Source organism: Micromonospora sp. WMMC264, from assembly GCF_027497275.1.
In the GTDB taxonomy this organism is placed as follows: Bacteria; Actinomycetota; Actinomycetes; order Mycobacteriales; family Micromonosporaceae; genus Micromonospora; species Micromonospora chalcea.
In genome coordinates this window covers 6122047-6179717 of the sequence record NZ_CP114907.1, presented here as the reverse complement: position 1 = coordinate 6179717, position 57671 = coordinate 6122047, and the positions used below count along the sequence as shown (strand labels likewise).

Sequence of the window (57671 nt, the reverse complement as noted above, 5' to 3'; positions counted from 1 at the left end):
ACGGGCCAGGTTCGCCACCACCCCCGGCCCGAGCGCGTCGACGAGTGCCGGCAGCGCGTCGGACCGGACCCGGGCCCGGGCGTACGCGGGGTCGGCGTTGTGCGGGTCCGCCCACGGGTCGAGCCCGAGCGCGGCGCAGGCGTCCCGGGTGTCGGCACGTGGGATGTCGAGCAGTGGGCGCAGCAGGGTTGCCCCGTCGAGATCACGACTTTCCGGCATCCCGGACAGCCCTCGTGGCCCGGCGCCCCGGGCCAGCGCGAGCAGGACGGTCTCGGCCTGGTCGTCCCGGGTGTGCCCGAGCAGCACCCCGGCCGCGTGGTGCCGGTGGGCCGCCGCGGCCAGCGCCTCGTAGCGGGCCTCGCGGGCGGCCGCCTCGGGGCCGCCGGGCCGGCCGTCCACCCGTACCGGAAGCACCTCGACCGGGTCGAGCCCGGCCGAGCGTGCCCAGGCGGCGACCGCCTCGGCCCGCTCGGCGGAGCCGGGCTGCAGGCCGTGGTCGACTGTCACCAGGCCCGCCGGGCGGCCGAGGCGGGGAGCCACGAACGCGGTGGCGGCGGCGAGCGCGAGCGAGTCGGCGCCGCCGGAGCAGGCCACCAGCACCGGTCCGGCGCCGGGCAGGCCGGTCAGCGTCCGGCGTACGGCGAGCCGCACGGCGGCGACGGCGGGAGCGGGCGACGGAGAGCGGCGCGATCGCGCGCCGGAATCAGCCCGGCCGGGGCGATCCACCGAGCCAGCCGGATCCGCCGAGCCGGCGGGACCGCCCGGCACGACCGAGCCAGCCGAACTCAGCGCACCGACCGAACTGGGCGAACCACCCGGGCCGGGCGGGTCAGCCGAGGGGCGGGGTGGCACCGGCGGGCCCGTGTACGCGGTTCACCCAGGCGTCCGGGTCGCCCAGCTCGTCCAGGCGCGGCAGCGTCAGTGGCGACGAGAAGATCTTGTTGAAGCCCGGCATCCCCACCCGGTCGACCACGCCGTGCACGAACTTGCGACCCTCGGCGTACTGGCGCATCTTGACCTCGATGCCGAGCAGCCGCCGGATCGCCTTCTCCAGCGGGTTGCCGGACTCGCGGCGGCGGTTGAACGCCGCCCGGATCGACTCGACGCTGGGGATGACCTGCGGGCCGACGCCGTCCATCACGAACTCGGCGTGCCCCTCCAGCAGCGTCATCAGCGCGGTCAGCCGGTCCAGCACGGCGCGCTGGGCCGGGGTCTGCACGATGTCCAGCACGCTGGCCCGGCTCTCCGGGTCCTTGACCGCGTCGGAGAGCGTCGCCACGCCGCGGCGGAGCCGTTCCAGCAGGTGCTCGCCGCCCTGGGAGGCGTCCACGAACGCCTGCACCTCGCCGAGGAAGTACGCGCGCATCCACGGCACGGCGGTGAACTGGGTGCGGTGGGTGACCTCGTGCAGGCACACCCAGAGCCGGAAGTCGCGCGAGTTCGCGCCGAGCTTCCGCTCCACCTCGAGGATGTTCGGGGCCACCAGCAGCAGCTGGCCGGGGTCACCGGCGAACACCTCGTACTGGCCGAGCACGCGGCCGCTGAGGTACGCCAGCACGGTGCCGGCCTGCACACCCGTCACGCGGGAGCCGATCGCCTCGGTGAGCGCGCCCGGCCGCTTGTCGCCGGAGAGGCGCTCCACGAGCGGGGACACCACCTCACGCAGCCCGGCGATGTTCGCCGCGGCCCAGTCCCGGCGGTCGACCACGCGTACCGGCGGGTGGGCGACCTGCGGACGCAGGCCGGTGTAGTCGGCGACGTGCCCGGCCGCCTCCTCGGTCAGCCGGCGCAGGTCGCCGACCACGTCGGTGGCCTCGGCGTACGACACCCGGGGGCCCGACTTGCTCAGCGCCCCCGCTGTCGCGGCGGCCAGATCCCAGTCCACGAACTGCGCCATGAACCCACCGTACCCGCGCCGGAACACCCCCACCCGGGCTCGCGCCCGCCGATCGACGCCCGTCGGTCAGCGGCAGCCGCACCCGGCCAGCGCGGAGGTGATCCGGTCCAGCGCCGCCCGGGTCTCGTCCAGCGAGCCCTGCGTCCGGTCGGTGAGCACGGCGAACGTGAGCAGCCGGCCGTCGGCGGTGGTGACCGTGCCGGCGATGGCGTTGACCCCGCTGAGCGTGCCGGTCTTGGCGCGCACCACGCCCGCGCCGGCGCTCGTCGCCGCCGCCCGGTAGCGCTCGTCGAGCGTGCCGGACCAGCCGCCGACCGGCAGGCCGCCGAAGATGGCAGCGAGTTCGGGGTGGCTGCCGTTGCCGGCGAGCGTGATCAGGTCGGTGAGCAGCGAGGGGCTGATCCGGTTGGTGCGGGACAGCCCGCTGCCGTCGGCCAGGCTGATCTCGCCCGCTGGCAGGCCCAGTTCGCCGAGCACCTGGCCGGTGGCCGCGGCGCCGCCGGCGAACGAGCCGGGCTTGCCCTTGGCGAGCGCCACCTGGCGGGCCATCGCCTCGGCGATCACGTTGTCGCTGTCGCTGATCATGATGTCGACCAGCCGGATCATCGGCAGGGACTCGACGGTGCCCAGTTCGGCGCCGGGCGCCGTACCGGTGGCGCCGGACGCGGCCGGCGCGGTGCCCCGGGTCACCTGGGCCGCGCCGCCGGTGAGCCCGAGCAGCTTGGCGAACTGCCGGCCGGCGGTCAGGTCCGGCTGGGGCACCCGTTCGGCGGCGTGGTTGGTCTGCTCGGCGGTGCGGCGCGCCTCCGCCGGGTTCTTCCGGGCGCCGTCGGTCATCAGCGCGGTGATCGCCGCGCCGAACCCGCCGGTGGGGATGTCGGAGTCCCAGCCGGGTTCGAAGACCGGGCCGGTGAACAGCGACGAGTCGACGATCACCTTGGTCGGCGCGGTGCCGCCGAGCGCGTTGCGCACCTGGGCGGCGAGGTCGTCCAGCCGGGCCGCGCCCGGGTAGAAGCCGTCCTTGTCCACGGCGAGCGTGGGGTCACCGCCGCCGACCAGGACCACCTCGCCCGGGTTCGGGCCGGCCACCGCCCTCGTCGGGATCCGGTAGGCCGGGCCGCGCGCCGCAAGCACCGCCACGCCGGTCGCCAGCTTGGTCACCGAGGCGGGCACCGTCGGGGTGTCCTGGCCGCTGCCGTAGAGCGCCTGGCCGGTGCTCACGTCGGCCACCGACAGGTGCACCCGGTCGCCGAGCGCGGCGGCGCGCACCAGCGGGTCCAGGGCGGCGCGGATTCCGGCCTCGGTGGGAAGCGGGGCGTTGCCGTCCGGCCCGGCCAGCACGGCCGGCGGGGTGGGCTCGGGCGGCGCGGCGACCGCCGTACCCGAAGAACTGTCGTCGCCCAGCCAGCCCGCGACCGGACCGGGCCGGAACACGGCAAGCCCGGCGACCGCCAGGGCCAGCACGAGTACGCACGCGAGCGCCGCGACCAGCCGGGAGCGGCGACGCGGCGCGGCCGGAGGCGGGGAGGGCGGGGGCGGCGCGGCGCCGGCCGGTGGGACGGGCGGGCTCACCGGGATCGGACCCGGAGCCGGACGGTGGGGGACGTTCGCACCCGGGACGGACACCCGGCCGGTGGCGCCACCGGAACCGGAACCCCCGGAAGCGGACCCGTCAACCCTCTCGGGGCGGTAGTGTGAATCTTCCCTCCCCACGGCCCCCTCCTCCCCGCTCGAAATCGCCTTGGGCGACACTACTTCGGTCCGAACACTATGCGGCGGCCGAGGCCGACGGGGGGCGTTCCCCCGCGCCGGGGGCGAACCGCTGGTTCCGTTAGCCAGCGTGGGCAAACGAGGGAGCGTGGGAGATGGATTTCGACGTCACGGTTGAGATCCCCAAGGGTCACCGCAACAAGTACGAGGTAGACCACGCGACCGGCCGCATCCGGCTGGACCGTACCCTCTTCACCTCCACGCAGTACCCGGCCGACTACGGCTTCATCGAGGGCACCCTCGGCGAGGACGGCGACCCGCTGGACGCGCTGGTGCTGGTGCCCGAGCCGACCTTCCCCGGCTGCCTGATCCGCTGCCGGACCATCGGCATGTTCCGGATGACGGACGAGAAGGGCGGCGACGACAAGGTCCTCTGCGTGCCCTACGAGGACCCGCGCCAGGAGCACCTGCGCGACATCCACCACCTGGGCGAGTTCGACCGGCTGGAGATCCAGCACTTCTTCGAGGTCTACAAGGACCTGGAGCCGGGCAAGTCGGTCGAGGGCGCGACCTGGGTCGGCCGGGTCGAGGCCGAGGCGGAGATCGCCGCCTCGTACCGGCGGGCCAAGGAGGCCGAGGAGCGCGGCGAGACGCTGCACTGACGCTCACGCTTTCGCCGGAGGCCCGGGTCGCGCTTCGCGACCCGGGCCTCCGCGTGTTCAGGCGAGCAGATCGCGGGCCCGGTCGTAGAGGCCCAGCACCGCGCAGGCCACCGGCACGACCGCGACCACCAGCGCGGTGTCGGTCAGGTCGGCCAGCCGGCCGAGGTACGGGGAGACGGGTCGCCGGGCGTACGTGGCGCCCGCGGTGACCGCGACCAGGGCCAGCGCCAGCCCGCCCACGGCCAGCGCGAACCGGCCGGCCGGACCGGCGTGTTCGGCCAGCACCGCGCCGAGCAGGGCGTACCCGGCCAGCCCGGCGACGACGGCGGGCACCCGGTGGCGGACCGCCACGAACAGCCGGGAGCGCAGCAGCAGCACCCCGCAGGCGACGGCGGCGAGCAGCAGCCCGGCGGTCCGGCCGGTGGCGACGAGCACCGCGACCGCGCCGACCGCGAGCAGCGCGTGGCCGAGGAGCATCCCGGTCAGCACCTCCTCGGCGCGGGCCACCGCCGCGTGCACCCGGCCCCGGTCCGGCAGGTCCCGGGTGCCGGCCGGGCTGGGCAGGGTGAGCGGTGGCAGCGGCAGCTTGCCGACCCGGATGGCCAGCAGCGGCAGCCCGCCGAGCGCGAACACCAGCACGGCGAGCAGGACGGCCGCGGCGCCGGCCGGGTCGAGCAGCAGCCCGCCGAACGCGGACGCCACGCCGGTCACGCCCGCCGTCGACCCGGCCACGAAGACCCGGGACCGGCTGGCCACGCCGAGCAGCCCGAGCACCGCCACCAGCAGCAGCGCCACCGAGCCGACGAGCAGTTCCGGAGCGCCCACCCAGCGCAGGCCGGGAATCGGGCCGATCGGATCGCCGGAGGCGACGGCGAGCGCGCCGGCCGTCGCCGCCCAGGGCAGCGCGTACCCGCCGAGGGTGGCGCCGACGGCGCCGTCGGCGTACGCCCGGGAGGCCGCGGTGGCGGTGAGCACCAGGATCAGGGCGATCGCGGCGGCCACCGGCCAGCCGCGCTCACCGGGACCGGCCGCGACCACGGCGACCAGCCCGACGGCCAGGGGTACGGCGGCGCCGCCGAGCGCGGCGGCCCTTGTGGCGCGGCCCGACCAGGCGGCGCCCCGGCGCCGGGCCCCGTCGACTATCGCCTCGACCACGTCGTCGTACTCCAGCTCGGGCCACTCGGCACGGGCCGGCACCAGGTGCAGCACCTCGCCGTCGCGGACGCCCTGCGGCAGGAGCGCCTGCGCGGTGGCGAGCACCCCGCCGTCGGTGCGGCGCAGCACCCACCCACCGTGCCGTTCCCCGTCGTCGGCCAGGCCTTCCCCGGCGTGCCGGAGCACCTCGGGCAGCAGCTCGGCCAGCGGGACCTGCTCCGGTAGGGCCACGTCGACCCGCCGCCGGGGCGCGCTGATGGTGACCCGGGCGAGCCCGCTTGTCATCGAGGCACCTCCATATCGAGCGGGAACAGTGGGCTGACGGACGAGAGGACTTTACCTACGATGAGCCAGGCTCGGGTTACCCAGAGCCACTTCCGGGGAGGGTGAGTGTCCACTGTCGTCATCAAGCGGCCGCCACGCCGCCCGGCGCCGGAGATCCCGGTCGGCGAGCTGCCGGTCGAGGCCCCGCCGGAGATCCCGGTGGCTGCCGGCGGGCGCTGGCAGCAGGCGCTTATGGTGCTGCCGATGCTCGGCGGGACGGTGGCCATGGCGATGATGTTCGGCCGGGGCGGCGGGGCCTACTCGTACGTGGTGGGCGGCATGTTCGGCCTCTCCTCGCTGGCGATGCTGGTGACCACCTGGGGCAGCGCCGGGCCGAAGAAGTCCGAGCTGATGGCCGCCCGCCGGGAGTACCTGCGGCACCTGGCCACGCTGCGCCGCCGGGTGCGGGAGACCGCCGGCGCGCAGCGTGCCGGCCTGTCCTACCGCCATCCCGATCCGGGGCGACTCTGGTCGACTGTCGACAGCCACCGGGTCTGGGAACGGCGGCCCGGCGACGGGGACTTCGCCGTGGTCCGGGTCGGTGTCGGGCCGCAGACGCTGGCCACCCCGCTGGTCCCGCCGGTCACCCGCCCGCTGGAGGAGCTGGAGCCGATGACGGCCGGGGCGCTGCGGCGCTTCCTGGACGCGTACTCGGTGGTGCCGGACCTGCCGGTGGCGCTGTCGCTGCGCAGCTTCGCCCGGGTCTTCGTGCGCGGGCCGGCCGGCCCGGTACGCGGCACCGGATCGCCCGCCGCGCAGGCGCTGGCCCGGGCGGTGCTCACCCAGCTCGCCGTCTTCCACGCGCCCGACGAGCTGCTGATCGCGGTCTGCTCCGGGCCGGAACGCCGGGCCGCCTGGGAGTGGGTCAAGTGGCTGCCGCACGCCCACCACCCGAGCCGTACCGACGCGCTCGGCCCGGTGCGGCTGGTCACCAGTTCCGCCGCCGACCTGGAACGGCTGCTGCACGACGTGCTCGGCGCCCGGTCGCGGTTCAGTCCGCACGGCGTGGCCACGGACGGGCCGCACGTCGTGGTGGTGCTCGACGGCGGCGACCTGACCGGGGCCACCGACCTGGCCGGCGACGGCGGCATCGACGCGGTCACCGTGCTCGACCTGGACACCCCGCCGCCCCGGCTGCTCGACCGGTACGCCCTCCTGCTCGACCTGGTCGACGGCCGGCTGCACTCGCACTCCGCCGAGGGGCACGCCGAGGTGGGCGCCGCCGACGCGCTGGCGACCGCCGACGCCGAGGCGGTGGCCCGGCGGCTCGCGCCGCTGCGGCTCGCCGGCACGGTACGCGGGCCGGACGCGCCGCCCGGCGCCGAACCCGGCCTGCCCGAGCTGCTCGGGCTCGGTGACCCGGACGGCTTCACCGCAGAGCAGGGCTGGGCGCCCCGGGCCGCGCGGGACCGGCTGCGGGTGCCGATCGGGGTTGGCGCGGACGGCGGCGCGATCGACCTCGACCTGAAGGAGTCGGCGCAGGACGGCATGGGCCCGCACGGCCTGCTGATCGGCGCGACCGGCTCCGGCAAGTCGGAGCTGCTGCGCACGCTCGTGCTCGGGCTGGCCGCCACGCACAGCTCGGAGCAGCTCAACTTCGTCCTCGTCGACTTCAAGGGCGGCGCCACGTTCGCGCCGTTCGAGCGGCTGCCGCACACCGCCGCCGTGATCACCAACCTGGCTGACGCGCTGCCACTGGTGGACCGGATGGTGGACGCGATAAACGGTGAGCTGATGCGCCGGCAGGAACTGCTGCGCCGGGCGGGCAACTTCGCGAGCGTGCGCGACTACGAGCGCGCCCGGGCGGCCGGCTCGCCGCTGGCGCCGCTGCCGTCACTGCTGCTGATCTGCGACGAGTTCTCCGAGCTGCTGTCCGCCAAGCCCGACTTCATCGACCTGTTCGTGCAGATCGGCCGCCTGGGCCGGTCGCTCGGGGTGCACCTGCTGCTGGCCAGCCAGCGGCTGGAGGAGGGGCGGTTGCGCGGGCTGGACACGCACCTGTCGTACCGGATCGGGTTGCGGACGTTCTCGGCGCTGGAGTCGCGGACGGTGCTGGGCGTGCCGGACGCGCACGAACTGCCGCGCAGCCCGGGGCACGGCTACCTGCGTTCCGGCACCGACCCGCTGGTGCGGTTCAAGGCCGCGTACGTCTCCGGCGCGGTCCACCGGCGCGGCGGGCCGGCGGGCGCGCCCGACGCCGGTGAGTCGCGGGTGCTCGCCTTCTCCACCCATCTGGTGCCGGTGCCCGAGCCGGCCACGCCCGCCGCTCTCCCCGCCGAGGACGACAGCGGCGAGACGCTGCTGGACCTGCTGGTGGACCGGCTGTCCGGGCAGGGCCCGCCGGCGCACCAGGTGTGGCTGCCGCCGCTGGACGCCTCGCCCGCCCTGGACGAGCTGCTCGGCCCGGTCGGCGCCGACCCGGTACGCGGGCTCACCGTCGCCAACCCGGAGCTGCACGGGGCGCTGCAGGTGCCGGTGGCGGTGGTGGACAAGCCGTTCGAGCAGCGGCGTGACCTGCTCTGGCTGGCGCTGGACGGCGCGGCCGGGCACGTCGCGGTGGTCGGCACCACCCGCAGCGGCCGGTCCAGCCTGCTGCGCACCCTGGTCTGCGCGCTGGCGCTCACCCACACCCCGGCCGAGGTGCAGGTTTACTGCCTCGACTTCGGCAGCGGCACGCTGGGCACGTTGCGCGACCTGCCACACGTGGGCGGTGTCACCGGGCGCTCCGACGGCACCGCGGTGCGCCGTACCGTCGGCGAGGTCGCCGGCCTGCTCGCGGAGCGGGAGCGGCGCTTCGCCGAGGCGGGCGTGGAGTCGATGGCCGCGTGGCGACAGCGCCGGGCGGCGGGCGCGACCGACGCCTTCGGCGACGTGTTCCTGGTGGTGGACGGCTGGAACACCCTGCGCGGCGAGTACGAGGACCTGGAACCGCTGGTCACCGAACTGGCCACTCGCGGCCTGGCGTACGGGGTGCACGTGGTGGCGACCGCGCTGCGCTGGTCGGACTTCCGCCCGGCGATCCGCGACCTGTTCGGCTCCCGGCTGGAGCTGCGCCTGGGCGACCCGGCCGACTCGGTGGTGGTCAAGCGGGCGCTGGCGGCGACGGTGCCGGAGGAGCGGCCGGGGCGGGGCATCACCGCCGGCGGGTTGCACTTCCTCACCGCCGTGCCCCGGGTCGACGCGCTCGGCGGCGAGACCGCCGACCTGGTGAAGGCGGTCGCCGGAGCGTGGACCGGTCCGCCCGCGCCCCGGGTGCGGCTGCTGCCGCCGGTGCTGCCCTACGCCGAGCTGGACCAGAGCGCGACAACCGGGCTGGCGTTCCCGATCGGCGTGGCGGAGGCGGACCTCGCCCCGGTGGTGCTGGACTTCGCCACCGAGCCGAACTTCATGGTCTTCGGCGACGCCGAGTGCGGCAAGTCGTCGTTCCTGCGCGCGCTCGCCACGTCGATCGTCAACCGGTTCACCCCGGAGCAGGCCCGGGTGATGCTCGTGGACTACCGGCGCAGCCTGATGGGCGTGATCGACACTCCACACCTGATCGGGTACGGCACGGCGGCGCCGCACACCGCCGAGCTGATCGAGTCGGCCGCCGGCTACCTCGCGGGGCGGCAGCCCGGACCGGAGGTGACCCCGGCTCAACTGCGCAGCCGGTCCTGGTGGCAGGGGCCGGAGCTGTTCGTGCTGGTGGACGACTACGACCTGGTGGCCGGCGGCCCGACGAACCCGCTGCGCGCGCTGGAGGAGCACCTGCCGCACGCCCGGGACGTCGGGCTGCATCTGGTGCTGGCGCGGCGGACCGGCGGGGCGGGACGGACCGCGTACGAGCCGATCGTGCAGCGACTGCGGGAGTTGTCCACGGCCGGGCTGGTGATGTCGGGCGGCCCGGAGGAGGGCGCGCTCGTCGGTCAGGTGAAGGCCGGGCCGCTGCCGCCGGGCCGGGCCCGTCTGGTCACCCGTCGTGAGGGGGTGCGCCTGGTGCAGTTGGCGCATCTTCCGCCCGGGTGATCCGAAGCGCCGAGTTGGCCCGTGACGGCCGGGACAACCGGTAATCTCCGAGCGGCATGTGTCTGACGCGACGGAACGGCTGGGGAATGTGACCAGGGATCGGCAGGGCCTGCCCGGTGGGCCGCCCCGGCGCGTCGCCCGGCGCGCGTTGCTGGCCGTCGCGTCGGCGCTGGTCGTCGTCGCCGGTCCGCTGACGCCGCCGGCACAGGCCGCGCCGTCCGTCCCGGTCGCCGCCTCTCAGCGGCAGTTGGCGGCTCCCGACCGGGTGCTCCGCGGCGACCACGTCCGCGACGAGCAGTGGCAGTTGGAGAAGCTGCGGGCGAAGACCGCCTGGCGCACCTCGACCGGGCGCGGCGTGGTGGTCGCGGTGATCGATTCCGGTGTGGACGGATCGCATCCCGACCTGGCCGGCCAGGTCCTGCCCGGCCTCGACCTGGTGACTCCGGACGGCTCGGACGGGCCTGATCCGGTGGGGCACGGCACCACCGTGGCCGGGCTGATCGCCGGGCGGGCCGACGACGACCGGGGCGTGGTGGGGCTGGCGCCGGACGCCAAGATCCTCCCGGTCCGGGTGCTCGACGCCGATAACCGCTACGACGACGCGCTCATCATCGCCAAGGCGGTGCGCTGGGCCGTGGACAACGGCGCCGGAGTGGTCAACCTGTCGCTGGGCGGCAGCAGCGACAGCGCGGCCCTGGCCGCAGCGCTCGACTACGCCTTCGCCCGGGACGTGGTGGTGGTCGCCTGCACCGGCAACCTGGCCACCTCGACGACCACCAAGGTCTGGTATCCGGCCCGGGAGCCCGGCGTACTGGCCGTCGCCGGGCTGGAACGCTCCGGCGAGAACCTCTGGTCCGGCTCGATCACCGGCCACGAGACGGTCCTCAGCGCACCCGCCACCGCGCTCTACGGCGCGCGGCCGGAGGGGGGCTACTGGCGGGTGCAGGGGACGAGCTTCGCCGCGCCGCTGGTGGCCGCGACCGCCGCGCTGGTCCGCTCGCGGTACCCGAAGATGTCCGCCGGGGACGTGGTCAACCGGCTGATCAGCACCGCCCGGGACCTCGGCCCGACCGGACGCGACGACCGGTTCGGCTACGGCCTGGTGGACCCGGTGGCGGCGCTCACCGCCGACGTGCCGTCGGTGGGTCACAACCCGCTGGACGACAACGACTCCCCCGGCGTGGTGGGCTTCGGGCCGGCTCCGGAGGACGGACGCGACACCCGGGCCGCGGCGGCGGGCCGCGGCGGCGACCCGCTGGGTGGTAGGCCGGAGGGCTGGTCGGCGCTGCCGGCGGGGCAGACCGTCGTGGGCGCCCCGGAGCGGCTCTGGAGCGGCCTGGCGCTGTTCGTGGCGTTGATCACCGGCAGCGCGCTGATGGTGCGCCGGTTCCGGCAGATCCGTCGCTGACCGACGCGGTGGTCTGACCGCGCCCGTTCCTGGGTAGGGAAGCCCCCATGGACACCACCGGGGCGACTGTCACGCGCCGCCGGTCGTGGCGGAGCCGCCGCCTCGACCGGGACCACTCACTGGGTCTGCGGCTCTCCCTGGCCACCGCCGCCGCGTTCCTGGTGCTGATCCCGTTCGCCCTGCTCGCGCTGCTGGTGCTCGGCGCATGGTCGCCGCTGCTCCGGCTGGACGCTTCGATCACCGACGCGTTCCACGGGTACGCGCAGGACCATCCCGCCTGGGTCGCGGTGATGACGGTCTGGACGCATGTCTTCGGGCCCGGCCCGCTGCGGGTGGCCGCGGCAGTGGTGGCGGTGTGGCTGTTCCGGCGCGGCGCGTCCCGGCTCGCGGCCTGGGTGGTCGTCACCATGATCGCCGGTGGGCTGCTCGGCGCGCTGCTCAAGCTCCTGGTCGGGCGGGACCGGCCGGACCTGCTCGAACCGGTGGCCCGGGCGGCCGGTTACTCGTTCCCGTCCGGTCACGCGCTCAACGCGGCGCTGGCGGCCGGGGTGCTGTTGCTGGTGTTCCTGCCGTTCGCCCGGGACAGCCGCGCCGGCCGGATCATGCTGTGGGCCGCCGCGCTGCTGGTGACTGTGGTGACCGGGCTCAGCCGGATCGCGCTGGGCGTGCACTGGACCAGCGACGTGGTGGGTGGCTGGGTGCTCGGGGCGGCGGTGGTGGCCGCGACCTCGGCCGCGTTCGCCACCTGGCGCAGCGGATCCGGGCGACCGTCCGCCCGTCCGCTCCGCGAGGGCGTCGAGCCGGAGCTGGCCGATCAGCGGCCGGAGGACGACCGGGCGTAGCCGCGCCCGCCACGGGGTACAGGCGAGCCCATGTCCGATGTCGTGATCCGAGTCACCCGGCGTGTCCTGCTGCCGCTGGCCCTGCTCTTCGCGCTGATGGTGGGTCTGGGCCTGCTGGTGACCCGGGTGCTGGCGCGTACCTGGCCGTTCACCGTGGAGGACACGGTCAACCGGGAGCTGGCCGGCGATCGCACGCCGGGCTGGAACGACGTCTCGCTGGTGTTCAGCACGCTCGCCAGCACCCAGATGATCGTCGTGGTCACGGTGCTGGCGGCGCTGGTGCTGCGGCTGGTGCTGCACCGCTGGCGGGAGCCGCTGTTCCTCTGCGCGGCGGTGACCGCGCAGGCACTGATCTTCCTGTTCACCACGATGGTGATCGACCGGAACCGTCCGGCCGTCGAGCACATGGACGCCTCCCCGCCGACTTCGAGCTTCCCGTCCGGGCACACGTCGGCGGCCACCGCGCTCTACGTGGGTCTCGCGGTGCTGCTGGCGCTGCGGGCGCGCAGCACCCCCGTGAAGGTGGGCTGGTGGGCGCTGCTGGTGCTGGTGCCGGTGGGCGTGGCGCTCACCCGGATGTACCGGGGCATGCACCACCCCAGCGACGTGGTCGCCTCGTTCCTCAACGGCGGCGCCTGCGTGGCGATCATGGCGCGGGCGGTGCTCGACCGCACGCTCACCTGGGGTCGCGCCCGGCTGCCGCTGTCCCGCTCCGGCGACGACGTGACACCGGCGGGAGCATCCGCGGGCGGCTGAGCGCCGCCGGCCGGCTCAGGTGCACTCGCCGGTGGCCACTCCCCGGGTACGCTCCGCGCCCGCCAGCGCCACCGGCCGCGCCTCGGCCGCTGTCACCGCGAAACCGGTGTTCGGGTCGTCCGCCGCCGCCGCGAAGATCACGCCGAGCACCAGCCCGTTCGAGGAGACCAGCGGGCCACCGGAGTTGCCGCTGCGGACCAGCGCCCGGATCGTGTAGATCTCCCGGGTGACGTCCCCGGCCGAGTAGATGTCCGGACCGGTGATCCGGTCGACGTCCCGGATCCGGGCCGGGCGGGCGTCGTACGGGCCGTCGAGCGGGAAGCCGAGCACGATCGCGTCCGCGCCGGTGGCGGCCTGACCGGCGGCGAAGCGCAGCGACGGGCCGGGCAGCCCGGGAACGTAGAGCACGGCGAGGTCCCGGTCCGGGTCGTAGACGACGACCTCGCCGTCGTACCGCTCGCCGCGCAGCTCCACCGCCACCGAGCGGGTGCCGGCGACCACGTGCGCGTTCGTCATCACCCGGTCGTCGGCGTACACGAAGCCGGAGCCCTCGATGCGGCGCGAGCAGCTCGGCGCGGAGCCCAGCACCTTCACCACCGACCGCCTGCTGTTCTGCACCACCTGCGAGTTGGCCAGCGCCGGGTCGGGCGGGGCGACCTGCCGGGCCCGGGTCGGCGCGAGATCGCCGAACACGTCCGGGAAGCCGTTGGTGTCGACGGTGTCGCGCAGCGCTGTGGACAGGTCCTGCGCCTTGTCCGGCAGCACCTGGTCGACGACGGTGAGCAGCGCGCTGTTACGGACCGAGGAGGCCAGCCACGGCACCGAGGAGGAGCCGAGCGGCACGGCGACCAGCCAGGCCACCAGCATGACCGCGATGACCGAGATGAACGCGCCGCCGACGTCGTCGACCTTCCGCCCGGCCGGCCCGGTGATGGCCGCCCGCAGGTTGGAGCCGAGCCAGCCGGCCAGCGCCTGCCCGAGCACCGCGAGCCCGAAGATCGCCACCAGGGAGACCAGCACGCGGGTGCCGCTCGCCGTGAACTGCTGGGCGATCAGCGGCCCGACCTGGAGGCCGAGCAGCGCGCCCAGGAAGAAGCCGGAGAACGACAGGGCCCCGATGACGAAACCCTGACGGTATCCGCTGATCGCGAACACGAGCATGAGCAGGAGAAGGACGAGATCCACGGCGGACACGCCCCAAGGGTACGGGCACCGGGCCCGTGCTCGGCTCAGCGCTCGCGGAACGTGACCCGAGGATGCGTACCGGTGATCAACGCACGGGTGTCTCGTCGGCCGGTTCGGTGCCCGCCGACGGCGCGGGTGTGGCGTCGACCGGCGGCAGCTCCACCACCCGTGAGCGCGGCCAGGGCCGGGACCAGCCGCCCATCTCCAGCAACCGGTCGATCACGCCGGCGGTGAAGCCCCAGACCAGCATGCCGCGCACCGAGAACGCCGGGCCGGTCCAGCCGCTCGGATGACGGACCCGCATCCGGTTCTCCGGGTCGACCAGCTCGGTGACCGGCAGCCGGGCCACGTGCGCGACCTCGGCCGGCTCGCGCGGGTGCACCGGGTGCGGGTCGTGCCACCAGGCGAGCACCGGCGTGACCACGAAGTCGCTGACCGGGATCCAGAGCCGGGGAAGCTCGGCCAGCACGGTGACGCTGCCGGGGTCGAGCCCGACCTCCTCGTTCGCCTCGCGCAGCGCGGTGGCGCGGGCGTCGGCGTCCTCCGGGTCGGCGGCGCCGCCGGGAAACGCCGGCTGACCGGCGTGGTTGCGCAGCGTCGCGGCGCGCTGGAGGACCAGCACGTCCGGCCCGGCGCCGGGCTCCTCACCGAGCAGCACCAGCACGGCGCTCTCCCGGCCGCCGCGCTCCGGCGTGACGATGCGGGTGAAGTCTTCCGCGCGCGCGGTGCCGAGCCGGCCCAGCAGCGGGTCGAACCACCCCGGCGGCCGTCGGGTCATACCTTCACCCCGAGGTGGCGCTGGAGCAGCGCGGCGAGGCGGGCGTCGTCGAGCGCGCCGGTGGCGTCGGTGTGCCGGATCCGCCCGTCGGCGTCGACGAGCACCGTGAGCGGGAACGCGTTGCGTTCCAGCGCGCGCTGGAACGCGTCGCCCTGGTCGAGCAGCATCGGGAAGCCGACGCCGTAGTCCTCGCCGATGGACTGTGCGCCGCCGCGGCTGTCCCGGCTGTTCACGCCGATGACCTGGAACCGGCCGTCGGCCCGCTCGCTGAGCCGCTGGAACGCGGGCAGCTCCTTGCGGCACGGCGGGCACCAGGACGCCCACACGTTGATCACCGCCGGGCCCTTGACGTCGCGCAGGTTCACCGGCGCGCCGCCGGTGAAGCAGTTGAGCGTCAGGTCGGGGAGCTGGTCCCCGGCCTTACCGGCGGGCGTCGGAGCCGCAGCGGCGGGCACGACGGTCAGCGGAGCACAGTCGGCGAACGGCGAGGGGCGCTCGGCCCGGGTCGCCGGCGCCGGACGTTCCGGCTCGTCGGCCGTGGCGGTGCAGCCCGCCACCGCGAGCAGCAGCGGGACGAGAAGGTACGCGAGACGGCGCATCACGGCACGTCCGCCGCGGCGGCCTGCTGCGGCACCAGGTCGGGGTCGAGGCCGACGGCCACCGCCAGGTCACGGGCCCGGGGGCCCTTGAGCAGCTTGGCCGCGGCGGCCGGCTCGGTCGGCCCGGTGCCGTACGCGGGACACAGCTTCGCCAGCGTGCACGCGCCGCAGGCGGGCTTGCGGGCGTGGCAGACCCGGCGGCCGTGGAAGATCACCCGGTGCGACAGCATCGTCCAGTCGCGCTTCGGGTAGAGCGCGCCGATCGCGTGCTCGATCTTCACCGGGTCGGTCTCGGTGGTGAGCGCCCACCGCTGCACGAGCCGCTGGAAGTGCGTGTCGACGGTGATGCCGGGGACGCCGAAGGCGTTGCCGAGGATGACGTTGGCGGTCTTGCGGCCGATCCCGGGCAGGGTCACCAGGTCGTCCAGCCGGCCGGGCACCTCGCCGTCGTACCGCTCGCAGAGCGCGCGCCCGAGGTTGATCAGGGAGCTGGTCTTGTTGCGGTAGAACCCGGTGGGCCGGATCAGCTCCTCCAGCTCGGCGCGGTCCGCCCCGGCGTAGTCGGCGGCGGTGCGGTAGCGGGCGAACAGCTTCGGCGTGACCTCGTTGACCTTCTTGTCGGTGCACTGGGCGGACAGGATCGTCGCGACTGCCAGCTCCAGCGCGTTGGAGTGGTCGAGTTCACAGTGCGCGTCGGGGTGCGTCTCGGTCAGCACGCGGCCGATGCGCCGGGCGCGGCGCGTACGGCCGAGGTCGGTCTCGGGGGAGCGCGTGGTCACGTCGGCCAGCCTACGTCGCGGGGCCGACGCTCCGGCGGCTCGGCGCGGTGGTCGTGCGCTCAGCCACCCGCGGGCGCGGTGATCCTCCCGGTCGCGTCGAGCTTCGCGCCGGTGTCCGGGAAGTCGGCCCCGTTCAGCTCGCGGACCAGCCCGAGGCCACGGTTCTGCCGGTCGACCGACGGGCGTCCCACTCCGTTCATCACGGTGGAGGTGAACGTGCCGCCGACGAACTTCCCCTCGGCGGTGAGCGACACCTTGAGCACGCCGCCCCAGCCGAGTCGCCCGGAGCTGTTCAGCGACTTCCCGCCGCCGGCGAAGTTGCCCAGGCTGTACGCGATCAGCCGCCCCTTGTAGAACTCCATCCCGCGAAGCACGTGCGGACCGTGGCCGATGACCAGGTCGGCCCCGGCGTCGATGACCGTGCGGGAGAAGCGGATCGGGTCGCCACGGTTCTCGCCGAAGAACATCTCGGTGCCCGGCTTCACCCGGGTCTTGTCCGACCCCTCGGCGCCCATGTGCACCTGCACCACGACGATCTGGGCCGCCTCCTTGGCCATCTCGATCACCTGCTTGGCGGCGTTCAGGTCGACCAGGCTGTTGGACCAGGGGTACGACGAGAAGCCCACCACGGCGACCTTGACGCCCTTGACGTCCACCACGGTGATCTCCCCGGGCGCGCCGGTGTGCTTGAGCCCGTGCGCCTCCAGCGCCGACTGGGTGTTCTCGTAGCCCTGGCGGCCGTAGTCGTAGCCGTGGTTGTTGGCCTGGTTGAGCAGCTGGAACCCGGCCGAGCGCAGGTGCGCGGCGTAGCCGGGCGGCGCCCGGAACTGGTAGCAGTTCTTCGGCTGCGGGCCGCACTTGCCGGCGCCGGTGTCGTCGGTGAGCGGCTCCTCCAGGTTGCCCATCACCAGGTCACCCTTGAGCGCCGACTTCACGTCGTCGAAGAAGCCCTTGCCACCGTTGGGCGGCAGCCGGTCCGGGGCGTTGCCCATGATCACGTCGCCGGTCGCGGTGAGCGAGATCGACGGCTCGTCGGGGGCGTTCGGCGCCGCGGGCTGGTCACCGGTGGCGGGTCCGGCCGCGCCGGTCGACCCGCCGCCCTGACCGGCCTGCCACCTCGCGTCGCCGCCCGATCCGCCGGCGTCACCGGCGCAGCCGGCGGCGAACAGGACGGCGGCGAGCGCGGCGAGCGCGGCCAGACGGGTCCGGACCGCGCCTCGACGAGGTCCGGGGAGGGCTGGGCGCGGCGCGGCGACGGCGGCGCGGCGGGCACGGGGCACAGAACGGGCGGGAGCGTACATCGTCGGCGACGCTACCGTCCCCGGAACGCCGCGACGAGGGCCGATCGGTCGGAAAACCCGGCGTGTCGCATGTGAGGGCCGCACGTCAACCCGCCCGCCGGTCGGACCAGGGCACCACGGTCCCGGCGCCGCCCGAGCGGACGGCGGCGTGCACGGCCCGGGCCAGTGGCGCGCCCCAGGCCGACCGGGGCCCGCCGTACGGGGCCGGATCGCCGTCGGCCGGGCAGAGCACAGTCACCGCGTCGGTGGGGGTGCCGGTGGCGGGCAGTCCGAGTTCCCAGATCGCCTGCGCCTTCGCCTCGGTGACGGTGGCCACCGCGTTGACGAGTGCCGCGTCGCCGAGCCGCTGCGGCACGTACGCGACGATGTTGACGGTCCCGACGCGCTGCGCGGGCGGCGCGGGCTCGGGCACGACGGCGGCCGCCTCCGGGGCGGCGGCCCAGACCGGCGTGCCCAGGCCGACGGTCGCCCAGACCCGGACGCCGCCGTCGGCGTGGCTGACCACCTCGGTCACGTCCACGCCGGTCAGCAGCCCGACGCCGGGTCCGCCCAGGCCGAGGCCGTGCGCCAGTTCGGCCAGGTGCGCGGCGGGGTCGTCCCGGTCGTACGACATCGGCACCGTCGCGTTCAGCACCCACCCGCGGACGCCGATCCCGCCGCCCAGCGGAGCGGAGCCGACCGCCAGCAGCGGCGTCTCGGCCCGCCAGACCAGCAGGGGGATGTCCCACCCGGCTTCGGACCTGGTGGTCAGGAACGGCTCACACAGCACGCCGGTCACCCTACGATCACAGGAGGGAACGGGTGGCGCCGGCCCGGACCGGAAGCGGGATCTTAGCTGCTCACCGGGTCGGGCGGGTTACGCCCAACGATCAAGATTCCAGGGGTGCACCTCTGATTCCTACTCATGTGCGCCTAGACTGGCGGCGCGCGAGGGATCAGCGGACGGCGGACCCGGCCGACGGACGGCACGCGCAGGCGGAGGTGCGCGATGGACGAGGTACTGGCCCGCAGCGGGATCTTCCAGGGTGTCGACCCGGAGGCTGCCGAGGCGCTCGCCAAGGAGATGGAGACGATCGAGGTCCGCAAGGGCGAAATCGTCTTCAACGAGGGCGAACCCGGCGACAGTCTCTACATCCTCCTGTCCGGCAAGATCAAGGTGGGTCGCCGCGCGGCGGACGGCCGGCAGAACCTGATCGCCGTGATGGGCCCGTCGGACATGGTCGGTGAGCTGTCGCTCTTCGACCCCGGTCCGCGTACGGCGACCGCCACCGCGGTCACCGACACCCGGCTCGTACGCCTGCGCAAGCAGGCCCTGCGGCCGTGGCTGAACAACCGGCCCGAGATCGCCGAGCAGTTGCTGCGGGTGCTGGCCCGCCGGCTGCGCCGGACCAACGACTCGCTCGCCGACCTGATCTTCACGGACGTGCCGGGCCGGGTCGCCAAGAACCTGCTCCAGATGGCCGGCCGCTTCGGCACCCGCGACGGCGGCGTGCTGCGCGTGACGCACGACCTCACCCAGGAGGAGATCGCCCAGCTCGTCGGCGCCTCCCGCGAGACCGTCAACAAGGCGCTCGCCGACTTCGCCTCGCGCGGCTGGCTGCGACTGGACGGCAAGAGCATCATCATCCTCGACCCGGAGCGCCTGGCCCGCCGCGCGCGGGTCTGACCTCCGTACCGGCTTCCCGGCCCGGCCCGCCACCGCGCGGAGCCGGGCCGATGCCGTTCTGCGCAGGCCGGGCCGGTCGCCTCTGAGCAAGCCGTCTCTGCCCGTCGCAGAATCGCTTGGTCCTCCGGGCCGGTGCCGCCACGCTGGGACGATGCCCGATCACGTCGCCGTCCTGTCCGACATCCACGGTGTGCTGCCCGCGCTGGAAGCGGTGCTGGCCGAGCCGGACGTGGCCGCCGCCGACCTGATCGTCCTCACCGGCGACCTGGCGGCCGGTCCGCAGCCGGTCGAGGTGCTGGACCGGTTGGCCGCGCTCGGTGACCGGGCCTGCTGGGTCGGCGGGAACGCCGACCGGGAGCTGGTGCAGGCGCGTGCCGGGGCGGCGTCCCCGATCGAGGTGTCGAACTGGGCCGCGGGGCAGCTCCGCGACGACCAGGTGGCCCGGCTGGCCGCGCTGCCGCCGTCCGTCACGCTGCCGGTCACCGGTCTGGGCGACGTGCTGTTCTGCCACGCCACCCCGCGCGACGACGAGGAGGTCGTGCTCGTCGACTCGCGGCTGGACCGCTGGGCCGAGGTCTTCGCCGGCCTGCCGCCCGAGGTCGGCACCGTGGTCTGCGGGCACACGCACATGCCGTTCACCCGGCTGGTCGACCGTCGCCTGGTGGTGAACCCGGGCAGCGTCGGCATGCCGTACGGGGGCGCGGGCGCCTGGTGGGCGCTGCTCGGTCCGGGCGTGCAACTGCGCCGTACGCGCTTGGACGTGGACGCCGCCTGCGCCCGGATCGCCACCGAGTCCGCCTTTCCGGACGCGGCGGCCTGGGCCGACGAGTACGTCCGCTCCCGCCACTCCGACGCCGACGCGCTCACCGTCTTCGCTCCGCGCGACGGTCGCTGAGGCGTTAACAAGGGGCCCTTCCGCTACCGCAGGCGTTAACAAGGGCCCCCTCCTTTCAAAAAAGTCAGGCTTGACTGTTTGTTTTGGGGGCGGCAGGCTGATGGCGTGTCCACCGCACCGAGCCGAGTTCCGCAGCAGGAGCGCAGCCGCGCCACCCAGGCCCGGCTGCTGGAGGCGACAGTCGACTGCCTGGTGGAGCACGGCTGGTCCGGCACCACCACGACAGTGGTGGCGGCCCGCGCCGGGGTCTCCCGGGGCGCCCAGCTGCACCACTACCCCACCAAGGCCGCGCTGGTCACCGCCGCCGTCGCGCACCTGACCGAGCGCCGGGCGGCCGAGCTGCGCGCCGAGGCGGCGGCCCTGCCGGTCGGCCCGCAGCGGCTCGACGGCGTGGTCGACCTGCTCGCCGCCTCCTTCACCGGCCCGCTGTTCGCGGCCGCGCTGGAGCTGTGGGTGGCCGCGCGTACCGACGCCGAGCTGCGCGCCGCGCTGGTGCCGCTGGAGGCGCGGATCGGCCGCGAGATGCACCGGCTCACCGTCGAGCTGCTCGGCGTGGACGAGCGCAAGCCGGGCGTACGCGAGTCGGTGCAGGCCACGCTCGACCTGCTCCGCGGCCTCGGCGTGGCCAACCTGCTCAGCGACGACTCGCCCCGCCGCGCCGCCCTGCTGCACACCTGGAAACGCCAGCTCGCCGCGCTGCTCACCCCCGAGAGCGAGCGGCACTGATCCCCCGCCCGGAGGCACAATGGTCGACCTGACAGCCCTGCTCGCGGATCTGGCCGCCGAGTCCGAACAACTCGACGCGCTCGTCGCGGACCTGCCACCGGACGGATGGGAGCGGCCGACACCGGCCCCGGGCTGGACCGTCGCACACCAGATCGCACACCTGGCCTGGACCGACCACGTCGCCTACCTGGCGGCCACCGACGAGTCCGCGTTCTTCGCCTCGGTGATGGCCGCGCCGGACCCGTCGCGCCTGGTCGAGGACGGCGCCGAGTCCTTCCTCGCGCCCCCACCTGCGCTGCTGGCCCGCTGGCGTTCCGGCCGGTCGGCGCTCGCCGGCGCGCTCACCGCCGTCCCGGCCGGGCAGAAGATCCCCTGGTACGGCACCAGCATGTCGCCCACCTCGATGGTGACGGCCCGGCTGATGGAGACGTGGGCGCACGGCGAGGACGTGGCAGACGCGCTGGGCGTCAGCCGTACCCCGACGCAGCGCCTGCGCCACATCGCGCACCTCGGCTTCCGTACCCTCGGGCACGGCTTCGCCGCCCACGGCCGTGCGGTGCCCACGGCGCCGGTGCGGGTGGAGCTGACCGCGCCCGCGGGCGGTGACGTCTGGGAGTTCGGGCCGGCCGACGCGGCCGACCGGGTGACCGGCCCGGCGCTCGACTTCTGCCTGCTCGTAACGCAGCGCCGGCACCGCGCCGACCTGGCCCTGACCGCCACCGGGCCGGTGGCCGACGAGTGGCTGGACGTGGCCCAGGCGTTCGCCGGCCCGCCCGGTGACAAGCGGGAACCGGCGAGCGGAGTTCCCTCATGAGCGTGCTGCGGATCGGGAACGCGTCGGGCTTCTACGGCGACCGTTTCGCCGCCTGGCGGGAGATGCTCGACGGCGGCGAGCTGGACGTGCTGACCGGTGACTACCTGGCCGAGCTGACCATGCTCATCCTCGGCCGGGACCGGATGCGCGACCCGTCGCTGGGCTACGCGAAGACGTTCCTGCGCCAGGCGGAGGGCGTGCTCGGCACCGCGCTGGACCGCGGCGTCACGCTGGTCACAAACGCGGGCGGCCTCAACCCGGCGGGGCTGGCCGACGCGATCCGGTCGCTCGGCGACCGGCTCGGCCTCCAGGTGCGGGTCGGGTACGTCGAGGGCGACGCGATCCAGCGGCCGGACGCGCTGACCGCCAACGCGTACCTGGGCGCGTTCGGGATCGCGGCCTGCCTGGACGCGGGCGCGGACGTGGTGGTCACCGGTCGGGTCACCGACGCCTCGCTGGCGGTCGGCCCGGCGATCGCCCGCTTCGGGTGGACCCGCGACGACCTCGACGCGCTGGCCGGGGCCACGGTGGCCGGGCACCTGATCGAGTGCGGCGCGCAGGTCACCGGCGGCAACTTCAGCTTCTTCACCGAACTGCCGGACGGCGGGCACCGGCCCGGATTCCCGATCGCCGAGCTGCACGCGGACGGCTCGTCGGTGCTCACCAAGCACGCCGGCACCGGCGGCGCGGTGACGGTCGAGACGGTCACCGCCCAGCTGCTGTACGAGGTGGGCGGCCCGGACTACCTCGGGCCGGACGTGGTGACCCGGCTCGACACGGTGCGGCTGGAGCAGGAGGCCCCGGACCGGGTCCGGGTGTCCGGGGTGCGCGGCACGCCGCCGCCGGACACGCTCAAGGTGGGCGTCAACAACCTGGGCGGCTTCCGCAACTCGATGACGTTCGTGCTGTGCGGGCTGGACATCCCGGCCAAGGCGGCACTGGTCCGCGCCCAGATCGAGGAGTCGGTCGGCACGGAAGGGCTGGAGTTCACGCTGGCCCGTACCGACCACCCGGACACCGGCGACACCGAGGCGGCGAGCGCGCTGCTGCACGTACATCTGCGCGACGGCGACAAGTCGCGGGCCGGGCGGGCGTTCTCGGCGGCGGCGGTGGAGCTGGCGCTGGCCTCCTATCCGGGTTGCACGCTCACCACGCTGCCCGGTGACGCGACGCCGTACGGGGTGTTCACCGCCGACGCGATCGCGCAGGACGCGGTCGAGCACGTGGCGGTGCTGCCCTCCGGCGAGCGGGTGCCGATCCCGCCGCCGACGGTGACGAGCGGTTTGGAAGGGACCCTTGTACAACACGAGGCGTTAACAGGGGGCCCTTCCTTGCACGCCACCCGGCGGGGGCCGCTCGGTGAGCTGGTCGGCGCGCGCTCGGGCGACAAGGGCGGCGACGCCAACCTGGGCGTCTGGGCCCGCACCGACGCGACCTGGCCGTGGCTGCGCGACTGGCTGACCGTGGAACGGCTGGCCGAGCTGCTGCCGGAGACGGCGTCGCTCACCGTCGAGCGGTACGAGCTGCCGAACCTGCGCGCCGTCAACTTCGTGATCCGCGGGCTGCTCGGGCAGGGCGTGGCCGCGTCCACCCGGTTCGATCCCCAGGCCAAGGCGCTCGGCGAGCTGCTGCGCTCCCGGGTGGTCGATCTTCCGACGGAGGTTCCGGCATGACCATCGTGGACACGCCGGAACGCCGGCAGCTACGCGAGCTGACCCGCTCGTTCGTGGTCCGGGAGGTGCTGCCGCACCTGTCCGACTGGGAGCGGGCCGGCGAACTGCCCCGGTCGCTGCACGAGACCGCCGCGAAGGTCGGCCTGCTCGGCATCGGCTTCCCGGAGTCGGTCGGCGGCAGCGGCGGCGACCTGCTCGACTCGATGGTGGTCACCGAGGAGATCATCCGCTCGGGCGGGTCGTCGGGGCTGATCGCCGCGCTGTTCACGCACGGGATCGCGCTGCCGCACATGGTTCAGGCTCAGGACGAGGCGCTGATCGAGAAGTACGTCCGGCCGGCGCTCGCCGGGACGATGATCGGCGCGTTGGCGATCACCGAGCCGGACGGCGGCTCGGACGTGGCGGGCATCCGCACCTGCGCGGTACGCGACGGCGACCACTACGTCGTGAACGGCGCCAAGACGTACATCACCAGCGGGGTCCGGGCCGACTTCGTCACCACTGCGGTCTGCACCGACTTCCCCGGGTCGGGCTCGCTCAGCCTGCTCGTGATCGACAAGGGCACGCCGGGGTTCACAGTGGGCCGGCGGCTGGAGAAGCTGGGCTGGCACTGCTCCGACACGGCCGAACTGTCCTTCGTCGACGTCCGGGTGCCGGTGCGCAACCGGGTCGGCCCGGAGGACACCGGCTTCCTCGCCATCATGCAGCAGTTCGCCGCCGAGCGGCTGTCGCTCGCCACGCAGGCGTACGCGACCGCGCAGCGCTGCGTGGACCTGACGGTGCGGTGGTGCCGGGACCGTCAGACGTTCGGCCGGCCGCTCGTTTCGCGGCAGGTGGTGCGGCACCGGCTGGCCGAGATGCACTCCCGCACCGAGGCGGCCCGGGCGTACGTGCACGAGGTCGCCGAGCGGGTCGCCGCCGGGCAGCCGGTGGTGACCGAGGTGGCGATCGCGAAGAACGTGGCGGTGTCCGCGTGCGACTTCGTCGTCGACGCCGCGCTGCAACTGCACGGCGGTTTCGGCTACATGCGTGACGCCGAGGTGGAGCGGCACTACCGCGACGCCCGGCTGCTCGGCATCGGCGGCGGCGCCACCGAGATCATGAACGAGATCATCGCGAAGGGCATGGGCCTGTGAGCACGACAGTTCTGCAGAGCACGATCGACCCGTCCGCGCCCGCCTTCACCGCCAACCGGGAGGCGCTGCTGGAACGCCTCGCCGAACTGGAGGCGGCGCTCGACCAGGCCCGGGGCGGTGGCGGCGAGAAGTACGTGACCCGCCATCACGGTCGCGGCAAGCTGCTCCCGCGGGAGCGGATCGAGCTGCTGCTCGACCCGGACAGCCCGTTCCTGGAGCTGTCGTCGGTGGCCGCGTTCGGCACCGACTTCCCGGTCGGCGCCAGCACCGTGACCGGCATCGGCGTGGTCGAGGGCGTCGAGTGCCTGATCGTGGCGAACGACCCGACGGTACGCGGGGGCGCGATCAACCCGTGGTCGCTGGCGAAGACCCGGCGGGCGGGTGAGATCGCGGCGGCGAACCGGCTGCCGATGGTGAACCTGGTCGAGTCGGCCGGGGCGGACCTGCCCACCCAGGCGGAGATCTTCATTCCGGGCGGCCGGGTGTTCCGGGACCTGACCCGGCTGTCGGCGCAGCGGATCCCGACGGTGAGCGTGGTCTTCGGCAACGCCACCGCCGGTGGCGCGTACGTGCCCGGCATGTCGGACTTCACCATCATGATCCGGGACCGCTCGCAGGTCTACCTCGCCGGGCCGCCGCTGGTGAAGATGGCCACCGGCGAGGTCACCGACGACGAGTCGCTGGGCGGCGCGGCGATGCACGCCACCACGTCCGGCCTGGCCGACTTCCTCGCCGAGGACGAGCGCGACGGGATCCGGCTGGCCCGGCAGTGCGTCCGCCGGCTCAACTGGCGCAAGCAGGGCCCGCCGCCCCGCAACCCCCATCCGCTGCCACCCCGGTACGACCCGGAGGAGCTGCTCGGCATCGCCAGCGCCGACCTGAAGGTGCCGTTCGACCCGCGCGAGGTGCTGGCCCGGGTACTCGACGACAGCGCGTTCGACGAGTTCAAGCCCGGCTACGGCACCGCGCTCGTGACCGGCTGGGGTGAGCTGCACGGCTACCCGGTCGGCGTGCTGGCGAACGCCCGGGGCGTGCTGTTCAGCGAGGAAGCGCAGAAGGCGGCGCAGTTCATCCAGCTCGCCAACGCGGCGGACACACCGCTGGTCTTCCTGCAGAACACCACCGGTTACATGGTCGGCACCGAGTACGAGCAGCGCGGCATCATCAAGCACGGCGCCCTGATGATCAACGCGGTGTCGAACTCGAAGGTGCCGCACCTGACCGTCAACCTGGGCGCCTCCTACGGCGCCGGCAACTACGGCATGTGCGGCCGGGCGTACGAGCCGCGGTTCCTGTTCACCTGGCCGAACGCGAAGTCGGCGGTGATGGGCCCGGCGCAGCTCGCCGGGGTGCTGTCCATCGTGGCCCGGCAGGCAGCCGCCGCCCGGGGACGCGAGTACGACGAGGACACCGACGCCGCCATGCGGATGATGGTCGAGCAGCAGATCGAGTCGCAGTCCGGCGCGCTGTTCCTGTCCGGCCGGCTCTACGACGACGGGGTGATCGACCCCCGGGACACCCGTACCGTCCTCGGGCTGTGCCTGTCGGCGATCCACAACGGACCGGTGAAGGGCGCCGACGGTTTCGGCGTCTTCCGGATGTAGGGGGCGTGCTCAAAATGATCACCAAGCTTCTGGTCGCGAACCGGGGCGAGATCGCCCGCCGGGTCTTCGCCACCTGCCGCGCCCTCGGCGTGGCCACCGTCGCCGTGCACTCCGACCCGGACGCCGACGCGCCGTTCGTCGCCGACGCCGACCAGGCGGTACGGCTGCCGGGGAACACGCCGGCCGAGACGTACCTGCGCATCGACGCCATCCTCGACGCGGCCCGGCGGTCCGGCGCGGACGCCGTCCACCCCGGTTACGGCTTCCTGGCCGAGAACGCCGAGTTCGCGGCGGCGGTGACCGACGCGGGTCTGACCTGGGTCGGGCCGTCCGCGAAGGCGATCGCGGCGATGGGCGACAAGATGGCCGCCAAGGCGCTGCTCGCCGACGCGGGCGTGCCGATGCTGCCCACCTGGACCGACCCGGCCGAGGTCACCGCCTTCCCGGTGCTGGTCAAGGCCGCCGCCGGTGGCGGCGGCCGGGGCATGCGGATCGTCCACGACGCGGCCGGGCTGGCCGAGGCCGTCGCGGGCGCGCGCCGCGAGGCGGCGGCGGCGTTCGGCGACGGCACGGTCTTCATCGAGCGGTACGTGGAACGCGGCCGCCACGTCGAGGTGCAGATCTTCGGCGACACCCACGGCACCGTCGTGGCCCTCGGGGTACGCGACTGCTCGATCCAGCGCCGCCACCAGAAGATCGTCGAGGAGGCGCCCGGCGTGCTGCCCGACGACGTGCGCGCGGCGCTGCACGAGGCGGCGGTGGCCGCCGGGCGGGCCGTCGACTACGTCGGCGCGGGAACAGTGGAGTTCCTGCTCGCGCCGGACGGGCAGGTGCACTTCCTGGAGATGAACACCCGCCTCCAGGTGGAACACCCGGTCACCGAGCTGACCACCGGGCTGGACCTGGTACGGCTGCAACTGCTCGTCGCCGAGGGCGAGCCGCTGCCGGTCACCACCACGCCGCCGGCCGACGGCCACGCCATCGAGGTACGGCTGTGCGCCGAGGACCCGGCCCAGGGCTTCCGTCCGGCCACCGGCACGCTGCACCGGTTCGCGATCCCCGGGGTCGCCGCCGAGTTCGGTCCGGCCCGGGGGCTGCGCCTGGACTCGGGCGTGGTGGACGGCTCGACGGTGAGCGTGCACTACGACTCGATGCTGGCGAAGCTCGTCGCCTGGGCGCCCACCCGCACCGAGGCGGCCCGCGCCCTGGCCGGCGCGCTGGCCCGCGCCGAGCTGCACGGCGTGGCCACCAACCGGGACCTGCTGGTACGCGTGCTGCGCAGCCCGGAGTTCGCCGCCGTGGACGTCGACACCGGCTTCCTGGACCGGCACCCGGAGGTGTTCGAGCCGCTGCTGCCGGCCGAGCAGCTTCCGGTGGTGGCGCTGGCCGCCGCGCTGGCCGCTGCCGCCGCGCGCCGGGCCGCCGCCCCGGTGCTGGCCGGGCTGCCGTCGGGCTGGCGCAACGTGCCTTCCTTCCCGCAGGTCACCCGGTTCACCGGCCCGGGCGACGAGGAGATCGAGGTCCACTACCGCCTGGACCGCACCGGCGCCCTCGCCGAGTGGGGAAGGAAGGGCCCCCTCTTAACGGATCCGGTAGAGGAAGGGTCCCCTGTTAACACCGAGCTGCCGGTGGTCGAGCTGGTGACAGCCGCCCCGGACCGGGTGGTGCTCGACGTCGACGGGGTTCGGCGGGCCTTCCGCGTACACCGGGTGGGGTCGTCGGTCTTCGTGGACGGCCCGGACGGGGCGGCGAGCCTCACCGAGCTGCCCCGCCTGCCCCTGCCCACCGCGGAGCTGGCGGCCGGGTCGCTGCTCGCGCCGCTGCCCGGGGCGGTCACCCGGGTGCACGTCGAGGTCGGTCAGCGCGTCGCCGCCGGTGACCTGCTGCTGACGCTCGAAGCGATGAAGCTCGAACATCCCGTGCTCGCCCCCGCCGACGGCGTGGTGACGGAACTGCCGGTGCCCGCCGGCGGCCAGGTCGAGACGGGTGCCGTACTGGCCGTCGTGGACCCCGAGGAGGACCACCAGTGAACTTCGACCTCACCCCCGAACAGGACCAGCTCCGCGATGCGGTGCGGGAGCTGGGACGCAAGTACGGCCATTCCTACTTCGTGTCGAAGGCCAAGGCCGGCGAGCACACCACCGAGCTGTGGCACGAGGCCGGCCGGCTGGGCTACCTGGGCGTCAACATCCCCACCGAGTACGGCGGCGGGGGCGGCGGCATCACCGACCTGGCGCTGGTGTGCGAGGAGCTGGCCGCGACCGGCTGCCCGCTGCTGCTCCTGGTGGTCTCCCCCGCCATCGCCGCCACGATCATCAGCAAGCACGGCACGGAGGAGCAGCGCAAGAAGCACCTCCCCGGGCTCGCCGACGGCTCCGAGAAGATCGTCTTCGCGATCACCGAGCCGGACGCCGGTTCGAACTTCCACCGGCTCTCCACAGTGGCTCGTCGCGACGGCGACGACTGGCTGCTCAGCGGCCGGAAGATCTACATCTCCGGCGTGGACGAGGCCGGGCACGTCCTCGTGGTCGCTCGCACCGAGGACGCGTCCACCGGGAAGCTGAAGCCGGCGCTGTTCATCGTGCCGACCGACGCGCCGGGCCTGGAGAAGTCCAAGCTGGACATGGAGATCCTGTCGCCGGAGAACCAGTTCCTGCTCTTCCTCGACGACGTCCGGCTGCCCGCCGACGCGCTCGTCGGCGAGTCGCTCGACGCCGGGCTGCCGGCGCTGTTCGCCGGGCTCAACCCGGAGCGCATCACGGTGGCCGCGATGGGCGCCGGCACCGGTCGGTACGCGATCGACAGGGCGAGCGACTACACCGCCACCCGCAAGGTGTGGGGCGGGAACTCGATCGGCTCGCACCAGGGCGTGGCGCACCCGCTCGCGCACGCGGCGGTCCAGGTCGAGCTGGCCCGTCTGATGATCTACAAGGCGGCGACGCTGTACGACGCGGGTCGCGACCTGGAAGCGGGCATCTCCGGCAACATGGCCAAGTACGCGGCCGGTGAGGCCGCCGCGCTCGCCGTCGACACCGCCGTCCAGGCGCTCGGCGGGGCCGGCATGACCACCGAGTACGGCGTGTCGACGCTGCTCGGCGCGGTACGCGCGGGCCGGATCGCCCCGGTCAGCCGCGAGATGATCCTCAACTTCGTCGCCCAGCACGTCCTCGGCCAGGACAAGTCCTACTGACCGAGGTGGGCCCGGGGTACGGCGGGTGCCCGATCACCTGCCGTACCCCGGGGGTCCGTCACTGGGCGGTGTGGTCGAGGAGACCTCGGCCTCGCCACTCCCGGATCGACGCTCACGGTAGCGGCTTCCCAACCCGGAGCGATACGGCAGCCGGCCAACAGATGTAACGATTTTTGCTCGATCGACGCTTCTGCCGCTCCGAAGTGGAGCGTGACTGACGGGAAGCCGTCTCGGCCCGCCGGTTGACAGGTTGCCGCGCTGGGCCATGCTTGTCGGGTGAGATCGTTCCCGAAGCCCGATGCGCGGGCGAAGGCCGTCGTCGCGTCCCTGGCGACGGTTGCGGCGGTGGTGGCCCTCGCGGTGTGGCGCCCGCCCGGCATCCTGTCGGTCGTGCTGGCCCTGGTCTGCGTCGTGCTGGGCATGATCGCCGGGGTGACGATCACCGCGGCCCGCCAGCCCGTCAGCGGTGGTGGGCACACCCCGTCGCCCGAGACCTGGCTGCCCGAGGCCGGGTATGGAGTGGACGCCGACACGCTCGAGGCGATCGACCCCCGGGCGGTACGGAACCTGCGCGCCCCCGGCGGCCATCCGGTCGACGCGGACACGCTCGAGACGCTGGACCCGCGGGCGGTACGCGGCCTGCGGACGCAGACCGCGGTGGACGCCGACACGCTGGAGACGCTCGACCCGAGGTCGGTGCGGCAGAGCCGAGGGCTCAGCGGCCGGTGAGCGTGGGCCCGGCGAGCGCGTTCACTCCCCGCCCGGCCAGGCACCGGTAGGTGCGGTCGGCGTCGGTCTCCGGCGGCAGCACCTCGAGGTTCCATCCGTTCGCCGGGTCCGCGCCACTGACCACCCGGAACGTGTCGGGGTTGCACACCTTGCCGACGGCCGGGTCGGCGACCACCGCGTCGTGCTTGGCGCCGGCGAGACCGGCCGGCAGGTCACCCGCGGCGTACGTCTCCCAGGTGTGCTGGCCGTCGCAGGGCACCCGGCTCGCCTCGGCCCGGTCGCGGCGCAGCCGTACCGGACCGAAGCACTCCAGCTCGGAAGCGCACCGCGCGCCGGCCGGGAGCCGCACGTCGGCGGACGCGCAGCCGGGCACCGGCCCCCCGGCCACGCCGCTCGTCACCGGGGTCGGCGGAGCGGCGGGCGTGTGACCGGCGGCCAGCCAGCCGCCACCGGCCGACGCCGCCAGCGCGAGCACCCCGGCGCCGCCGAGGAACCAGCGCTTGGGCCAGCGGCGGGCCCGCGACGCCACGGTCGGGGGGTCGTCGTCGGCGGGCGGGCGCGGGTTCGGGCCGCCGCTACGGCGGTAGCGCTCGGCGCCGTCGTAGAGCGCGCCGCCGGCCGGGGCGCCGTCCAGCGGCAGCCCGGCGAGCAGGCCGCGCAACTCGACCGCGGAGGGACGCGCGCCCGGGTCGTTCGACATCCCCAGCCGGAGTACGTCGATCAGCTCGCCGGGCACCCCGGGCAGCCCGGGGATGGGCTGCTGGAACATCTCCAGCACGGTCACCAGACTCGGGTTGCGTTCCGAGTGCCAGCGCGGCGGCCGGCCGTACATCACCGCGTAGAGGGTGGCGCACAGCGAGTAGACGTCGACGGCCGGGCTGGGCGGGCTGTGGTTGAACGTCTCGGGCGGCGCGTACGCCGGGGTGAGCGCCTCCAGCATGACCGAGGAGTCACGGAACTCGGCGAGCACCGCCAGGCCGAAGTCGGCGAGGACCGCCGAGTTGAACTCGGAGTGCAGGATGTTTGCCGGCTTGACGTCCCGGTGCAGCACGCCCGCCGCGTGCGAGTGGGCCAGCGCGTCGGCGATCTTCACGCCGAGGTCGCGGGTCTCCTCCGGGCCCAGCGGCGAGGTGCGCATCCGCTCCGCGTACGAGCCGTCGCAGAGTTCCATGATCAGGTAGGGGTGCTGGTCGACGGTGACCCCGACGTCGAAGAGGTCGACCACGTGGGGGTGCGACGACATCCGCCCGGCGGCGCGGGCCTCGCGCAGGAAGCGGGCCTGGTCGCGTTCGCTGTCCAGCGTCCGGTTCTCGATCTTGACCGCCACCTCGCGCCCCACCGAGATCTGGGTGGCCCGGTAGATGGTGGCGTAGCCGCCCCGGGCGAACACCTGCAGATCGGTCAGACCGGGCACGATTGGCAGCCGTACGGCGCCGGGCGGGGTCTCGGTCACGGTTCGAAAATACCCAACTGGTCCGGCCGCTCAGCGGGCCGCATCGGTGGCCGGCACCGGATCCGGCGCGGAGTCGTCAGTGGCGGTGCCCGCCCGGCGCGCGTCCCACCACAGGCCGACGGCTGTCGCGACCGCGCCCAGCCCCTCCCACGCGGCGACCGCGAAGAACCGGTCCGGCGCGACGTCGGACAGCACCGCGATGGTGAAGACGGTGAACGTGACCAGGCGGAACCAGACCGTGAAGCGGTAGAACGGCCGCCACTCGGTGGCGACGGCGAGCAGGTAGTAGACCCCCATGTTGAACGAGGCCATCGACGACGCGGTGAGGAACGTGCCGGTGTAGTCGCCCGGGGCGCGTTCGGCCGGCACCTCGAAGCCGAGCAGACGAAGCTGAGTCTCCGGCCAGATCAGGCCGAGCGCGCCGAGGAGCAGCGCGAGGAGCCCGAAGACCGCGATCGTCCAGCCGGCGCCCGAGCGCGGCAGCCTCATCGTCCCTCCCCAGCGTGGTCCGCCGGTGACGCAGGCGCGCACCGGGAGGCGGCAGTCGATCCACGACTGTCGCCGCCCACGCTAACCGGCTCCACCGACGAACACATCCCCGGAACCGTCAGAACAGCGGGCGATCAGCCGCCGGAGAGGCGGACCCGCAACGCGTCGGCGACCATCCGCTCACTGCGCTGTTCGGTGGCGTACGCGAGGCGTACCGCCTCCTCCGCGTTCGTCAGCGCCTCGGCCCGGCGGCCGCACGCGTCGAGCGCCTCGGCCAGCACCAGCCGCGCCACCACCTGGCTGCGCACGTCCTCGGCCGGCGCCGTGATCGACCGCTGCGCCCAGTCGAGCGCCTGTTCGCGCTGGCCGTGGGCGAGCAGCGCGGCGGCGTACCGGGCCATCGTCTGCCGCCGGGAGAACAGCAGCGAGGGCGCGTTCGCCGCGCCGGTGGCGACCGGAGCGAGCAGCCCCACGGCGGTACCCGGGTCACCGGCCGCGAGGCGGGCCATGGCGAGCAGCACCCGGGGCGCGACCTGGGCCGGGGCCTGCGGGTTGTGCGGCTCCACCCGGGTCAGCACCGACCGTGCCTCCCGCTCGGCGGTCTCGTGGTCGCCCATGTCCAGCGCCACGAAGCCGCGCAGCGTCCCGGCCATGCCGGTCAGCAGCGGGTGGGTGGTGCGGTCGGCGTACTCGAGCGCGTCGGTGAACAGGTCGGCCGCGTGTTCCGGCTCGCCCAGCCCGCGCGCCACCACGCCGCGCACCACGAGCGCGAAGCCCTGTCCCCAGTCGTCGCCCACCTCGGCGAAGTCCCGGTACGCGCGCCGCGCCGCCCGGTCCGCCTCGGCCAGGTCGCCCAGCTCGGCGGTGGCGTACGCCTCGACCGCGCGCAGCGTACCGACCGCCCACGCCTCGCCGACCCGCTCCCCGAACGGCAGGAACACCCGCGCCATCCGGCACGCCTCCCGCAGCCGTCCGGCGAGCAGCCGGGCGAACGCGGTGGTGCCGCGCAGCCAGGCCCGCCCGTACGGGTCCTTCAGCTCGGCGAAGAGCCGGGCGGCCCGCCCGAGCACCGCGTCGGTGCCGGCGAAGTCGCCCCGGGTGGTGGTCACCCAGGCCAGGTTCTGCAACGACCAGGCCTGCCCGCGCGGATCCCGGGCGGCCAGGCTGACCTGATAGGACGCGGCCAGCCGGCTGCTCGCCTGCCCGAGCCGGCCGGCGATGAAGTCGGCCATGCCGAGCCGCCGCATCGCCGACGCCCGCATGGTGGGCAGGTCGGCGTCGGTGGCCACCTGCAACGCCTCCTGCCAGCTGCGCTCGGCCCGCTCGGCGTCACCCAGCGTCTGCTGGGCCTGCCCGGCCAGCAGCAGCGCGGCGGTCCGGGTGGCCGGGTCACCGGTGTTCGCGGCGATCTTCTCGGCGAACGCGAGCGCGTCGGCCGGGCGGCCGATCTGGAGCAGCGCCCGGGCGTGCGTCACCCGGTCGGCCGGCGGTACACCGTCGCGGGCCAGCTCGGCCGCGCGCTCGGCGTACTCGACCGCGAGAGCCGGCTCCCCCGACCGCAGTGACCGGCGGGCGGCCCGGCCCAGCGCGGCCACGCCCAGCGGGGTGACCGCCCGGGCCGGCGCGTCCGGGCGCAGCTTGACCGCGTCGGCGAGCGCTGTGGCCCGCTCGACGTGCTCGGCGACGAAGTCGTCCCGGGCGGCCTCGGTGAAGGCGCCCGCCGGGGCGCCGCCCGTCCCGTCCACGCTCTCCGGCGCGGCCCAGCGGGCCAGCGCCGCGTGCCGTTCGGCCAGCTCGGCCTTGCTCACCCCGGCGTACGCGGCCTCCCGCATGAGCGGGGTGGCGAAGGCGAACCCGGTGCGGGTGCGGTGCAGCATGCGGCGTTGCAGCAGCTCCTCCACGGCCCGGTCCAGCTCGACGGCGGCCACCGCGGCGGGCCGGCCGTCCTGCCCGAGCCGCTGCTCGCGCAGCGCCTCCAGCGCACCGGCGGGCACTGTGTCGCCCACCACCGCGGCGTCGCGCAGCGCCGAGCGGGCATCCGGCGGCAGCGCGTCGATACGCGCCGCGAGCACCGCGGCCAGGTCCCGGGAGAGCAGCCGGCTGCCGAGCGAGCCGGGCGCGAGACGCCAGCCGACGTCCGCGCCGCGGCCGGGCCCGGCGGTCAGCGCGCCGCGCTCCATCAGCAGCGTCACGAGTTCGGCCAGGTAGAACGGGTTGCCCTGGGCGGTGGCGAGCAGCCGGTCCGTGTCGGCCTGGGGCATACGGCCACCGGCGAGGTAGCTGGTGAGCAGCCGGGAGGCGTCCGCGCCGCGCAGCGGCGGCAGCGCGTGCACCTCGGCGTCCGCGACCCGGGTCAGCGCGCCGGCGGTCCGCACCAGCTCGGGACGGCCGAGCAGCAGCACGAGCACCGGCCCGCTGAGCCGGTTGAGGGTCAGCGCCAACGCCTTGAGCGTCTCGGCCGTGGCGTCGTGCAGGTCGTCCACCACGATCACCAGCGGCGCCTCCACGGCGAGCGCGGTGAGCAGGTCCGCGACAGCGGTCGGCACGGCTTCGTCGTCCGGTGGCGGCCCGGCCGCGTTCCACTCACCGTTCTCCGTGGCGGGCGGCAGTTCGGCATACCCGAGCAGGGCCAGGAGCTGGTCCACGGCGATCGGTGGCGGGTCGCCGGGGAGCCGGGACAGGCGCTGGCCGAGGCGGCGCAGCCGCTCCTCGACGGCCGGGCGGGTGACGGCGGTGGCCGCGTCGCCGGGCAGGCCGACGGCGGCGCGGACCAGGTCGGCCAGCGGGGCCAGGCGGCGGCGCTCGCCGAACGCGGCGCACCGCACCGACAGCACCCGGGCGCCGGTGTGCGCGGCGTACCGGCCGGCGCCGACGTCGTATCCGGCGGCGAGGCGTTCCACCTCGGCCGCGAACCGGGACTTGCCGATGCCCGCCTCGGCGGTCATCAGCAGCACCCGGGGCTCGCCCCGGTCGATCACCTCGGCGAGCCGGCCGGCGACCCGGCCGATCTCGGTCTCCCGGCCCACGAACGGCGCCTCGTCGCCGAGACCGGACCGGGTGCCGGGCGCGTCCAGCAGGCCCAGCAGCTCGTACGCCTCGACCGGCTCCCGCTTGCCCTTGAGCCGCAGCGGGCGCAGCGCCCGCCAGGAGGCGACGTGCCGGGTGGCGGCGGAGGTGCGCGCCCCGGCGTAGACCGCGCCGACCGCGGCGGCGTCGGCGAGCCGCGCGGCGGTGTTCACCGTGTCGCCGATGACCGTGTACTCGATCGCCGCCTGGATGCCCGCGATCACGTCCCCGGTGTTGAGGCCGACGCGCAGGCCCAGCGGCGCGCCGCCGCCCCGCTCGTCGTCGAGCACCCGCCGCACCGCGCGCTGCATGGACAGCGCCGCGCGGACCGCCCGCTCGGCGTCGTCCTCGTGGGCGACCGGCGCGCCGAAGACCGCCATGATCCCGTCGCCGGTGAGCTTGTCGACGTGGCCGCCGAACGTCTTGACCGCGCCCGCGAGGGCGGCGAGCACCCGGTCGGTGACCGCGCCGACCCGTTCCGGGTCCAGGTCCTCCGACCAGGAGGTGAAGTCGGACAGGTCACCGAAGAGCACTGTCACCACGCGGCGTTCGGCGGCGGGCAGCGTGGCGGCGGCCGGCAGCGCCGCGCCGCAGTTGTGACAGAACCGCGCCCCGGGTACCGCTACCGTCCCGCACACCGGGCAGGTCACGGCTGCTCCACTCCGAGGTGTTCGAGCTGGGCGCGGACGGACCACTCGGCGGCCCACCACAGCGACCTGTCGACGTCGGCGTAGACCACGGCGACCACCTCGGGCGCGGTGGTGGCGCCCGCGGCCACGGCGGCGCGCACCTGGTCCAGCCGGGCCCGCCGGTGGGCCAGGTAGAAGTCGGCCGCCGCGCCGCAGTCGGCGAGCGCCGGGCCGTGGCCCGGGAGCACCGGGACCTCCCGGTACGTGGAGAGCAGTTCCAGGCTCGACAAATAGTCGCCGAGGTGCCCGTCGGGGTGGGCCACCACGGTGGTGCCCCGCCCGAGGATCGTGTCGCCGGTCAGCACCACCCGATCGCCGTCGTGCTCGGCGAGGAGGCAGACCGAGTCGGCGGTGTGCCCGGGGGTGGGCAGCAGCCGCAGGTCGAGCCCCAGGTCGAGGCGCGTGTCGGCGGTGAGCGGGTCACCGCCGGCGGTGTGGGCCGGGTCGGCAGCGAGCACGGGTACGCCGTCGAGCAGCTCACGCAGCCGGGGCGCGCCCTCGGTGTGGTCGGGGTGCCCGTGCGTGATCAGCACCGCGCCGATCGGGCCCTGGGCCGCGATCGCGGCGAGGTGCCCCTCGTCGGCGGGGCCCGGGTCGACCACCAGGGCCGGCGCGTCCGGCCCGGCCCGCAGCACCCACGTGTTGGTCCCGTCGAGCGTCATCGGCCCCGGATTGGGCGCGCGCAACAGCGTCACCCACCCCGGCAGCCCATCTGCAAGCGCCCCAGCGGCCCCGGTCACACGCCCACCCATGGCAGCGATCGTACGACTCCCCCGGCCACTCCCCGCGATCTTGCAGTTCCCGCCGCTGGTTTGTCCCCGTCTGGGGCTTCTGCCAGGGCGGCAACCGCAAGATCGCGGGCTCGGCGGGGCGGGTCAGACGACCTCGACGATGACCTCTACCTCTACCGGGGCGTCGAGGGGGAGTTCGGCCACGCCCACCGCGCTGCGGGCGTGGCGGCCGGCCTCGCCGAACACGGCGCCGAACAGATCCGAGGCACCGTTGATCACACCGGGCTGGCCGGTGAAGCCGGGCGCGCTGGCCACGAAGCCGGTCAGCTTCACGACCTTCACCACGTTCTCCAGCCCGACCAGCGCGTCGATCGCGGCCAGCGCGTTCAGCGCGCACCGCTGCGCCAGGTCCTTCGCCTGCTCGGCGGAGACGCCGTTGCCGACCTTGCCGGTGGCGAGCAGCTTGCCCTCGGCCATCGGCAGCTGGCCGGAGACGTAGACGTGCTGCCCGGACTGGACGGCCGGCACGTAGCTGGCCACCGGCGGCACCACCTCGGGCAGTGCGAGGCCGAGTTCGGCGAGCTTCGCGTGGGGTCCGTTGCTCATGCCGGTCAGCCCTTCGGGCGCTTCAGGTACGCGACGAGCTGCTCCGGGTTCGGGCCGGGCACCACCGAGACCAGTTCCCAGCCGTCCTCGCCCCAGTTGTCGAGGATCTGCTTGGTCGCGTGGACCAGCAGCGGCACCGTGGCGTATTCCCACTTCTGCATCGGAGGAGGGCTCCCTTGCCTGACTTGGACTTCGGTCAGGCACAGCCTACGGTCCGCCGTCGTCAACGGGACGCGGGACGCGGCTCCGGCGCGGAGGGCGGCTCGCCGCACGGGCCCTCGTGCTCGAAGCGCTGCGGGCACCGGCTGCGGTCGGGCAGCAGCAGATCGCAGAAGACCCGGTGCCTGTTGTTCTGGTCGTCGGCGGTGGAGACGGTGGTCTCGCCCGCGTCCAGCTCCACCAGGAAGCTCAGCGAGGTGGCCACGGTGCCGGCGAGCGCGGTGGCCGCGGCGAGGTCGGCCACCCGTACCGGCAGGTGGATGACGTAGCCGGGCTCGTCCTCGTCCCGCCCCTTCGCGCCGGGGCGGGACGGCGTCCGGACCACCTCGACCGGAAGGCGGTACGACCGCTCGTTGAACGAGGCGGGCACGTCGGCCTCGCCGGGCCGGCCGGACCGGTCGCCGGGGAACTGGGCTCGGGGGGTGTTCTCCGCGTCGCGCATGCGTCGCCTCCGGGCGTCGTACCTGCTCACTGACACCGCCATCCGCCTCGGCACCGTCCGGCGGGTCCGGCTCTCCGTGTCGGGACGAACGTAGGACCTCCGGCCAGTCCCGGCAACGGGACGCGCACGCTTCGTCACAACCAGTCACATATGTGACACAAGCCTGGTCCGGAACGCGACCGCGAACTCGCCTCCCGCCGGTGCGTACGCGGGGCTGGCAAGCGCCCCGCCGACCGCTACCCTTCCGGACTGGGCACGCGCGGACGCGCGCCCGACCACCTCGACCCGTGCCCGTCGCCTGGGGCGGCGACGGGAGCCGCAACCCGGGGGAGACAGATGACCCAACCGCCCGCCGGTGGCGACACCGGCACGCCCGGCGACCCGCACCCACAATCACCGCCCGGCGGCGGCACACCGCCGGGCGCCGTTCCCGCCGCCGGGCCACCGGCGTATCCGCCCGGCCCGCCCGGCGGCCCACCACGCAAGCGACCGGCGCTGCTCATCGCCTCGCTGGTGCTGGCCGCCGCGGTCCTGCTCTGCGGCGGTGGGGGCACTGCCGCGTTCCTGGTCCTGCGCGACGCCGAGAACGGCCAGGGAGCGAAGGAACCGCAGATCGCGGTGGACGGCTTCCTCAAGGCCGTCTACCAGGAGCGGGACGCCGAGAAGGCGGCCACGTTCGTCTGCTCGGCGGCCCGGGACGACGAGAAGATCGCCGCCAAGGTCGCCGAGGTGCGCAAGTACGCCGAGCAGTACCAGAACCCCCGGTTCCGCTGGAGCAACCCGACCGTCGACAACGAGACCGGCGACCGGGCCACCGTCTCCGCCCGGGTGACCATGACCACCGCCGACGAGAAGGTCGCCGAGCAGTCCCTGCGCTTCACAGTGGTGCGGAAGACGGGTTGGTGGGTCTGCGAGGTCGGCTGATCCGGCCGGCTGGTTAGGCTCGACGGGTGGCAGCGAGTGAGCAGCCGGCCGAGTCCGCCGGCAGATGGCCGGCCCGCCTGCACGTGGTGACCGGCAAGGGCGGCACAGGCAAGACGAGCGTGGCCGCCGCGCTGGCCCTCGGCCTGGCCGCCGGGGGCCGGCGCACCCTGCTGGTCGAGGTGGAGGGCCGGCAGGGCATCGCCCAGCTCTTCGGCACCGACCCGCTGCCGTACGAGGAGCGGCACCTCGCCGACGCGCCCGGCGGCGGTGAGGTGCGGGCGCTGGCGGTCGACGCCGAGGCGGCGCTCCTGGAATACCTGGACATGTTCTACAAGCTCGGCGCGGCCGGCCGGGCTCTGCGCAAGCTCGGCGCGATCGACTTCGCCACCACGATCGCGCCGGGCCTGCGCGACGTGCTGCTCACCGGCAAGGTCAAGGAGGCGACCACCCGGACCAGCGGCTCGCGCCGGACGTACGACGCGGTCGTGCTGGACGCGCCGCCGACCGGGCGCATCGGCCGCTTCCTGAACGTGACAGCGGAGACCGCCCGGCTGGCCAAGGTCGGCCCGATCAAGACCCAGAGCGAGGGCGTCTCCGCGCTGCTCCGGTCGCCGATGACAGCCGTGCACGTGGTCACGCTGCTGGAGGAGATGCCGGTCCAGGAGACGCTGGACGCAGTCGCCGAGCTGACCCAGCTCGGCTTCCCGGTCGGCCGGGTGATCGTCAACGGCGTCCGCCCGCCGGTGCCGGCCGGCCGGGCCGTGACCGCGGCCGAGCTGGAGCGCGGGCTGGCCGCCGCCGGCCTGCCGACCGACGGCCCGACCGTGGCCGGGCTCGTCGAGGAGGCCCACGACCAGCAGGTACGCCGAGAGCTGGAGGACTCGCTCCGGGGCGACCTGGTGGAGCTGGGCCTGCCCATGATCGAACTGCCGCTGCTGCCCGGAGGAGTCGACCGGGCCGGGTTGGAGGCGCTCGCCGAGACCCTCGTCCGGGCGGATTGACTCACACCTGCGACCGGCACGGAGCAGAGTGCCCCTCGGGACCGATACGCTCGATTGGTGCCTTCCGAAGACGCGGCGCCTCCGCTTGACGTCGACCAGATCCTCGCCGACGACGGTGTACGGATCGTGGTCTGCTGCGGGGCGGGCGGCGTGGGCAAGACGACCACCGCCGCGGCGCTGGCGCTGCGCGCGGCCGAGCGGCACGGCCGCCGGACCGTGGTGCTCACCATCGACCCGGCCCGCCGGCTGGCGCAGTCGCTCGGCCTGACCGAGCTGGACAACACACCCCGCCAGGTCAAGGGCATCGACGTCGAGGCCAGCGGCGGCGAGCTGCACGCCATGATGCTGGACATGAAGCGCACGTTCGACGACGTGGTGCTCCAGCACACCGACCCGGCGAAGGCCGCGGAGATCTTCGCCAACCCGTTCTACCAGGCCATGAGTTCCACCTTCGCCGGCACGCAGGAGTACATGGCGATGGAGAAGCTGGGCCAGTTGCACGCCCGGGGCGAGTGGGACCTGATCGTGGTGGACACGCCGCCGTCTCGGTCCGCGCTCGACTTCCTGGACGCTCCGGCCCGCCTGTCCCGATTCCTCGACGGCCGCATGCTGCGGCTGCTGCTGGCCCCGGCGCGCACCGGCGGACGCAGCATGTTCAACCTGGTGACGGCGAGCTTCGGGATGTTCTCCAAGGTGGTGCAGAAGGTGCTCGGCGCCCAACTGCTCACCGACCTGTCCGGCTTCGTCGCCGCCCTCGACTCGATGTTCGGCGGGTTCCGGCAGCGGGCCGAGCAGACGTACCGGATCCTGCAGGCCCGGGAGACGGCGTTCCTGCTGGTCGCGGCCCCGGAGCCGGACGCGGTCCGGGAGGCCGCCTACTTCGCGGGTCGCCTGCGGGAAGAGCAGATGCCGCTGGCCGGGCTGGTGCTCAACCGGGTGCACCGGCCGGCGGCGGCCCTGTCCGCGGCGGAGAGCCTGGCCGCCGCGGAGCGGCTGGCCGCGGCGGGCGGGCACGAGGGCACCGTCGAAGTGCTGCGCGCGCATGCCGCGCTGGCCCAGCAGGCGGTACGCGAGGAGCAGGTGGCGGCCCGGTTCACCGAGGCGTTCCCGGCGGTGCCGGCGGTGTCGGTGGCCGCGCAGCCCGCCGACGTGCACGACGTCGACGGGCTGCGGACGATCGGCGAGGCGATCAGCCGGAGCTGACCTGGCGGTCAGGTGGCAGTGGTCACCAGGACCTTGTCCTTGCCGGCCTTCTCCTTGGCGTTCTTCTTCATGGCCGCCTCGAACATCTTGCGCCAGCTGGTCACCTGCGGGTGACGGCGCAGCAACGCCCGGCGCTCGCGTTCGGTCATGCCACCCCACACACCGAACTCGATCCGGTTGTCGAGCGCGTCGGCCAGGCACTCGTACCGAACTGGGCAGCTCCGGCAGATCCTCTTCGCCACGTTCTGTTCGGCGCCCTGTACGAACAACGCGTCCGGGTCTCCGTTCTGACATGCCGCCAGTGACGGCCAGTCAGTGATCATGCCCATCTGTACACGTCCCCCCTTGCAGTACCTACCGACTTCGTGCGAGCAGCCCTCGAACTCCCCCCGGTCGTCCGCGCCGGCCTCCCCAGGGCGGCACGAACGACGCACGGCTGCCTTCGCCGCCACCATCATGCTGTGTAGTCGCCCGATTACGCAACGTTGTCGGCGAAATCCATCATTCCGGACACTCCCGGCTTCCCGGGCTTTCGCCCGGCGTCTACCCCGCCCGGGTACGTGAAAACGCTGCGCCCCTCCCGGGTTTCAGAGAGACTTCCGCCGGATCTCACGCAACCCAGGACCAGGGCTCGTGCGTTTAGCACAACGAGGCCGGCGCATGCAGGAAATGGGGAAAGTTCCCCGCGCGCCCGCCGATCCCTGCTCGCGTACCCTGTCGAGGTGACCTGGATGCGGAAACGTGACCACAACGTGCTGACCAACGCCGCATCGCTGCTGATCTGCGGCCTGTTGGCCGGAGTGGTGGTCGCTGCGGCGGCCTTCCCCGCGGTGGCGATGACCGGACTGGCCGCGAAGGCCGGCTCGGAGACATTCGGCGCGCTGCCCAAGGAGCTCACAGTCGCCCGGTCGCCGCAGATGACCAAGCTGCTCGCGTCCGACGGCAAGACCGTGCTGGCCACGATGTACGACGAGAACCGCAAGGACGTCAAGCTCAAGGACATCTCGCCGCACATGCAGAAGTCCATCATCGCGGCCGAGGACCACGACTTCTACAAGCACAACGGCGTGGACCTCAACGGTGTGGCACGGGCGTTCGTCAACAACCAGTCCGCCGGCTCCTCCCGGCAGGGCGCGTCGACGCTGACCATGCAGTACGTCCGGCTGGCCATCTCCTACTCGGCCACCCACCCGGCCGACGTGGTCGCCGCCACCGAGGACACCAGCGCCCGCAAGCTGCGCGAGATGAGCCTGGCGCTGCAGATCGACAAGGAGCTCTCCAAGGACGAGATCCTGGAGCGCTACCTGAACATCGCCGCGTTCGGCAACGGCGCGTACGGCATCTGGGCGGCCAGCCAGGTCTACTTCAACAAGCCGCCGAGCAAGCTGGACATCCAGGAGTCGGCCATGCTCGCCGGCATGGTGAAGGCGCCCACCGCGTTCGACCCGACCACCCCCGCGGGCTACCCCGAGGCGGTCGGCCGACGCGACTACGTCATCGACAACATGGTGCAGATCGGGGCGATCACCCAGCAGGAGGCGGACGCCGCCAAGAAGATCAAGCTCGTCGTCAAGGGCAAGCGCACCCCGAACGGCTGCACCCAGACCACCACCCGCTCCTGGGGCTTCTTCTGCGACTACCTCTACCGCTGGTGGCTGCAGCAGGAGACGTTCGGCGCCACCTCGTACGACCGTGAGCGGCGGCTCAAGAGCGGCGGCTACACCATCATCTCCACGCTCGACGTGCAGGCGCAGAAGGCCGCTGACAAGGCCGTCCGCAAGAACCTGGGCGAGAGCAGCAAGGCGGCCCGGATGGTGGCCGCCGTCGAGCCCGGCACCGGCCGGGTACGCGCCGTCGCCGTCAACCGCAACTTCAAGCTCGACGACCCGGACGACCCGCAGAACAAGATCTCCAGCGACCCGGCGAAGGCCAAGAAGAAGATCCGGGGCAACTACCCCAACACGGTGAACCCGCTGATCACCGGTGGCCCCGGCATCGCCGGCTACCAGGCGGGCTCGACCTTCAAGATCTTCACGCTGGTGGCCGCGCTGGAGAAGGGCTACCCGCTCAGCTACCCGATCAACGCGCAGCCCGTGTTCAAGTCGAACTACCCGGTCGAGTTCAACTCGCCGGCCGCCTGCCCGGGCACCAACAAGTACTGCCCGAAGAACGCCAACGCCTCGATGGCCGGCATGCACAACATGTGGAGCGGCTTCGGCTTCTCGGTCAACACGTTCTTCATCGACCTGCAGCAGCGGGTCGGCGCGGAGAACGTGGTGAAGGCGGCGCAGAAGCTCGGCATCTCGTTCCGCTCGTCGAGCGACGCGCAACTTGCCGCCAACCCGCACCAGTGGGGCGCGTTCAGCCTCGGCGTCTCGCAGACCACCCCGCTGGAGCTGGCGAACGCGTACGCGACGCTCGGCGCCGACGGCAAGTACTGCGAGCCGATCCCGGTGCAGGAGATCCGCGGCCCGGAGGGCGAGAAGCTCGACGTCGCGAACCCGCGCTGCGAGCAGCGGGTCAGCACCGAGGTGGCCCGGGCCGCCGTGGACGCCGCCCGCTGCCCGGTGGGTGACCGCTCCTCGACCACGAAGTGCGGCACCGCCACCGCCGGCAACGTCCGCAACATCGTCGACGCGCCGGTGGCCGGCAAGTCCGGCACCACCGACTCGGAGAAGACCTCCTCGCTGGTCGCCATGACCAAGCAGTACGCGGTCGCCGGCATCATGGCCGACCCGGACTGGCCGCAGACCAACCAGAAGATGGGCCACGACGTGCCCACCGGCATCAACCCGGCGGTCTACGAGACGCTGCGGGACGCCATGAAGGGCAAGGACCGGAAGAACTTCACCCCGCCCAGCGGCAAGATCGTCCTGGGTGACCAGCGGTCCATCCCGGATGTGAAGTGCGCGTCCATCGAGAGCGCGAAGTCCCGGCTCAAGGGCGCCGGCTTCGAGCCGGTGGTCTCCAGCAACAAGGTGGCGTCGGACTGCCCGGCGGGCACCGCGGCCGGCACCAGCCCGAACGGGCGCACCATCAAGGGCGGCGTCGTCATGATCGAGGTCAGCTCCGGCAAGGGCGACTCGGACCAGGGCGGAACCGCGACGCCGGACCGACCAGGTGGCCCGGGCGGACCGGGTAACGGCCGACCAGGACGACCGGGGAACTGATCCCAGACGAAGCGACGGCCACCTCCGTGAAGGGGGTGGCCGTCGCTTCGTCTTGTGTCTACGGGACGGTCAGAGGCCCAGCTGGCGGCGTACCTCAGCGGCCACCCGGCCCCCCTCGGCGCGGCCGGCCACCGCGGTCTGGGCGGCCTTCATGGCCGGGCCCATCTGCGCCTTGCCGGTGAAGCCGCCCGCGGCGAGCGCCCCCGAGACCAGCTCGGCCAGTTCCTCGTCGGAGAGCTGCTTGGGCAGGTAGCGCTCCAGCACCTCACCCTCGGCGGTCTCCTTGCCGGCCTGCTCGGCGCGCCCGGCGTCGGCGAACGCCACTGCCGCCTCGCGGCGCTTCTTCGCCTCCTTGGCCAGCACCGCGAGCACCTCGTCGTCGCTGAGCTCGCGCTTTTCCCGGCCGGCCACCTCGGCGTTGCCCACGGCCGCGAGGGCCATGCGAAGCGTGGAGGTGGTCAGCTCGTCGCGCGCCTTCAGGGCGGCGCGCATGTCGGCGGTGAGACGGTCCTTCAGCGTGCTCATGGACGGTGAAACTACCCTGAACGCCATGCGAAAGCGCACACTATTCCGTCTCGCGGCCGGAACCGTCGCCGCCGGGGCGGCCACCCTCGCGTACGCGTCGCTCATCGAGCGCAACATGTTCACCCTGCGCCGGTACGACGTGCCGGTGCTCCCGACCGACGCCGAACCGCTGCGGGTGCTGCACCTCTCGGACCTGCACATGATGCCCGCCCAGCGGCGCAAGCAGGACTGGGTGGCCTCGCTGGCCGCGCTCGACCCGGACCTGGTCGTGGTCACCGGCGACAACATGGCCCACCCGGAGTCGGTGCCGGGCGTGCTGCGCGCGCTGCAACCGCTGCTCGACCTGCCCGGCGCGTTCGTCTTCGGCTCCAACGACTACACCGGCCCGGTCCTGAAGAACCCCTTCACCTACTTCCTGCCGGACCGGGAGTACACCGAGGGCACGCCCCTGCCGTACGAGGAACTACGCGACATCCTCACCGGCGCCGGCTGGGTCGACATGAACAACGCGCGTACCTCGATCAAGGCCGGCGGGCGGGAGATCGAGCTGGTCGGCGTGGACGACCCGCACATCGAACGCGACGACTACGACGCCGTGGCCGGCCCGGTCAGCGGCGACGCGGCGCTGTCGATCGCGCTGTCCCACTCCCCCGAGCCCGCGGTGCTGGACCGGATGGCGGCCGACGGCTTCGGCCTGCTGCTCGCCGGGCACACCCACGGCGGCCAGGTGTGCGTGCCCGGGTACGGCGCGCTGGTGACCAACTGCGGGCTGCCCCGCTCGATGGCGCGCGGACTGCACCGCTGGCCCGGCTCGGACTCGTGGCTGCACGTCTCCGCCGGCCTCGGCACCCACCCCACCGCCCCCATCCGCTTCGCCTGCCCCCCCGAGGCCAGCATCCTCACGCTGATCTCCCGCTGACCCCGCCGCCCGGCGTCCCCGCTTCCCGGCAGATCTTGGTACGCGCCCGCCCCTCCGAGGGCCGGTTCGTACCAAGATCTGCCGCCCGCGCGGGGCGGGGGTACCGAGTTTGACCGTGCGGGCGGGTGGGCTACTATTTGTCGGCACGCCTCGGGGTGTGGCGCAGCTTGGTAGCGCGCTTCGTTCGGGACGAAGAGGTCGTCGGTTCGAATCCGGCCACCCCGACCAGAGGTAAGAGGGCACATCCGATCCATCGGATGTGCCCTCTGCGTTTCCCCAGCCGTGATCGCCCTCGCAGTAGGATCCCGGCATGCCACGGCCGGTCGTCTTCGACCTCTTCCACACCCTGGTCCACGGCGCCGACGACGAGCGGGACCGGGTGGTCGGCGAGATGGCGCTCCTGGTCGGGGTGGCTCCGGCGGCGCTCGTCGCCGCGTACCACGCCACGTGGCGGGACCGGCTCGTCCGGTGGAGCGCGGAGGAGACCGTCCGCATCCTCGCCGAACGCCTCGGCGGCTCGCCGACGGACGAGCAGGTAAGCCACGCCGCCGCGCATCGGCGTGCGCTGGCCCGCCGCGTGTTGGGCCGCGTCCCGGTCGGCACCCTGGACGTGCTCGACGCGCTGCGCGAGCGCGGCCACCGGCTGGCCCTGATCAGCAATGCCACTTCCGAGACCGCCGAGGCGTGGGCGGCCGGCCCACTCGCCCGGCGCTTCGACGTCGCGGTCTTCTCCAGCGCGGTCGGGCTGGCCAAGCCGGACCCGGCGATCTACCGCACCGCCGCGCAGCGCCTGGGCGTCGCGCCGGCGGAATGCGTCTACGTGGGCGACGGCGCGGACGGCGAACTGGCCGGCGCGGCGGCGGTCGGCATGACGGTGCTGCGGACCACCGAACACCAGGACACCGATCCCGGCTGGATCGGACCGGTGATCGCGAACCTCCGTGACCTGCCCACCCATGTGGAGCAACCGGCCTCGACCGAATAGATCGACAGGACTGCCCGAAGCCACCCCGCCACGCGGCGTCGACCCTGCCGCCTGGCAAAGTTATGCGCATGCCGCCGATGATCCGATCCCGCCTGACCGATTGGACCACCGTCGCGCCCCTGGTCGCCGTGCTCGTGCTCGTGATGACCTGGGGACGGGAGCTGCCCGGCCCGCTCATCTTCGTGGTGGCGGCCCTGCTCGCGGCGGCTGTGCTGGCGGCCGTGCACCACGCCGAGGTGGTGGCGCACAAGGTCGGTGAGCCGTACGGCTCGCTCGTGCTGGCGGTGGCGGTCACCGTGATCGAAGTCGGTCTGATCGTCACGCTGATGATCAGCGGTGGGGACAAGACGCAGGCGCTGGCGCGGGACACCGTCTTCGCCGCCGTCATGATCACCTGCAACGGCATCCTCGGCCTGTCGCTGCTGCTCGGCGCGCTGCGCCGGCAGGTGGCGGTGTTCAATCCGGAGGGCACCGGAGGGGCGCTGGCGACGGTGGCGACGCTCGCCACGCTCAGCATGGTGGTGCCGACGTTCACCACGAGCCGGCCGGGCCCGGAGTTCTCCCCCGCCCAGCTCGCCTTCGCGGCGGTCGCCTCGCTGGCCCTCTATCTGCTGTTCGTGATGGTGCAGACCGGCCGGCACCGCGACTACTTCCTCCCGGTCACCCAGGAGGGCAGCATCCTCGCCGAGGACAAGACCGGCGACGGCCACGCCGAGCCGCCGTCCACACGTACCGCCCTGGCCAGCCTGGCGCTGCTGGTGGTGGCGCTCGTCGCGGTGGTCGGCGACGCGAAGACGATCTCCCCGGCGATCGAGACCGCGGTCAGCGCGGCGAACCTGCCGCAGGCGTTCGTCGGCGTGGTCATCGCGCTGCTGGTGCTGCTGCCGGAGACGCTCGCCGCCGCCCGGGCGGCCCGGCGGGACCGCGTGCAGATCAGCCTCAACCTCGCGCTCGGCTCGGCCATGGCCAGCATCGGCCTGACCATCCCGGCCATCGCGATCGCCTCGATCTGGCTGGACGGGCCGCTGATGCTGGGCCTGGGCGGCACCCAGATGACGCTGCTGGCGCTGACCGCTGTGACAGCGGTGCTCACCGTGGTGCCGGGTCGGGCCACAGTGCTCCAGGGTGGCGTGCACCTGGTGCTGCTCGCCGCGTTCGTCTTCCTGGCCGCGAGCCCGTAGGCCGACGCGCCAGCCGCGGGCCCGTAAACCGACGCGCCAGCCGCCGGCCGGTGAGCCGCCGGCCAACGGGTCCGTCAGTCGTGCGTCTCCGTGCGCGCCACCTCGGCGAACGCGGCGGTCAGGTACTCGGCGAACGGTCGTCCGGTGACCGCCAGCAGGTCGGCCACGAGCAGCGGCGCGTGCCGGGCGACCGCTGCCGGGCCGGGCGGGTTCTCGTCGTCACCGGGGTCGTAGACGCCGAGCGCGCCGGCCAGCAGCACCAGCAGCACGTGCGGGTCGACGTCGGGCCACCAGGCCGCCGCCGACCGGACGCACTGTTCCAGCACCTGGCGTACGTCGTCGCCGTCCAGCCCGTCCGGATGCCCCTCCTCCAGCAGCAGCCGGACCACACCGCCGAGCACAAGCCCGGACCGGTCGGCGGTGGCCAGCCGCTCGACGGCCGGGGCGTACGTCTCGGCGTCGCGGGCCTGCGCGGCGCCCACCGCGTCGGTGGCCGTCTCGGCGATCTCGCGGGCCGGTGCGGGCAGGTGCCGCCAGGTCGTCGTCACCGGGTCAGCATGGCAGAGCACGTGTGTTCGCTCACCTTCCGGCCCAGCGACCGCGTGTGTAAGGGGTAAACGGGTCGCGAGAGTCGTACCCGAAGCACAGAATCCCTGCCATGCTGCGCCGCGCCCTGCCCGCCCGTCCCGAAGCCCGCCGGATCCTGCTCGGCACCCTGTTCTCCGCGGTCGGGCGCGGCCTCACCCTGCCGTTCCTGTTCATCTACCTCACCGACGTACGCGGCCTGACCGACACCCGGGCCGGGCTGGTGATCGGCTGGTTCGGCGCTGTCACGCTGGCGCTCTCGCCGCTGGCCGGCACGTTCATCGACCGCTTCGGCGCGCGCCGGGTCGTGTTGCCCTGCCTGGTGATCGAGGCGATCGGCGTCGGCTCACTGGCGCTCGTCGACTCGACCGCCTCGGCGTTCGGCGTGATGACGCTCATCGCCGTCGGCAGCTCGGCGATCTGGGCCGGGCAGAACACGATCCTCGCCTCGCTCACCGACGACGGCGAGCGGCAGCGCGTCTTCGGGCTCAACTTCGCGCTGCTCAACCTCGGTATCGGCACGGGCGGCCTGATCTCCGGCGCGGTGGTCGACGTGGCCCGTCCGGTCACGTTCGAGGTGATCTACCTGCTGGACGCGGTGAGCTACCTGACGCCGGCGCTGATCCTGCTGACGCTGCCGCACGTGGGGCGCCGGCCGGTCGCGGCCACGGGGGCGACGGCCGCTGATCGGAGGACCGGCGGCTACCTCACGGTGCTGCGGGACCGGCCGTTCCGCCGCCTCGTCATCTTCGGCCTGGTGCTCACCACCTGCGGGTACGCGCAGATCGAGGTGGGCTTCGCGGCGTACTCGGTGCGGGTGGTCGAGGTGACGCCGCGCGTGGTGGCGTGGGCGCTCGCCGCGAACACCGTCATGATCGTGCTCTCCCAGCTGCTGGTGATCCGGCGGCTGGAGGGGCGCAGCCGTACCCGTGCGCTGGCCACCGTCGGCGCGGTGTTCGCCGGCGCGTGGCTGGTGCTCGGCGCGGCCGGCGTGGTGGGCAGCGGCAACGCGCTGCTCGCGGCGCTCGGCGTGGTGGCCTGCTCGGCGATCTTCGGGTTCGGCGAGACGATGCTGTCTCCGGTCATGCCCGCGCTCACGAACGCGCTCGCCACCGACGAGCTGCGTGGCCGGTACAACGCGATGAGCTCGATGATCTTCGGGATCAGCGGTGTGGTCGGCCCGGTCACCGCCGGGCCGCTGATCGGCGCGGCGAACGGCCGGGTCTGGGTGGCGGTCGTGGTGGGCGGCTGCCTGGCCGCCTCGCTGCTCGCGCTGTCGCTGCGTCCGCTGCTCACCGCCGCGCAGGACGGCCGCCTGACGGCCGCCGAGGCGCCGGAGCCCGAGCCCGCGCGGGCGACCTGACCCGGGACACGTCCCCGGCGGCCTGACACGCGAACGGGCCCCGCAGCATTCGCTCCGGGGCCCGTCTGCGGTGCGGTCGGCGGTCAGCCGGCGGCGACCTCGGTGGTGGTGCGGATCCGGTCCAGCGCCGGCGGGGAGACCGGCGACTTCTCGGTCAGGTACGCGGTGAAGGCGTCCAGGTCGATCTGGCCGGTCACCGCGTTGGTGCCGCCGGTCAGGACGCTGAAGCCGTCGCCGCCACCGGCGAGGAAGTTGTTCACGGTGACCCGGTAGGTGGCGGTGTCCGTCACCGGGGTGCCGTTGATGGTGAGGCTGCCCCGGACCACGCGGGTGCCGGCGCACGGCGTGCCGGCCGGCGCGGTGGTGCCGTCGACGTCCACGACGTAGTTGACGGTGGAGGACGCGTAGAGCACGCGCGCCACTGTGAACTGCTGCTCCAGCATGCAGTAGAGCTGCGCGCCGGTCAGGTCGAGCGTCACCAGGTTGTTGGCGAACGGCTGCACGGTGAACGCCTCGGCGTAGGTGACCGGGCCGGCGTCGAGGTCGGCGCGTACGCCACCGGGGTTCATGAACGCGGCGACCGCGTTCTGCTCGGTGTCGGTCGCGGCGAGCTGCGCGTCGGCGATCACGTTGCCCAGCGGCGACTCACCGGTCTGGTACGTCGGCTTGCCGTTGACGTCGACCCCGGTCTGGTACAGGTTCTCCTGGGTCTTGGTGATCGCCGCGGTGGTCTCGCCGACGACCCGGTCGGCCACCGGGCCGAGCGCGGTCTTGTACCGGTTGATCAGGTCGGTCGAGGGCTTGTCCGGCGCCACGTCCCGGGTGACCACCACGTTGTTCGCGGACGCGCTCACCACGTCGCGGGTACGCGGGTCGATCTTCAGGTCGATCTGGGTGACCAGGCGGCCGAACGAGCTGGCGCTGGTGACCAGCTTGCCGTTGATGTTGCAGTTGTACGCGGCGTGGGTGTGCCCGCTGACGATCACGTCGATGGACGGGTCCATCCGGTTGGCGATGTCGACGATCGGGCCGCTGAACCCGGTGCAGTCGTTGATGCCGCCGCCGTTCTGCACGCCGCCCTCGTGCAGCAGCACGACGATGCTCTTGACGCCGAGCAGGCGCAGGATCTTGGCGTACTTGTTGGCGGTGTCGGCCTCGTCGCTGAACCGCAGGCCGGCGACGCCCTGCTGGCTGACGATGTTCGGGGTGCCCTCCAGGGTCATCCCGATGAAGCCGATCGGCACACCCTTGACGATCTTGATGCCGAACGGCTGCATCAGGGGCAGGCCGGTGGAGGTCTTGAACGCGTTCGCCGAGAGGTACTTGAACTTGGCGCCACCGAACGGGGTGCCGTCGGCGCAGCCGTCCACCGGGTGGCAGCCGCCGCGCTGCATGCGCAGCAGCTCGGCCGCGCCCTCGTCGAACTCGTGGTTGCCGACGCTCGCGAACTCCAGCCCGGCGAGGTTCATCTCCTCGATGGTCGGCTCGTCGTGGAACGCGGCGGACAGCAGCGGCGAGGCGCCGATCAGGTCCCCGGCGGCGACAGTGACGGTGCCCTTGCCCTGCTTCTTGGCCTCGGCGCGCATCGACTTCAGGTGGCTGGCCAGGTATTCCGCGCCACCGGCCGGCTGGCCGTCGATGGTGCCGCTGGACCCGCTCGGCGGCTCCAGGTTGCCGTGGAAGTCGTTGATCGCGAGCAGCTGGACGTCGACCGGCTTCGGGCGCGCCTCGGCCTGGTCGGGGGTGACGGCGACAGCGGTGAACGCGGTCGCGGCGAGTGCGGCCAGGCCGACTACGGCCCGGCGTCGCATCCCGGTGACGGACATGGAACTCCTCGTGAGATACCGATGCTGGTGTCCGGACGATGGTTCGCCCGGTGGCCCTGGTCCGTGCCATGACAGGGGTCGATCGTGGAAGGCGGCATCGGGGAACGCCACCCCCGCTCGGGGGTAGCTTCTCATCCACCGGGCCTCAGGTCGACCGGGGTGGCATTCGGAATCGTCGACGTGGTGGGAGACCCGCACCGGTCCGCCGGACGAGTCGGACATGACGGTCTGGTGAATTTCCGCGCGGCGCTCGCTGTCGATGCCCGTGTCGTGAAGGGCGCCGGCTCCCAGGGACAGGGAGCCGGCGCCGACGCTCATGTCACGCGCAATTCCTTGCGCTGGCAACCGTCCTCGCCGGAATCAGCGCCTGGCGGACACCCATCGCGAGCCGAACGGTCGTTCACGTCTGACGGATCGACATCCGCAACGGACTGTCCGAATTCGACCGAAGCCCCGGAGAGCCGGTTCGAAAGCCGGCTGTGGGTGGCGGCGACGAGCCCGCGCAACGCCCGCCGGTTCCACCGCCCGGCGACTCCCGGACGGCCCGCCAGGTAGCCGACGATCCGCGCGGTGTCCCAGCCGTGCGCCTCCCGCAGACCGCGCGCCAGCATCCCGAGATAGAGCGGAGCGGGCCGGGTCCACGGCACCTCCACCGCGCGGTGCGGCGCGGTGAACGTGAGCATCGGCAGCCCTTCGCGGACGCCGACCCGCAGCAGCGTCTCGTAGCGGCCCGGCCCGAGCCTCGCCCGCCCGGTCTCGACCGCCGCGCGGATACCGGCCAGGTCGGCGCCCGGCGGCCGGTACATCTCCTGCGCCGCGATGTCGGCGAACTGCTCGACGGTCACCAGGTAGCCGCGCGCCGCCGCCCGGCCGGGCATCTGCGGGTCGTAGAACGCCATGCCGCCGGTCCAGGCCCGCGACTCGCCCGCGAAATAGACCCCGCCGGGGATCAGCGCCGGGACGGTCCGGCGCGGTGGCCGGCAGTCCCGGCAGCCGGGGTACGTGCGCAGCCCGCCGGGTGGGCGTCCGCCACGCAGGTACCAGTCGAGCCGGGCGGCGTGCAGGTTCGAGCCGTACGCGACGTACCAGAGCATCGGCGTCGCCGTCAGAACCAGCAGGTGCGCCCGGCGGCGTGGCTGACCTGGACGGTGTGTGTCACGCAGCCGCCGTCGGCGACCAGGTGCAGCAGGAAGGCCGTCGGCTCGGCGACGAACCCCGGCTCCTCCTCGTCGGACATACTCAGGCTCACCTGGATCCACGTGCTCGGCGCGACGGTCAGCACCGTACCGGCGAACGCGCTTGTCACCTGGCGGTGCAGGTGCCCCGCGGCGACGCGTACGACATGGGGGTGCCGGCCGACCACGGCGGCGAGCGCGTCGGCGTCCGCGAGGCCCATCGCGTCCATGCCCGGTACGCCGACCGCGACCGGCGGATGGTGCAGGCACACGACGGCGGGCGCGTCGGTACGCCCGCCGAGCACCCCGTCGAGCCAGGCGAGCTGCTCGTCGCCGAGCCGGCCGCCGGTGCTGCCCGGGGTGAGCGAGTCGAGCACCACGAGCGTCGCGTCCGGCAGGTCGACGTGGTAGTGCGCCGAGAAGCCGCCGGCCAGGTAGGGGGTGCCGCCGAACGTGTCGAGCAGCGACTCGCGGTCGTCGTGGTTGCCGGTGGCCAGGTGCACCGGCAGCGGGAACGCGCCGACGATCTCGCGCAGGGCGAGGTATTCGTCCGGCCGCCCGTTGGCGGTCAGGTCGCCGGTGATCACCACGCAGTCGGGCCGGGGACGCAGCGCGAGCACCGTGCCGAGCGCCCGGTGCAACCCGGACGCCGGGTCGGCCGCGAGCGGGCCGGTGGTCACGTGCGGGTCGCTGAGCTGGGCGATGAGCATCGGCCGCCTCCTCGGAGTGCCCGGGCCCTCACGCTATCGCCACGCGCCCTCCCCGCGCAGGCCCGATCCCGCCCACAGGCTGCGTCCACAGCCTGTGGATAGCACATGTGTACGAAGGTCGGTGACGGTCGCGCTGAGTACGCTTGATCGCGACCTACCCCCTCCGAGCAGGAACGACGTGGATCACGAGCGAGTACTCCGCGACGTCACGGTGCGCCTCCCCACGGCGTCCACCGTCCCGGAGGCGTGCCAGTGGACGGTCGCCGCGCTCGCCCGGCACACCCCGGCGACCGCCGCCGTCCTGCTCCGGGTCCACGACCGTCTGCGCTGCGTCGCCGCCACCGGCGCGTGGCAGGTCTTCTCGCACGTCCCGGCGACCGCCGACGCGCCCGCCCGCCACCGACCCGAACCCTCGGTGGTGCGGCGGGTGTACGCCTCCGGGGTGACCGCCGTCGTGCCCGACGTGAGCGCCGACCCCGACTACCTGCCGGTCCGGCCGGACGTCACCGCCGAACTCTGCGTTCCGGTACGTGACCCGGACGGCCGGCCCATCGGCGTGCTCGACCTGCAGTGGTGCGAGCCCGTCCCGCTCGCGGCGTGGCGGGAGACCGCCGAACTGGTGGCCGACCGCCTCGGCGGGCGGATCGCCGCGCTCGGCGGGTCACCGGCCGAGAGCCGCAGCGAGAAGCTGCTCCGGCACGCCGCCGCGTTCACCGCCGCCCCGACCGACTGGGACCTGATGACCGCCGCGCTCGCCGCGGCCCGGGACGTGTCGGCGCTCTCCGCCGCCGTGCTGGTCCTCACCGGGCGGAGCGGCCCACGCCTCGGCGCGCCCACCGACACCCCCGGCGAGTTGGAGACACGCATCCGCGCCGAGCTGGCCGAGGCCGGCCCGGCCGCGCTGGACCGCATGATCGACCGGGCCCACCGGTACGGCTCGGCGTACACGCTGGGCGAGGCGGGGCACCCGCCCACCGAGGAGTACCTGCCGCTGACCCGGGCGGGCGCGCGCACACTGGTGGCGGTGCCGGTCGGCACGCCGGCTGCCGGCGGCGTGCTGCTGGTCGCCGACGAGCAGCGCCTGCGCCCCGACCCGACCACTGTCAACCTGATCGAACTGCTCGCCGGGCAGGCGTGGACCTGCCTGGACCGGCTGCGTACGCTCGCCCGGCTGCGCGAGCAGGCCAGCTCCGACCCGCTCACCGGGCTACGGCACACCGGCTCGTTCGGGCAGCGGATCGCCACCGCCACGCCGGGGCGTACCGCCCTGCTGGCGATCGACGTGGACGGGTTCAAGGACGTCAACGACACGTACGGCCACCAGGCCGGCGACCGGTTGCTGGTGGGGCTGGCCCGGGCACTGGAGGGCGCGCTGCGCCAGGGCGACGAGCTGTACCGGACCGGCGGGGACGAGTTCGTGGCGGTGATCGAGGTGAGCCGCCCGGAGGAGGCGGTCCGGATCGCCGAGCGGCTCACCGAGGCGGCCCGCCGTACCGGCCGGACGATCAGCGTCGGCATCGCGCTGCCGCGGCCCGGCGAGTCCCCCGAACGCACCCTGCACCGAGCCGACCAGGCCCTCTACGCGGTCAAGCGCCACGGCCGAGACGGAGTCCACCTCTCCGCCGCCTGACCCCACTCCCCGCTCCCGCCCCCACCCCTCTCCCCCGCGATCTTGCACTTTCCGCCCGGTCGAATGGGGCATATGCCCCACGGTCCGGGCCCAAAGTGCAAGATCGACGCGCCGGGGGCGGCGCGCGGGAGGGGGCGCGTTACGGGCGGGTTAGGTCCCTGGCGAGGAGTTCGGCGATCTGGGCCGTGTTCAGGGCGGCGCCCTTGCGGAGGTTGTCGCCGGTCACGAAGAGGTCGAGGGCTCTCGGGTCGTCGACCGCGCGGCGGATGCGGCCCACCCAGGACGGGTCGGTGCCGACCGCGTCGATCGGCATCGGGAACTCCCCGGACGCCGGGTCGTCGACCAGGATCACGCCCGGCGCGTTGCGCAGCACCTCGCGGGCTTCCTCGGCGTCCACCTCGGTGGCGAAGACCGCGTGCACGGCGACCGAGTGACCGGTCACCACCGGCACCCGTACGCAGGTGGCGGAGACCTTGAGATCGGGCAGCCCGAGGATCTTGCGGGACTCGTTGCGGAGCTTCAACTCCTCCGACGACCAGCCGTCGTCTGCGAGCGAGCCCGCCCACGGTACGACGTTGAGCGCCAGCGGCGCCGGGAACGGACCCAGCTCGTCGCCGACGGCCTGGCGCACGTCACCGGCGCGGGAGCCGAGCGCCCGGTCCCCGGCGATCTTGCCGAGCTGCAGGTGCAGCGCGTCCACGCCGGCCTGCCCGGCCCCGGACACCGCCTGGTACGACGCGAGCACCAGCTCGCGCAGACCGTACGCGCGGTGCAGCGGGGCGATCGCCACGATCATGGCCAGCGTGGTGCAGTTGGCGTTGGCGATGATGCCCCGGGGCCGGTTGCGTACCTGGTCGGGGTTGATCTCGGGGACGACGAGCGGCACCTCGCGGTCCATCCGGAACGCGCCGGAGTTGTCGACGACCACCGCGCCGCGCGAGACAGCGACCGGGGCCCACTGCGCCGAGACGTCGTCCGGCACGTCGAACATGGCCACGTCGACGCCGTCGAGAGCGTCCGCGGTGAGGGCCTGGACGGTCAGCTCCTCGCCCCGGCACTGCACGCGCCGGCCGGCCGACCGCTCGGAGGCGAGCAGCCGGATCTCGCCCCACACGTTGCGCCGGGAGGAGAGGATCTGGCACATCACCGTACCGACGGCACCTGTCGCCCCGACCACGGCGAGGGTGGGCAGCGACGCCACGGCGCGTTACCGCCCAGTGCCGGCGTAGACGACGGCTTCGGTGTCACCACCCAGCTCGAAGGCGTCGTGGATGGCGCGGACCGCCTTGTCCAGGTCGGTGTCGCGGCAGACCACGGAGACCCGGATCTCCGAGGTGGAGATCATCTCGATGTTGACGCCGGCCGCGCCGAGGGCGGCGAAGAAGCCGGCGGCCACGCCCGGGTGCGAGCGCATGCCGGCGCCGATCAGGCTGACCTTGCCGACGTGGTCGTCGTAGAGCAGGCCCTTGAACTTGACCGTCTCCTGGATCTTGCTGAGCGCGGTCATCGCGGTCGGGCCGTCCGCCTTGGGCAGCGTGAACGAGATGTCGGTGCGGCCGGTGCCCTCGGTGGACACGTTCTGCACGATCATGTCGATGTTGATCTCCGCGCCGGCGACCGTGTCGAAGATGCGCGCGGCGGCGCCCGGCTCGTCGGGCACGCCGACGATCGTGATCTTCGCTTCGCTGCGGTCGTGGGCGACCCCGGTGATCAGTGCCTGTTCCACAGGAAGGTCCTCCATCGATCCGGTGACCATCGTGCCGGTGTTGGTCGAGTATGACGAACGGACGTGGATCGGCAAGCCCGCGCGCCGCGCGTACTCGACGCTGCGCAGATGCAGCACCTTCGCGCCGCAGGCGGCCAGCTCCAGCATCTCCTCGTAGGTGATCCGGGTGATGTGCCGGGCGTTCGGCACGATCCGCGGGTCGGCGGTGAAGATGCCGTCCACGTCGGTGTAGATCTCGCAGACGTCCGCCTCCAGCGCGGCGGCGAGCGCCACGGCGGTGGTGTCCGAGCCGCCCCGCCCGAGCGTGGTGACGTCCTTGGTGTCCTGCGAGACGCCCTGGAAGCCGGCGACGATGACCACCGCGCCCTCGTCCAGCGCGCCCTTGAGCCGCCCCGGGGTCACGTCGATGATCCGGGCCCGGCCGTGCACCGAGGTGGTGATCACGCCCGCCTGGGAACCGGTGAACGAGCGGGCCTCGTACCCCAGGTTGTGGATGGCCATGGCGAGCAGCGCCATGGAGATCCGCTCCCCGGCGGTGAGCAGCATGTCCAGCTCGCGGCCGGGCGGCAGCGGGCTGACCTGGTTGGCGAGGTCGAGCAGCTCGTCGGTGGTGTCGCCCATGGCGGACACCACCACGACCACGTCGTCGCCGGCCTTGCGCGCGGCCACGATGCGCTCGGCCACCCGCTTGATCCGCTCGGCGTTGGCGACGGAGGACCCGCCGTACTTCTGCACCACGAGTGCCACGACGGTGCACTCCCTCCCAGCGACGACCCTGAGCGTGCCGACGCCGCCGGGTTTCTCGGTCCGGCGGCGCGTGTCAGACCGCCTCAGCCTATCGGGCGGCCCGCGACGCCGGGTCGGGTGATCCCACCATCCGGCCCCGGCGTGGGGCGGCTCACCAGCCCGGGAGTACGCGACACGCCAAGCGGTACAGCCGTACGGTGGGCTGTCCGCGGCCGCCCGCACGACGCAGAATGAGCCGGTGCACGCTCATCGACGCGCGGCCCGCCGGGCGACCGGCGCGCTCGCGCTCATCCTGCCGACGCTGCTGGCCGCCTGTGTGAACGACCGGCCCGAAACGGCGCCCACCGGCTCCGCCGACCCGGTGCCGGTGCAGGTGGACGCCGCCCGCGACGAGCTGGCCGGGCTGGCCGCCGCCGCGCAGGACCGGCACCACACCGCCGCGTACTCCTTCACCCCGGCCGAAGGCGCTCCC

50 protein-coding genes and 1 tRNA gene (2 of these 51 only partly in view) are annotated in these 57671 nt (G+C 73.8%); 26 read left to right on the top strand and 25 right to left on the bottom strand.

The annotated features are described in order from the left end of the window. From tilS to dacB, 3 genes are all read right to left on the bottom strand, one after another. Positions 1–726, bottom strand: the 5' portion of a protein-coding gene (tilS, locus tag O7542_RS27535; protein WP_348651584.1) for a tRNA lysidine(34) synthetase TilS. 300 nt of this gene lie to the left of the window's left edge; the window shows 726 of its 1026 coding nt (coding positions 1–726); its start codon is at positions 724–726; the stop codon falls past the left edge of the window. Between the two features lie 103 nt (positions 727–829). Next, complete coding sequence (locus O7542_RS27530; RefSeq protein WP_043330860.1) at positions 830–1897, bottom strand: zinc-dependent metalloprotease; 1068 nt, start codon at positions 1895–1897, stop codon at positions 830–832. A gap of 66 nt (positions 1898–1963) precedes the next feature. Further along, positions 1964–3388: a D-alanyl-D-alanine carboxypeptidase/D-alanyl-D-alanine-endopeptidase gene (gene dacB, locus O7542_RS27525; RefSeq protein WP_176722800.1), complete on the bottom strand. Its 1425-nt coding sequence runs from the start codon at positions 3386–3388 to the stop codon at positions 1964–1966. Positions 3389–3762: 374 nt separating this feature from the next. Here dacB and O7542_RS27520 point away from each other — a divergent pair, with 374 nt between their 5' ends. Then, positions 3763–4269, top strand: coding sequence for an inorganic diphosphatase (locus tag O7542_RS27520; RefSeq protein ID WP_013288994.1), 507 nt, complete (start codon positions 3763–3765; stop codon positions 4267–4269). 57 nt (positions 4270–4326) lie between these two features. Here O7542_RS27520 and eccD read toward each other — a convergent pair whose 3' ends face one another. Next, a complete protein-coding gene (gene eccD / locus O7542_RS27515; RefSeq protein ID WP_281605406.1) occupies positions 4327–5709 on the bottom strand; it encodes a type VII secretion integral membrane protein EccD in 1383 nt (460 codons plus the stop codon). A 105-nt stretch (positions 5710–5814) separates the two neighbouring features. Here eccD and eccCa point away from each other — a divergent pair, with 105 nt between their 5' ends. The 4 genes from eccCa (at position 5815) to O7542_RS27495 (ending at position 12759) form a co-directional block, all read left to right on the top strand. Further along, positions 5815–9753, top strand: coding sequence for a type VII secretion protein EccCa (eccCa, locus tag O7542_RS27510; protein WP_281605405.1), 3939 nt, complete (start codon positions 5815–5817; stop codon positions 9751–9753). A gap of 88 nt (positions 9754–9841) precedes the next feature. Next, the gene (mycP, locus tag O7542_RS27505; RefSeq protein WP_281605404.1) at positions 9842–11161 is read left to right on the top strand and encodes a type VII secretion-associated serine protease mycosin; all 1320 of its coding nucleotides are present in this window, start codon (positions 9842–9844) and stop codon (positions 11159–11161) included. A gap of 47 nt (positions 11162–11208) precedes the next feature. Then, positions 11209–12003, top strand: coding sequence for a phosphatase PAP2 family protein (locus O7542_RS27500; RefSeq protein ID WP_281605403.1), 795 nt, complete (start codon positions 11209–11211; stop codon positions 12001–12003). A gap of 30 nt (positions 12004–12033) precedes the next feature. Next, positions 12034–12759, top strand: coding sequence for a phosphatase PAP2 family protein (locus tag O7542_RS27495; protein ID WP_069088227.1), 726 nt, complete (start codon positions 12034–12036; stop codon positions 12757–12759). A 15-nt stretch (positions 12760–12774) separates the two neighbouring features. Here the strand turns inward: O7542_RS27495 and O7542_RS27490 are convergent, their stop codons facing one another. The 6 genes from O7542_RS27490 to O7542_RS27465 form a co-directional block, all read right to left on the bottom strand. Continuing rightward, positions 12775–13953: a MarP family serine protease gene (locus O7542_RS27490; RefSeq protein ID WP_043327876.1), complete on the bottom strand. Its 1179-nt coding sequence runs from the start codon at positions 13951–13953 to the stop codon at positions 12775–12777. A gap of 76 nt (positions 13954–14029) precedes the next feature. Next, positions 14030–14722, bottom strand: coding sequence for a CoA pyrophosphatase (locus O7542_RS27485; protein WP_043327875.1), 693 nt, complete (start codon positions 14720–14722; stop codon positions 14030–14032). Next, positions 14719–15324, bottom strand: a complete 606-nt coding sequence (locus O7542_RS27480) for a TlpA disulfide reductase family protein (RefSeq protein WP_176722799.1) — start codon at positions 15322–15324, stop codon at positions 14719–14721. The genes O7542_RS27485 and O7542_RS27480 overlap by 4 nt, the downstream gene beginning before the upstream one ends. Then, positions 15321–16100 (bottom strand): endonuclease III, encoded by a 780-nt coding sequence (gene nth, locus O7542_RS27475; RefSeq protein WP_064446796.1) that lies wholly within the window; start codon positions 16098–16100, stop codon positions 15321–15323. Before nth ends, O7542_RS27480 begins: the two co-directional genes overlap by 4 nt. A 59-nt stretch (positions 16101–16159) precedes the next feature. After that, positions 16160–17401 carry a CapA family protein gene (locus tag O7542_RS27470; RefSeq protein ID WP_240925966.1) on the bottom strand — a complete coding sequence of 414 codons (1242 nt, stop codon included), beginning with the start codon at positions 17399–17401 and terminating at the stop codon, positions 16160–16162. An 85-nt stretch (positions 17402–17486) separates the two neighbouring features. Further along, on the bottom strand, positions 17487–18170 hold the full coding sequence (locus O7542_RS27465; RefSeq protein WP_281605402.1) for an adenosylcobinamide amidohydrolase: 684 nt from the start codon (positions 18168–18170) through the stop codon (positions 17487–17489). Between the two features lie 219 nt (positions 18171–18389). Here O7542_RS27465 and O7542_RS27460 point away from each other — a divergent pair, with 219 nt between their 5' ends. The 10 genes from O7542_RS27460 (at position 18390) to O7542_RS27415 (ending at position 29834) form a co-directional block, all read left to right on the top strand. Then, a complete protein-coding gene (locus O7542_RS27460) occupies positions 18390–19067 on the top strand; it encodes a Crp/Fnr family transcriptional regulator (RefSeq protein WP_007466162.1) in 678 nt (225 codons plus the stop codon). Positions 19068–19218: 151 nt separating this feature from the next. Next, positions 19219–19962, top strand: coding sequence for a metallophosphoesterase family protein (locus tag O7542_RS27455; RefSeq protein ID WP_166457504.1), 744 nt, complete (start codon positions 19219–19221; stop codon positions 19960–19962). 105 nt (positions 19963–20067) lie between these two features. Then, a complete protein-coding gene (locus O7542_RS27450; protein WP_043327870.1) occupies positions 20068–20688 on the top strand; it encodes a TetR/AcrR family transcriptional regulator in 621 nt (206 codons plus the stop codon). Between the two features lie 19 nt (positions 20689–20707). Further along, positions 20708–21502 (top strand): TIGR03084 family metal-binding protein, encoded by a 795-nt coding sequence (locus tag O7542_RS27445; protein ID WP_064446797.1) that lies wholly within the window; start codon positions 20708–20710, stop codon positions 21500–21502. Then, positions 21499–23175: an acyclic terpene utilization AtuA family protein gene (locus tag O7542_RS27440; RefSeq protein WP_281605401.1), complete on the top strand. Its 1677-nt coding sequence runs from the start codon at positions 21499–21501 to the stop codon at positions 23173–23175. Before O7542_RS27445 ends, O7542_RS27440 begins: the two co-directional genes overlap by 4 nt. Continuing rightward, positions 23172–24311 (top strand): acyl-CoA dehydrogenase family protein, encoded by a 1140-nt coding sequence (locus O7542_RS27435; protein WP_043327867.1) that lies wholly within the window; start codon positions 23172–23174, stop codon positions 24309–24311. Before O7542_RS27440 ends, O7542_RS27435 begins: the two co-directional genes overlap by 4 nt. Next, positions 24308–25915, top strand: coding sequence for a carboxyl transferase domain-containing protein (locus O7542_RS27430; RefSeq protein ID WP_069088221.1), 1608 nt, complete (start codon positions 24308–24310; stop codon positions 25913–25915). The genes O7542_RS27435 and O7542_RS27430 overlap by 4 nt, the downstream gene beginning before the upstream one ends. 14 nt (positions 25916–25929) lie before the next feature. Then, positions 25930–27945 (top strand): biotin carboxylase N-terminal domain-containing protein, encoded by a 2016-nt coding sequence (locus O7542_RS27425; RefSeq protein WP_281605400.1) that lies wholly within the window; start codon positions 25930–25932, stop codon positions 27943–27945. Further along, positions 27942–29105, top strand: coding sequence for an acyl-CoA dehydrogenase (locus O7542_RS27420; RefSeq protein WP_043327864.1), 1164 nt, complete (start codon positions 27942–27944; stop codon positions 29103–29105). Before O7542_RS27425 ends, O7542_RS27420 begins: the two co-directional genes overlap by 4 nt. Positions 29106–29381: 276 nt before the next feature. Beyond that, positions 29382–29834 (top strand): hypothetical protein, encoded by a 453-nt coding sequence (locus O7542_RS27415; protein WP_043327863.1) that lies wholly within the window; start codon positions 29382–29384, stop codon positions 29832–29834. On the opposite strand, the gene O7542_RS27410 is transcribed toward O7542_RS27415, so the two are convergent. The 7 genes from O7542_RS27410 to O7542_RS27380 form a co-directional block, all read right to left on the bottom strand. Further along, on the bottom strand, positions 29821–31287 hold the full coding sequence (locus tag O7542_RS27410; RefSeq protein ID WP_281605399.1) for a serine/threonine-protein kinase: 1467 nt from the start codon (positions 31285–31287) through the stop codon (positions 29821–29823). The genes O7542_RS27415 and O7542_RS27410 overlap by 14 nt on opposite strands. A 30-nt stretch (positions 31288–31317) precedes the next feature. Further along, on the bottom strand, positions 31318–31776 hold the full coding sequence (locus O7542_RS27405; RefSeq protein WP_043327862.1) for a hypothetical protein: 459 nt from the start codon (positions 31774–31776) through the stop codon (positions 31318–31320). A 134-nt stretch (positions 31777–31910) separates the two neighbouring features. Further along, on the bottom strand, positions 31911–35492 hold the full coding sequence (locus tag O7542_RS27400; RefSeq protein ID WP_064446802.1) for an adenylate/guanylate cyclase domain-containing protein: 3582 nt from the start codon (positions 35490–35492) through the stop codon (positions 31911–31913). Beyond that, positions 35489–36283 (bottom strand): MBL fold metallo-hydrolase, encoded by a 795-nt coding sequence (locus O7542_RS27395; protein ID WP_069088219.1) that lies wholly within the window; start codon positions 36281–36283, stop codon positions 35489–35491. Before O7542_RS27395 ends, O7542_RS27400 begins: the two co-directional genes overlap by 4 nt. A gap of 123 nt (positions 36284–36406) precedes the next feature. Further along, positions 36407–36868 carry a RidA family protein gene (locus tag O7542_RS27390; RefSeq protein ID WP_043327860.1) on the bottom strand — a complete coding sequence of 154 codons (462 nt, stop codon included), beginning with the start codon at positions 36866–36868 and terminating at the stop codon, positions 36407–36409. Positions 36869–36873: 5 nt separating this feature from the next. After that, positions 36874–37029: a DUF4177 domain-containing protein gene (locus tag O7542_RS27385; RefSeq protein WP_013289021.1), complete on the bottom strand. Its 156-nt coding sequence runs from the start codon at positions 37027–37029 to the stop codon at positions 36874–36876. A gap of 62 nt (positions 37030–37091) precedes the next feature. After that, positions 37092–37529 (bottom strand): hypothetical protein, encoded by a 438-nt coding sequence (locus O7542_RS27380; protein ID WP_043327859.1) that lies wholly within the window; start codon positions 37527–37529, stop codon positions 37092–37094. Between the two features lie 336 nt (positions 37530–37865). Here O7542_RS27380 and O7542_RS27375 point away from each other — a divergent pair, with 336 nt between their 5' ends. From O7542_RS27375 to O7542_RS27365, 3 genes are read left to right on the top strand one after another with little or no spacing between them, the layout of a single operon-like run. Further along, positions 37866–38453 (top strand): hypothetical protein, encoded by a 588-nt coding sequence (locus O7542_RS27375; RefSeq protein WP_069088218.1) that lies wholly within the window; start codon positions 37866–37868, stop codon positions 38451–38453. A 26-nt stretch (positions 38454–38479) separates the two neighbouring features. Beyond that, positions 38480–39454: an ArsA-related P-loop ATPase gene (locus tag O7542_RS27370; RefSeq protein WP_043327858.1), complete on the top strand. Its 975-nt coding sequence runs from the start codon at positions 38480–38482 to the stop codon at positions 39452–39454. A gap of 54 nt (positions 39455–39508) precedes the next feature. Beyond that, positions 39509–40657: an ArsA-related P-loop ATPase gene (locus tag O7542_RS27365; protein ID WP_174535410.1), complete on the top strand. Its 1149-nt coding sequence runs from the start codon at positions 39509–39511 to the stop codon at positions 40655–40657. A gap of 8 nt (positions 40658–40665) precedes the next feature. Here O7542_RS27365 and O7542_RS27360 read toward each other — a convergent pair whose 3' ends face one another. Beyond that, a complete protein-coding gene (locus O7542_RS27360; protein WP_043327856.1) occupies positions 40666–40986 on the bottom strand; it encodes a WhiB family transcriptional regulator in 321 nt (106 codons plus the stop codon). Positions 40987–41388: 402 nt separating this feature from the next. Between O7542_RS27360 and O7542_RS27355 the strand changes: the two genes are divergently transcribed. Continuing rightward, positions 41389–43827, top strand: coding sequence for a transglycosylase domain-containing protein (locus tag O7542_RS27355; protein WP_210885046.1), 2439 nt, complete (start codon positions 41389–41391; stop codon positions 43825–43827). A 69-nt stretch (positions 43828–43896) separates the two neighbouring features. Here O7542_RS27355 and O7542_RS27350 read toward each other — a convergent pair whose 3' ends face one another. Next, a complete protein-coding gene (locus O7542_RS27350; RefSeq protein WP_064446806.1) occupies positions 43897–44352 on the bottom strand; it encodes a GatB/YqeY domain-containing protein in 456 nt (151 codons plus the stop codon). 25 nt (positions 44353–44377) lie between these two features. Between O7542_RS27350 and O7542_RS27345 the strand changes: the two genes are divergently transcribed. The 4 genes from O7542_RS27345 (at position 44378) to O7542_RS27330 (ending at position 47437) form a co-directional block, all read left to right on the top strand. After that, on the top strand, positions 44378–45271 hold the full coding sequence (locus O7542_RS27345) for a metallophosphoesterase (protein ID WP_281605398.1): 894 nt from the start codon (positions 44378–44380) through the stop codon (positions 45269–45271). Positions 45272–45422: 151 nt separating this feature from the next. Next, a tRNA-Pro gene (locus O7542_RS27340) sits at positions 45423–45499 on the top strand. Between the two features lie 82 nt (positions 45500–45581). Next, positions 45582–46256 carry an HAD family hydrolase gene (locus O7542_RS27335; RefSeq protein WP_113973597.1) on the top strand — a complete coding sequence of 225 codons (675 nt, stop codon included), beginning with the start codon at positions 45582–45584 and terminating at the stop codon, positions 46254–46256. Between the two features lie 77 nt (positions 46257–46333). Next, on the top strand, positions 46334–47437 hold the full coding sequence (locus O7542_RS27330) for an ionic transporter y4hA (RefSeq protein ID WP_043330855.1): 1104 nt from the start codon (positions 46334–46336) through the stop codon (positions 47435–47437). A gap of 74 nt (positions 47438–47511) precedes the next feature. Here O7542_RS27330 and O7542_RS27325 read toward each other — a convergent pair whose 3' ends face one another. Further along, positions 47512–47985, bottom strand: coding sequence for a hypothetical protein (locus O7542_RS27325; RefSeq protein ID WP_233514733.1), 474 nt, complete (start codon positions 47983–47985; stop codon positions 47512–47514). A gap of 110 nt (positions 47986–48095) precedes the next feature. On the opposite strand from O7542_RS27325, the gene O7542_RS27320 reads away from it, so the two are divergent. Beyond that, a complete protein-coding gene (locus tag O7542_RS27320) occupies positions 48096–49385 on the top strand; it encodes an MFS transporter (protein ID WP_113973599.1) in 1290 nt (429 codons plus the stop codon). An 83-nt stretch (positions 49386–49468) separates the two neighbouring features. Here O7542_RS27320 and O7542_RS27315 read toward each other — a convergent pair whose 3' ends face one another. From O7542_RS27315 to O7542_RS27305, 3 genes are all read right to left on the bottom strand, one after another. Continuing rightward, positions 49469–51211 carry a bifunctional metallophosphatase/5'-nucleotidase gene (locus O7542_RS27315; RefSeq protein ID WP_043327851.1) on the bottom strand — a complete coding sequence of 581 codons (1743 nt, stop codon included), beginning with the start codon at positions 51209–51211 and terminating at the stop codon, positions 49469–49471. Between the two features lie 314 nt (positions 51212–51525). Beyond that, positions 51526–52305, bottom strand: coding sequence for a histone deacetylase (locus O7542_RS27310; RefSeq protein WP_274476985.1), 780 nt, complete (start codon positions 52303–52305; stop codon positions 51526–51528). A gap of 11 nt (positions 52306–52316) precedes the next feature. Continuing rightward, positions 52317–53096 (bottom strand): phosphodiesterase, encoded by a 780-nt coding sequence (locus tag O7542_RS27305; protein WP_043327850.1) that lies wholly within the window; start codon positions 53094–53096, stop codon positions 52317–52319. A 178-nt stretch (positions 53097–53274) separates the two neighbouring features. Here O7542_RS27305 and O7542_RS27300 point away from each other — a divergent pair, with 178 nt between their 5' ends. After that, positions 53275–54726, top strand: a complete 1452-nt coding sequence (locus tag O7542_RS27300; protein WP_281605397.1) for a diguanylate cyclase — start codon at positions 53275–53277, stop codon at positions 54724–54726. A gap of 139 nt (positions 54727–54865) precedes the next feature. Here O7542_RS27300 and O7542_RS27295 read toward each other — a convergent pair whose 3' ends face one another. Further along, on the bottom strand, positions 54866–55927 hold the full coding sequence (locus tag O7542_RS27295; protein ID WP_281605396.1) for an aspartate-semialdehyde dehydrogenase: 1062 nt from the start codon (positions 55925–55927) through the stop codon (positions 54866–54868). 6 nt (positions 55928–55933) lie between these two features. After that, positions 55934–57199 carry an aspartate kinase gene (locus O7542_RS27290; protein WP_030502103.1) on the bottom strand — a complete coding sequence of 422 codons (1266 nt, stop codon included), beginning with the start codon at positions 57197–57199 and terminating at the stop codon, positions 55934–55936. 238 nt (positions 57200–57437) lie between these two features. Here O7542_RS27290 and O7542_RS27285 point away from each other — a divergent pair, with 238 nt between their 5' ends. Then, positions 57438–57671, top strand: partial view of a hypothetical protein gene (locus O7542_RS27285; RefSeq protein ID WP_281605395.1) — the beginning only. It continues 531 nt past the right edge of the window; the window shows 234 of its 765 coding nt (coding positions 1–234); its start codon is at positions 57438–57440; the stop codon falls past the right edge of the window.

What these genes read in the sequence shown, in the direction of transcription:
- O7542_RS27330 (WP_043330855.1), top strand. Translation starts at nt 46,334, where the DNA reads ATGATCCGATCCCGCCTGACCGATTGGACCACCGTCGCGCCCCTGGTC.
- O7542_RS27305 (WP_043327850.1), bottom strand. Translation starts at nt 53,096, where the DNA reads ATGCTCATCGCCCAGCTCAGCGACCCGCACGTGACCACCGGCCCGCTC.
- O7542_RS27435 (WP_043327867.1), top strand. Translation starts at nt 23,172, where the DNA reads ATGACCATCGTGGACACGCCGGAACGCCGGCAGCTACGCGAGCTGACC.
- O7542_RS27500 (WP_281605403.1), top strand. Translation starts at nt 11,209, where the DNA reads ATGGACACCACCGGGGCGACTGTCACGCGCCGCCGGTCGTGGCGGAGC.
- O7542_RS27355 (WP_210885046.1), top strand. Translation starts at nt 41,389, where the DNA reads ATGCGGAAACGTGACCACAACGTGCTGACCAACGCCGCATCGCTGCTG.
- O7542_RS27530 (WP_043330860.1), bottom strand. Translation starts at nt 1,897, where the DNA reads ATGGCGCAGTTCGTGGACTGGGATCTGGCCGCCGCGACAGCGGGGGCG.
- O7542_RS27460 (WP_007466162.1), top strand. Translation starts at nt 18,390, where the DNA reads ATGGACGAGGTACTGGCCCGCAGCGGGATCTTCCAGGGTGTCGACCCG.
- O7542_RS27350 (WP_064446806.1), bottom strand. Translation starts at nt 44,352, where the DNA reads ATGAGCACGCTGAAGGACCGTCTCACCGCCGACATGCGCGCCGCCCTG.
- O7542_RS27320 (WP_113973599.1), top strand. Translation starts at nt 48,096, where the DNA reads ATGCTGCGCCGCGCCCTGCCCGCCCGTCCCGAAGCCCGCCGGATCCTG.
- O7542_RS27495 (WP_069088227.1), top strand. Translation starts at nt 12,034, where the DNA reads ATGTCCGATGTCGTGATCCGAGTCACCCGGCGTGTCCTGCTGCCGCTG.
- O7542_RS27335 (WP_113973597.1), top strand. Translation starts at nt 45,582, where the DNA reads ATGCCACGGCCGGTCGTCTTCGACCTCTTCCACACCCTGGTCCACGGC.
- O7542_RS27380 (WP_043327859.1), bottom strand. Translation starts at nt 37,529, where the DNA reads ATGCGCGACGCGGAGAACACCCCCCGAGCCCAGTTCCCCGGCGACCGG.
- O7542_RS27445 (WP_064446797.1), top strand. Translation starts at nt 20,708, where the DNA reads ATGGTCGACCTGACAGCCCTGCTCGCGGATCTGGCCGCCGAGTCCGAA.
- O7542_RS27345 (WP_281605398.1), top strand. Translation starts at nt 44,378, where the DNA reads ATGCGAAAGCGCACACTATTCCGTCTCGCGGCCGGAACCGTCGCCGCC.
- O7542_RS27360 (WP_043327856.1), bottom strand. Translation starts at nt 40,986, where the DNA reads ATGGGCATGATCACTGACTGGCCGTCACTGGCGGCATGTCAGAACGGA.
- O7542_RS27440 (WP_281605401.1), top strand. Translation starts at nt 21,499, where the DNA reads ATGAGCGTGCTGCGGATCGGGAACGCGTCGGGCTTCTACGGCGACCGT.
- O7542_RS27520 (WP_013288994.1), top strand. Translation starts at nt 3,763, where the DNA reads ATGGATTTCGACGTCACGGTTGAGATCCCCAAGGGTCACCGCAACAAG.
- O7542_RS27375 (WP_069088218.1), top strand. Translation starts at nt 37,866, where the DNA reads ATGACCCAACCGCCCGCCGGTGGCGACACCGGCACGCCCGGCGACCCG.
- O7542_RS27485 (WP_043327875.1), bottom strand. Translation starts at nt 14,722, where the DNA reads ATGACCCGACGGCCGCCGGGGTGGTTCGACCCGCTGCTGGGCCGGCTC.
- O7542_RS27425 (WP_281605400.1), top strand. Translation starts at nt 25,930, where the DNA reads ATGATCACCAAGCTTCTGGTCGCGAACCGGGGCGAGATCGCCCGCCGG.
- O7542_RS27405 (WP_043327862.1), bottom strand. Translation starts at nt 31,776, where the DNA reads ATGAGGCTGCCGCGCTCGGGCGCCGGCTGGACGATCGCGGTCTTCGGG.
- O7542_RS27455 (WP_166457504.1), top strand. Translation starts at nt 19,219, where the DNA reads ATGCCCGATCACGTCGCCGTCCTGTCCGACATCCACGGTGTGCTGCCC.
- O7542_RS27310 (WP_274476985.1), bottom strand. Translation starts at nt 52,305, where the DNA reads ATGCTCTGGTACGTCGCGTACGGCTCGAACCTGCACGCCGCCCGGCTC.
- O7542_RS27385 (WP_013289021.1), bottom strand. Translation starts at nt 37,029, where the DNA reads ATGCAGAAGTGGGAATACGCCACGGTGCCGCTGCTGGTCCACGCGACC.
- eccD (WP_281605406.1), bottom strand. Translation starts at nt 5,709, where the DNA reads ATGACAAGCGGGCTCGCCCGGGTCACCATCAGCGCGCCCCGGCGGCGG.
- O7542_RS27315 (WP_043327851.1), bottom strand. Translation starts at nt 51,211, where the DNA reads ATGTCCGTCACCGGGATGCGACGCCGGGCCGTAGTCGGCCTGGCCGCA.
- O7542_RS27470 (WP_240925966.1), bottom strand. Translation starts at nt 17,401, where the DNA reads ATGTACGCTCCCGCCCGTTCTGTGCCCCGTGCCCGCCGCGCCGCCGTC.
- O7542_RS27390 (WP_043327860.1), bottom strand. Translation starts at nt 36,868, where the DNA reads ATGAGCAACGGACCCCACGCGAAGCTCGCCGAACTCGGCCTCGCACTG.
- O7542_RS27395 (WP_069088219.1), bottom strand. Translation starts at nt 36,283, where the DNA reads ATGGGTGGGCGTGTGACCGGGGCCGCTGGGGCGCTTGCAGATGGGCTG.